The organism is Pseudomonas oryzihabitans, from assembly GCF_007665395.1.
Taxonomy (GTDB): domain Bacteria; phylum Pseudomonadota; class Gammaproteobacteria; order Pseudomonadales; family Pseudomonadaceae; genus Chryseomonas; species Chryseomonas psychrotolerans_C.
Genome location: NZ_VDND01000016.1, coordinates 1 through 55,001, shown reverse-complemented (window position 1 = coordinate 55,001; position 55,001 = coordinate 1). Strand labels below are relative to the sequence as shown.

53 protein-coding genes, 3 tRNA genes and 1 pseudogene are annotated in these 55,001 nt (G+C 66.9%); 28 read left to right on the top strand and 29 right to left on the bottom strand.

The genetic code is table 11. The features are described 5' to 3' along the window. Positions 1-439 precede the first annotated feature (439 nt). The 3 genes from FSV73_RS23985 to FSV73_RS23975 form a co-directional block, all read right to left on the bottom strand. A tRNA-Leu gene (locus FSV73_RS23985) sits at positions 440-524 on the bottom strand. 51 nt (positions 525-575) lie between these two features. Next, positions 576-651, bottom strand: a tRNA-His gene (locus FSV73_RS23980). Between the two features lie 35 nt (positions 652-686). Beyond that, positions 687-763, bottom strand: a tRNA-Arg gene (locus FSV73_RS23975). A 247-nt stretch (positions 764-1,010) separates the two neighbouring features. Between FSV73_RS23975 and folD the strand changes: the two genes are divergently transcribed. Then, a complete protein-coding gene (gene folD / locus FSV73_RS23970) occupies positions 1,011-1,865 on the top strand; it encodes a bifunctional methylenetetrahydrofolate dehydrogenase/methenyltetrahydrofolate cyclohydrolase FolD (RefSeq protein WP_145012608.1) in 855 nt (284 codons plus the stop codon). Positions 1,866-1,992: 127 nt separating this feature from the next. Here folD and FSV73_RS23965 read toward each other — a convergent pair whose 3' ends face one another. Continuing rightward, positions 1,993-2,844, bottom strand: a complete 852-nt coding sequence (locus FSV73_RS23965; protein ID WP_145012605.1) for a glycine betaine ABC transporter substrate-binding protein — start codon at positions 2,842-2,844, stop codon at positions 1,993-1,995. A gap of 262 nt (positions 2,845-3,106) precedes the next feature. Between FSV73_RS23965 and FSV73_RS23960 the strand changes: the two genes are divergently transcribed. Beyond that, positions 3,107-4,417, top strand: a complete 1,311-nt coding sequence (locus FSV73_RS23960; RefSeq protein WP_145012602.1) for a serine/threonine protein kinase — start codon at positions 3,107-3,109, stop codon at positions 4,415-4,417. Positions 4,418-4,514: 97 nt separating this feature from the next. Beyond that, positions 4,515-5,231 (top strand): MlaA family lipoprotein, encoded by a 717-nt coding sequence (locus FSV73_RS23955; RefSeq protein ID WP_260856155.1) that lies wholly within the window; start codon positions 4,515-4,517, stop codon positions 5,229-5,231. A 3-nt stretch (positions 5,232-5,234) separates the two neighbouring features. On the opposite strand, the gene FSV73_RS23950 is transcribed toward FSV73_RS23955, so the two are convergent. Together FSV73_RS23950 and FSV73_RS23945 are read right to left on the bottom strand one after the other, a co-directional pair. Beyond that, complete coding sequence (locus tag FSV73_RS23950) at positions 5,235-6,371, bottom strand: patatin-like phospholipase family protein (protein ID WP_145012596.1); 1,137 nt, start codon at positions 6,369-6,371, stop codon at positions 5,235-5,237. Beyond that, complete coding sequence (locus FSV73_RS23945; protein ID WP_145012592.1) at positions 6,372-7,307, bottom strand: lipid A biosynthesis lauroyl acyltransferase; 936 nt, start codon at positions 7,305-7,307, stop codon at positions 6,372-6,374. It lies immediately after the preceding gene. A gap of 151 nt (positions 7,308-7,458) precedes the next feature. Here FSV73_RS23945 and minC point away from each other — a divergent pair, with 151 nt between their 5' ends. The 6 genes from minC (at position 7,459) to FSV73_RS23915 (ending at position 12,168) form a co-directional block, all read left to right on the top strand. Next, positions 7,459-8,205 carry a septum site-determining protein MinC gene (gene minC, locus FSV73_RS23940; RefSeq protein WP_145012589.1) on the top strand — a complete coding sequence of 249 codons (747 nt, stop codon included), beginning with the start codon at positions 7,459-7,461 and terminating at the stop codon, positions 8,203-8,205. Positions 8,206-8,339: 134 nt separating this feature from the next. Further along, positions 8,340-9,158, top strand: a complete 819-nt coding sequence (gene minD / locus FSV73_RS23935; RefSeq protein ID WP_027597673.1) for a septum site-determining protein MinD — start codon at positions 8,340-8,342, stop codon at positions 9,156-9,158. Further along, positions 9,155-9,409 (top strand): cell division topological specificity factor MinE, encoded by a 255-nt coding sequence (gene minE / locus FSV73_RS23930; RefSeq protein WP_007162175.1) that lies wholly within the window; start codon positions 9,155-9,157, stop codon positions 9,407-9,409. The genes minD and minE overlap by 4 nt, the downstream gene beginning before the upstream one ends. Before the next feature lie 119 nt (positions 9,410-9,528). Beyond that, positions 9,529-10,164 (top strand): RluA family pseudouridine synthase, encoded by a 636-nt coding sequence (locus FSV73_RS23925; RefSeq protein WP_145012586.1) that lies wholly within the window; start codon positions 9,529-9,531, stop codon positions 10,162-10,164. Between the two features lie 49 nt (positions 10,165-10,213). Further along, a complete protein-coding gene (locus FSV73_RS23920) occupies positions 10,214-10,792 on the top strand; it encodes a class I SAM-dependent methyltransferase (protein ID WP_145012583.1) in 579 nt (192 codons plus the stop codon). Between the two features lie 86 nt (positions 10,793-10,878). Continuing rightward, positions 10,879-12,168: a M18 family aminopeptidase gene (locus tag FSV73_RS23915; RefSeq protein WP_145012580.1), complete on the top strand. Its 1,290-nt coding sequence runs from the start codon at positions 10,879-10,881 to the stop codon at positions 12,166-12,168. 7 nt (positions 12,169-12,175) lie between these two features. Here the strand turns inward: FSV73_RS23915 and FSV73_RS23910 are convergent, their stop codons facing one another. Next, a complete protein-coding gene (locus FSV73_RS23910; protein ID WP_145012576.1) occupies positions 12,176-12,913 on the bottom strand; it encodes a UTRA domain-containing protein in 738 nt (245 codons plus the stop codon). A gap of 181 nt (positions 12,914-13,094) precedes the next feature. On the opposite strand from FSV73_RS23910, the gene FSV73_RS23905 reads away from it, so the two are divergent. The 6 genes from FSV73_RS23905 to FSV73_RS23880 are packed head-to-tail and all read left to right on the top strand — an operon-like array spanning position 13,095 to position 18,196. Further along, positions 13,095-14,156, top strand: coding sequence for an ABC transporter substrate-binding protein (locus FSV73_RS23905; protein WP_145012573.1), 1,062 nt, complete (start codon positions 13,095-13,097; stop codon positions 14,154-14,156). A gap of 4 nt (positions 14,157-14,160) precedes the next feature. Then, a complete protein-coding gene (locus tag FSV73_RS23900; RefSeq protein ID WP_145012568.1) occupies positions 14,161-14,958 on the top strand; it encodes an alkaline phosphatase family protein in 798 nt (265 codons plus the stop codon). Further along, positions 14,955-15,788: an ABC transporter permease gene (locus FSV73_RS23895; RefSeq protein ID WP_145012565.1), complete on the top strand. Its 834-nt coding sequence runs from the start codon at positions 14,955-14,957 to the stop codon at positions 15,786-15,788. The genes FSV73_RS23900 and FSV73_RS23895 overlap by 4 nt, the downstream gene beginning before the upstream one ends. Beyond that, a complete protein-coding gene (locus FSV73_RS23890) occupies positions 15,775-16,560 on the top strand; it encodes an ABC transporter permease (protein WP_145012562.1) in 786 nt (261 codons plus the stop codon). The genes FSV73_RS23895 and FSV73_RS23890 overlap by 14 nt, the downstream gene beginning before the upstream one ends. Further along, positions 16,557-17,546, top strand: coding sequence for an ABC transporter ATP-binding protein (locus FSV73_RS23885; RefSeq protein WP_145012558.1), 990 nt, complete (start codon positions 16,557-16,559; stop codon positions 17,544-17,546). Before FSV73_RS23890 ends, FSV73_RS23885 begins: the two co-directional genes overlap by 4 nt. Continuing rightward, positions 17,543-18,196 carry an HAD family hydrolase gene (locus tag FSV73_RS23880; protein ID WP_145012555.1) on the top strand — a complete coding sequence of 218 codons (654 nt, stop codon included), beginning with the start codon at positions 17,543-17,545 and terminating at the stop codon, positions 18,194-18,196. Before FSV73_RS23885 ends, FSV73_RS23880 begins: the two co-directional genes overlap by 4 nt. Before the next feature lie 613 nt (positions 18,197-18,809). On the opposite strand, the gene FSV73_RS23875 is transcribed toward FSV73_RS23880, so the two are convergent. Then, positions 18,810-19,772, bottom strand: coding sequence for an NAD(P)H-quinone oxidoreductase (locus tag FSV73_RS23875; RefSeq protein WP_186309327.1), 963 nt, complete (start codon positions 19,770-19,772; stop codon positions 18,810-18,812). A 237-nt stretch (positions 19,773-20,009) separates the two neighbouring features. Here FSV73_RS23875 and FSV73_RS23870 point away from each other — a divergent pair, with 237 nt between their 5' ends. Both FSV73_RS23870 and FSV73_RS23865 read left to right on the top strand, forming a co-directional pair. After that, positions 20,010-22,091 carry a carboxy terminal-processing peptidase gene (locus FSV73_RS23870; RefSeq protein ID WP_145012553.1) on the top strand — a complete coding sequence of 694 codons (2,082 nt, stop codon included), beginning with the start codon at positions 20,010-20,012 and terminating at the stop codon, positions 22,089-22,091. A 92-nt stretch (positions 22,092-22,183) separates the two neighbouring features. Continuing rightward, complete coding sequence (locus tag FSV73_RS23865; protein WP_145012550.1) at positions 22,184-23,929, top strand: bifunctional diguanylate cyclase/phosphodiesterase; 1,746 nt, start codon at positions 22,184-22,186, stop codon at positions 23,927-23,929. Positions 23,930-23,931: 2 nt separating this feature from the next. On the opposite strand, the gene FSV73_RS23860 is transcribed toward FSV73_RS23865, so the two are convergent. The 3 genes from FSV73_RS23860 to FSV73_RS23850 all read right to left on the bottom strand — a co-directional run bounded on the left by FSV73_RS23860 (position 23,932) and on the right by FSV73_RS23850 (position 25,699). Beyond that, complete coding sequence (locus FSV73_RS23860; RefSeq protein WP_145012545.1) at positions 23,932-24,306, bottom strand: hypothetical protein; 375 nt, start codon at positions 24,304-24,306, stop codon at positions 23,932-23,934. A 6-nt stretch (positions 24,307-24,312) separates the two neighbouring features. Continuing rightward, complete coding sequence (locus tag FSV73_RS23855; protein WP_145012542.1) at positions 24,313-24,777, bottom strand: YkvA family protein; 465 nt, start codon at positions 24,775-24,777, stop codon at positions 24,313-24,315. A 148-nt stretch (positions 24,778-24,925) separates the two neighbouring features. Continuing rightward, positions 24,926-25,699, bottom strand: coding sequence for an FKBP-type peptidyl-prolyl cis-trans isomerase (locus FSV73_RS23850; RefSeq protein ID WP_145012539.1), 774 nt, complete (start codon positions 25,697-25,699; stop codon positions 24,926-24,928). A gap of 255 nt (positions 25,700-25,954) precedes the next feature. Between FSV73_RS23850 and FSV73_RS23845 the strand changes: the two genes are divergently transcribed. The 4 genes from FSV73_RS23845 (at position 25,955) to FSV73_RS23830 (ending at position 30,481) form a co-directional block, all read left to right on the top strand. Next, positions 25,955-26,245 (top strand): hypothetical protein, encoded by a 291-nt coding sequence (locus FSV73_RS23845; RefSeq protein WP_145012536.1) that lies wholly within the window; start codon positions 25,955-25,957, stop codon positions 26,243-26,245. A gap of 63 nt (positions 26,246-26,308) precedes the next feature. Beyond that, the gene (locus tag FSV73_RS23840) at positions 26,309-26,983 is read left to right on the top strand and encodes an ABC transporter ATP-binding protein (RefSeq protein WP_145012533.1); all 675 of its coding nucleotides are present in this window, start codon (positions 26,309-26,311) and stop codon (positions 26,981-26,983) included. Then, positions 26,980-29,439, top strand: coding sequence for an FtsX-like permease family protein (locus FSV73_RS23835; protein WP_145012530.1), 2,460 nt, complete (start codon positions 26,980-26,982; stop codon positions 29,437-29,439). Before FSV73_RS23840 ends, FSV73_RS23835 begins: the two co-directional genes overlap by 4 nt. Next, on the top strand, positions 29,429-30,481 hold the full coding sequence (locus FSV73_RS23830) for a lipocalin-like domain-containing protein (RefSeq protein ID WP_145012527.1): 1,053 nt from the start codon (positions 29,429-29,431) through the stop codon (positions 30,479-30,481). Before FSV73_RS23835 ends, FSV73_RS23830 begins: the two co-directional genes overlap by 11 nt. Here the strand turns inward: FSV73_RS23830 and FSV73_RS23825 are convergent. The 5 genes from FSV73_RS23825 to FSV73_RS23805 are packed head-to-tail and all read right to left on the bottom strand — an operon-like array spanning position 30,478 to position 34,908. Further along, a complete protein-coding gene (locus FSV73_RS23825; RefSeq protein WP_145012524.1) occupies positions 30,478-31,215 on the bottom strand; it encodes an amino acid ABC transporter ATP-binding protein in 738 nt (245 codons plus the stop codon). The two genes, FSV73_RS23830 and FSV73_RS23825, sit on opposite strands and share 4 nt — an antisense overlap. Further along, positions 31,212-32,711, bottom strand: a complete 1,500-nt coding sequence (gene argH, locus FSV73_RS23820) for an argininosuccinate lyase (protein WP_145012521.1) — start codon at positions 32,709-32,711, stop codon at positions 31,212-31,214. Before argH ends, FSV73_RS23825 begins: the two co-directional genes overlap by 4 nt. An 11-nt stretch (positions 32,712-32,722) precedes the next feature. Next, positions 32,723-33,400 (bottom strand): amino acid ABC transporter permease, encoded by a 678-nt coding sequence (locus FSV73_RS23815; RefSeq protein ID WP_145012516.1) that lies wholly within the window; start codon positions 33,398-33,400, stop codon positions 32,723-32,725. Between the two features lie 7 nt (positions 33,401-33,407). Next, positions 33,408-34,070 (bottom strand): amino acid ABC transporter permease, encoded by a 663-nt coding sequence (locus FSV73_RS23810; protein ID WP_145012513.1) that lies wholly within the window; start codon positions 34,068-34,070, stop codon positions 33,408-33,410. A gap of 10 nt (positions 34,071-34,080) precedes the next feature. Beyond that, a complete protein-coding gene (locus tag FSV73_RS23805) occupies positions 34,081-34,908 on the bottom strand; it encodes a transporter substrate-binding domain-containing protein (RefSeq protein ID WP_260856152.1) in 828 nt (275 codons plus the stop codon). A gap of 197 nt (positions 34,909-35,105) precedes the next feature. On the opposite strand from FSV73_RS23805, the gene FSV73_RS23800 reads away from it, so the two are divergent. The 5 genes from FSV73_RS23800 (at position 35,106) to FSV73_RS23780 (ending at position 38,459) form a co-directional block, all read left to right on the top strand. Continuing rightward, positions 35,106-36,008, top strand: a complete 903-nt coding sequence (locus FSV73_RS23800) for a LysR substrate-binding domain-containing protein (protein ID WP_145012510.1) — start codon at positions 35,106-35,108, stop codon at positions 36,006-36,008. Positions 36,009-36,097: 89 nt separating this feature from the next. Continuing rightward, positions 36,098-36,409, top strand: coding sequence for a DUF6482 family protein (locus tag FSV73_RS23795; RefSeq protein WP_140215453.1), 312 nt, complete (start codon positions 36,098-36,100; stop codon positions 36,407-36,409). Positions 36,410-36,555: 146 nt separating this feature from the next. Beyond that, positions 36,556-36,987 (top strand): DUF4440 domain-containing protein, encoded by a 432-nt coding sequence (locus tag FSV73_RS23790; RefSeq protein ID WP_145012507.1) that lies wholly within the window; start codon positions 36,556-36,558, stop codon positions 36,985-36,987. Positions 36,988-37,129: 142 nt separating this feature from the next. Continuing rightward, entirely contained in the window at positions 37,130-38,155 is a 1,026-nt protein-coding gene (locus tag FSV73_RS23785) for a TerC family protein (protein WP_145012504.1), read from the top strand. A gap of 16 nt (positions 38,156-38,171) precedes the next feature. After that, positions 38,172-38,459 carry a hypothetical protein gene (locus FSV73_RS23780; RefSeq protein ID WP_145012501.1) on the top strand — a complete coding sequence of 96 codons (288 nt, stop codon included), beginning with the start codon at positions 38,172-38,174 and terminating at the stop codon, positions 38,457-38,459. Between the two features lie 376 nt (positions 38,460-38,835). Here the strand turns inward: FSV73_RS23780 and FSV73_RS23775 are convergent, their stop codons facing one another. Continuing rightward, positions 38,836-39,309 carry a GreA/GreB family elongation factor gene (locus FSV73_RS23775; protein ID WP_145012498.1) on the bottom strand — a complete coding sequence of 158 codons (474 nt, stop codon included), beginning with the start codon at positions 39,307-39,309 and terminating at the stop codon, positions 38,836-38,838. Between the two features lie 141 nt (positions 39,310-39,450). On the opposite strand from FSV73_RS23775, the gene FSV73_RS23770 reads away from it, so the two are divergent. After that, the gene (locus FSV73_RS23770) at positions 39,451-40,284 is read left to right on the top strand and encodes a DUF1206 domain-containing protein (RefSeq protein WP_145012495.1); all 834 of its coding nucleotides are present in this window, start codon (positions 39,451-39,453) and stop codon (positions 40,282-40,284) included. A 182-nt stretch (positions 40,285-40,466) separates the two neighbouring features. On the opposite strand, the gene FSV73_RS23765 is transcribed toward FSV73_RS23770, so the two are convergent. The 4 genes from FSV73_RS23765 to FSV73_RS23750 form a co-directional block, all read right to left on the bottom strand. Beyond that, a complete protein-coding gene (locus tag FSV73_RS23765) occupies positions 40,467-41,189 on the bottom strand; it encodes a Mut7-C RNAse domain-containing protein (RefSeq protein ID WP_145012492.1) in 723 nt (240 codons plus the stop codon). Between the two features lie 145 nt (positions 41,190-41,334). After that, positions 41,335-45,360 carry an ATP-dependent RNA helicase HrpA gene (gene hrpA, locus FSV73_RS23760; RefSeq protein WP_145012489.1) on the bottom strand — a complete coding sequence of 1,342 codons (4,026 nt, stop codon included), beginning with the start codon at positions 45,358-45,360 and terminating at the stop codon, positions 41,335-41,337. A gap of 141 nt (positions 45,361-45,501) precedes the next feature. After that, positions 45,502-46,281: an SGNH/GDSL hydrolase family protein gene (locus FSV73_RS23755; RefSeq protein WP_145012484.1), complete on the bottom strand. Its 780-nt coding sequence runs from the start codon at positions 46,279-46,281 to the stop codon at positions 45,502-45,504. 153 nt (positions 46,282-46,434) lie between these two features. Further along, the gene (locus tag FSV73_RS23750; protein WP_145012481.1) at positions 46,435-48,114 is read right to left on the bottom strand and encodes a long-chain fatty acid--CoA ligase; all 1,680 of its coding nucleotides are present in this window, start codon (positions 48,112-48,114) and stop codon (positions 46,435-46,437) included. A gap of 260 nt (positions 48,115-48,374) precedes the next feature. On the opposite strand from FSV73_RS23750, the gene FSV73_RS23745 reads away from it, so the two are divergent. Continuing rightward, entirely contained in the window at positions 48,375-48,845 is a 471-nt protein-coding gene (locus FSV73_RS23745; RefSeq protein WP_007162137.1) for a MaoC family dehydratase, read from the top strand. A 15-nt stretch (positions 48,846-48,860) separates the two neighbouring features. Here FSV73_RS23745 and FSV73_RS23740 read toward each other — a convergent pair whose 3' ends face one another. The 8 genes and pseudogenes from FSV73_RS23740 to FSV73_RS23705 all read right to left on the bottom strand — a co-directional run. After that, on the bottom strand, positions 48,861-49,436 hold the full coding sequence (locus tag FSV73_RS23740; protein ID WP_145012478.1) for a DUF1349 domain-containing protein: 576 nt from the start codon (positions 49,434-49,436) through the stop codon (positions 48,861-48,863). 53 nt (positions 49,437-49,489) lie between these two features. Continuing rightward, the gene (locus tag FSV73_RS23735) at positions 49,490-50,560 is read right to left on the bottom strand and encodes a protein-glutamate methylesterase/protein-glutamine glutaminase (RefSeq protein WP_145012475.1); all 1,071 of its coding nucleotides are present in this window, start codon (positions 50,558-50,560) and stop codon (positions 49,490-49,492) included. Then, complete coding sequence (locus tag FSV73_RS23730; RefSeq protein ID WP_145012472.1) at positions 50,557-51,066, bottom strand: chemotaxis protein CheD; 510 nt, start codon at positions 51,064-51,066, stop codon at positions 50,557-50,559. The genes FSV73_RS23735 and FSV73_RS23730 overlap by 4 nt, the downstream gene beginning before the upstream one ends. Positions 51,067-51,068: 2 nt before the next feature. Then, the gene (locus FSV73_RS23725; RefSeq protein WP_145012468.1) at positions 51,069-51,872 is read right to left on the bottom strand and encodes a CheR family methyltransferase; all 804 of its coding nucleotides are present in this window, start codon (positions 51,870-51,872) and stop codon (positions 51,069-51,071) included. A 10-nt stretch (positions 51,873-51,882) separates the two neighbouring features. Beyond that, complete coding sequence (locus FSV73_RS23720; RefSeq protein ID WP_145012464.1) at positions 51,883-52,353, bottom strand: chemotaxis protein CheW; 471 nt, start codon at positions 52,351-52,353, stop codon at positions 51,883-51,885. Continuing rightward, a complete protein-coding gene (locus FSV73_RS23715) occupies positions 52,353-54,008 on the bottom strand; it encodes a methyl-accepting chemotaxis protein (RefSeq protein ID WP_145012460.1) in 1,656 nt (551 codons plus the stop codon). The genes FSV73_RS23720 and FSV73_RS23715 overlap by 1 nt, the downstream gene beginning before the upstream one ends. An 82-nt stretch (positions 54,009-54,090) precedes the next feature. Then, positions 54,091-54,594, bottom strand: coding sequence for a chemotaxis protein CheW (locus FSV73_RS23710; RefSeq protein WP_145012456.1), 504 nt, complete (start codon positions 54,592-54,594; stop codon positions 54,091-54,093). Positions 54,595-54,601: 7 nt separating this feature from the next. Beyond that, positions 54,602-55,001 (bottom strand): annotated as a pseudogene (locus tag FSV73_RS23705) (methyl-accepting chemotaxis protein); the annotation flags it as partial.

Genomic DNA, 55,001 nt, shown 5'->3' with positions numbered 1-55,001 from the left:
GGCAGGACGGCCTTATCCGCGGGATCGGGCGCCGGGATCGCGGGCGACGCCCCTTGCATCCTGGACTTGCATTACCGGCGGAGCCGGCTACTCTTAGATAGTCGCAATAATGATTAGCGCACATATCGAGAGGCCGAATCATGCGAAGGCAACTGACCCGTTCGATCATCCTGTTCGACCCATCCCGTCCGCATTCGCTGGCGGAGGCCGGCGCACCAGTGCCACCTCGCCGCCGGAGCAGCGGTAGCGACGGGCCTCGGGGCGCCGCGAGACACCTGCTGGGCGTCGCCTTGCTGGGCGCCTTCGCCCTTTTCGCCCCGCTGCTGCGGTGCCTTCACTAGTCGTTCGGCAGCGTCCGGCTCCCCGTCTGCCGTCGAGACCGACCGGCGCTCGCCTTATCGCAGGCACAAAAAAACCGGCCTGGGCCGGTCAGCTTGATTGGTGCGGACGGAGAGACTCGAACTCTCACACCTTGCGGCGCCAGAACCTAAATCTGGTGTGTCTACCAATTCCACCACGTCCGCGAGACGCTTAAAAGACGAACGCCAGACAGGAGGTCTGGCGTTCGCTGAATATGGGGTGGACGATGGGAATCGAACCCACGACACCAGGAGCCACAATCCTGTGCTCTACCAACTGAGCTACGCCCACCATATCTTGCCTGCTTGCCGTCGCCGAACCGCCAATGGCGCGCCCGGCAGGACTCGAACCTGCGACCATCCGCTTAGAAGGCGGATGCTCTATCCAGCTGAGCTACGGGCGCCTTTCGGCAGCTGCCCTGGCAGAGACGTCCTTGGTGAGAAGTCCCTTGCCTGGCCCTTGTCAGTGACTTGGGCTGTGCTCGGCAAGCGGGGCGAATCTTATAAAGCCACCGCCAGGCCGTCAACAGATTTTTAAAAAAATTTTTAAGCAGAAGAATGAGTTAGCCGCCGCCGAGCCGTCGCTGTTGCCAGCGGGCCCGTCCATGCGAAAATACCCGACCTCATTTCCGTCACCACCAGAAATCGCCCATGACCGCCCAACTGATCGACGGCAAGTCCATTGCCGCCCGCCTGCGCCAGGATATTGCCCAGCGAGTCTCTCAACGTCGTAGCGCCGGACTGCGCGCCCCTGGCCTTGCCGTCATCCTGGTCGGCGACGATCCCGCCTCGCGGGTCTATGTGGCGCACAAGCGCAAGGACTGCGAAGAGGTCGGCTTCGACTCCTATGCGCACGACCTGCCCGCCAGCACGGGCCAGGCCGAACTGGAAGCCCTCATCGATCGCCTGAACGACGACCCGAGCGTCGATGGCATCCTGCTGCAGCTGCCCCTGCCCGCGCACCTGGATGCCACCCAGTTGCTCGAGCGCATCCGGACCGACAAGGACGTGGACGGCTTCCACCCCTACAACCTCGGTCGCCTGGCGCAGCGCAACCCGCAACTGCGCCCCTGCACCCCCAAGGGCATCATGACCCTGCTGCACAGCACCGGCGTCGATCTCTATGGCCTGGATGCGGTCGTGGTCGGTGCCTCCAACATCGTCGGACGCCCCATGGCCCTGGAATTGCTGCTGGCCGGCTGCACCGCCACGGTCACCCACAGATTCACCCGGTCGCTCGAACACCATGTGCGCCAAGCCGATCTGGTGGTGGTCGCGGTCGGCAAGCCTGGCCTGGTCAAGGGCGAATGGATCAAGCCGGGCGCCATCGTCATCGACGTCGGCATCAATCGCCAGGCCGACGGTCGCCTGGTGGGCGATGTCGAATACGAAAGCGCGCGCGAGCGCGCGAGCTGGATCACCCCGGTCCCGGGCGGGGTCGGCCCCATGACGCGGGCCTGCCTGCTGGAAAATACCCTGTACGCCGCCGAGCAATTGCACGGCTAGGACGTTCGCGAGCTGGCGCCACACCAGGCCTGGGCGTTTTCGCCGCCAGTGGCCAGAGGCGCAGCGAAGCGCGAGCAACCGCCAAGAAAACGGGCCCCGTGGGGCCCGTCGTTCATTCAGCCCAGGATCAGGGCAACCAGGCCTTCACGCGATCCGGGTGCTTGGCGATCCAGGCCTTGGCGGCTTCTTCCGGCTTCTGGCCCTCTTCCACGGCCAGCATCACCTCGTTCACCTCACCCGGCTGCCAGGCGAACTTCTTGAGGAAATCCCAGACCGGCTTGGCCTTGGCTTCCAGGGCAGGGTTGGCCACGGTGTCCACGTGCTCGGAACCGCCGAACACACCCTTGGGATCCTCGAGGAACTTGAGCTTCCACTTGGCGAACATCCAGTGCGGTACCCAGCCGGTCACCACCACCGGCTTCTGGTCCTTCTCGGCGCGGGTCAGCTCGGCAATCATGCCGCTACCCGAGCTGGCGACCAGCTTGTAGTCCAGGCCGTAGTCCTTGATCGCCTGGTCGGTCTTGAGCATCACCCCGGCACCGGCATCGATACCGACGATACGGCCGCCGAAATCGGCCTTCTGCGCCTGCAGGTCGGCGATGCTGTTGGCCTTGACGTACTCCGGCACGATCAGGCCGATCTTGGCGTCAGGGGTGTTGACGTTGAGATCGACCACCTGGTCCTTCATCTTCTCGTAGTAGGCGCCGTGGGTGACCGGCAGCCAGGCGGAGAGCATGGCGTCGAGCTTGCCGCGGGCGACCCCCTGCCACATGATGCCGGCGGCGACCGGCATGAGCTTCACCTCGTATCCCAGGCTCTGGCGGATCACTTCAGCTGCGGTATGGGTCGTTGCCACGCTGTCGGCCCAGCCATCGACGTAGCCGATGGTGATCTCGGGCTTGGCTGCCTGCGCCAGACCCATGGCCGAGGTGAGCGCGACACCGAGTCCTATTCCCAACAGTTTCTTCACCATGCTCATGCAGCAGTCCTCTCGCTATGGAATTCGGGCGGTTGCCCCACTCCCATGATTCGGGCAATGCGAGATGGCCACTACCGTCTGGACGACGTATAGCGACCGGTTAGCGACAACAACCGCACGTTTCGCGACAACGGCTGTCGCTTGACGCAGACTACAGACCGCTCTGTAATCGACGCCTCGCAGAAAGCTGCGGGTGTCGATGCAACCTATCGGCCCGTCGTTGTCTTACCTTCGCTCTCAGCCCTCTGAAAGGACTCTGTCCATGCGTCTTCCCTTGCGCGTCGCCGCCCTGCTGGGCGCGCTGTTTTCCAGCCTCTATGGCACCGCGCAGGCGGCAGCCGAAGTGGATGCCGCGACCTACGGCTATCCCCTGGTCAATCCGTTCGAGGCGACCATCGTCACCACGCCGGAAAAATTCCGCCCGGAACTGCCGCCCGAAAGCACCATCGACCAGGACGACTACAGCCTCAACCTGCGTCCGGAGCGGGAATACCAGCTGCCCGGCAACTTCTGGCCGGTGAAGAAATTCCACTATCGTTTGGCCCGCCAGGACCACCCGGCGCCGCTGATCTTCCTGATCGCCGGGACCGGCGCGAACTACTCCTCGAGCACCCAGGAATACCTGAAGCGGCTGTACTACGCGGCCGGCTACCACGTGGTGCAGCTGTCCTCGCCCACCAGCTGGGACTTCATGGTGTCCGTCTCGCGGACCGCCACCCCGGGCTACACCCCGCACGATGCCGAGGATCTCTATCGCGCCATGCAGGCGGTGCGCGCCCAGCATCCCAAGCTGCCGGTCACCGACTATTACCTGACCGGCTACAGCCTGGGCGGCCTGGATGCGGCCTTCGTTTCCTACCTCGACGAGAGCGAGCGCAGCTTCAACTTCAAGAAGGTCTTGATGGTGAATCCGCCGGTCAACCTGCTGACCTCGGTGCGCAACCTGGATCGCCTGGTGCAGACCGAGGTGAAGGGTGTCACCAACAACCGCACCTTCTACGAACTCATCCTCTCGAAGCTGACCCGCTACTTCCAGGAGAAGGGCTACGTCGATTTCAACGATGCCGTGGTGCGTGACTTCCAGCGCTCGCCGGAACGCCTGAGCAACGAAGAACTGGCCATGCTGATCGGCTCGTCCTTCCGCTTCTCGGCGGCGGACATCGCCTTCACCTCCGACCTGATCAACCGCCGCGGCCTGATCACCCCGCCGACCTATCCGATCAGCGAGGGCACCAGCCTGACGCGTTTCTTCGCCCGTTCCCTGCAATGCGACTTCGACTGCTACATGACCGAGCAGGTCATGCCGTTCTGGCAGAAGAAGTTCAAGGGGCAGAACCTCGACGACCTGGCGCGCAAGTCCAGCCTCACCGCCCTCGAGGACTACCTCAAGAGCAGCCCCAAGATCGGTGTCATGCACAATGCCGACGACATCATCCTCGGCCCGGGTGACCTCGGCTTCCTGCGCAAGACCTTCGGCGATCGCTTGACCGTCTATCCCCATGGCGGCCATTGCGGCAATCTCAACTACCGCGTCAACGCGAACGCCATGCTGGAGTTCTTCGCCCGTGGTTAAGTCCCTGCTCGCTCTCCTCCTGCTGGCCAGTGCCTCGGCGTTCGCTGCCGAGTCGAGCCCACCGCCCTCCTCCAGCCTGACCATCGGCTCGGACACCATGCCGGCGGCGCCGGTGGGGGCCGACGGTTTCAGCAATCCGCTGTCGACCCTGAAGTACAACCCGGGGCTCGACCAGCGCGAATTCGAACGGGCCTCCCTGGTCGCCCTGGACGTCTACGACCCCTTCGAATCCTGGAACCGCCACGTCTACCACTTCAACTATCGCCTGGACGAGTGGGTGCTGCTGCCGGTGGTCAACGGCTATCGCTATATCACCCCGCGCTTCGTCCGCTCCGGCGTCAGCAACTTCTTCAGCAACCTGGGCGACGTCAACAACCTGCTGAACAGCCTGCTGCAGTTCAAGGGTCGGCGTGCCCTGGACACCACCGGCCGCCTGCTGCTCAACACCACCATCGGGGTGTTCGGCCTGTGGGACCCGGCCACCCGGGTGGGCCTGATCAAGCAACCGGAAGACTTCGGCCAGACCCTCGGCTTCTATGGCGTGGGCGACGGTCCCTTCCTGATGCTGCCGATCCTGGGTCCCTCGAACCTGCGTGACACCGGCGGCCTGGCCGTGGACTTCGCCGCCGAGAGCCAGGTGAACTTCCTCAACGTCAGCGACGAGAGCAGCCGCCATCCGGAGATCATCGTGCTGCGCGGCATCAACCTGCGCTATGTCACCGACATGAGATACGGCCAGCTCAACTCGCCGTTCGAGTACGAGAAGATCCGCTACTTCTACACCAAGGCCCGGGAACTGCAGATCGCCGAGTAAGTCTCAGGCGCTGGCCAGAAAGGCCCGGAGCTCGGGCAGCCGGGCCTGGGCGTCGGCCCGGCCCAGCGCCATGAGTTCCTGGCAATAGGCGGACTCGAACAGCAGATAGCTGAGCAGGGCACTGCCCGACGGCCGATTCACCCCGACGCCCCGCAGCAGTTGCCGCAACGCCACCGGCAGGCGGTGGCGATGGCGGGTGGCGATGTCCGCCAGGGGCTGGCTGGGCGAGATGACCAGCATCTCCACCGGACGACAGAGGCAGCCGCTGACCGGATCGCCCGCCGGCAGGGCGCTGCTCAGCAGGTTGAGCCGGCGCAGGGTTTCGGTATCGCTGTCCAGGGCATCGACGAAGGTGCTGTTGAGCAGGTGGCCGCCGATCTGCGCCACGCTGGGCGGCCGTGCCGGCTGCCGCTGCTCGTTGCCACCAGGCGCACCCAGCCCTATCACCAGCACCCGCTCCGCCCCCAGGTGCAGCGCCGGACTGATGGGCGCCGTCTGCCTGACCGAGCCGTCGCCCAGGTACTCGCGGCCAACCTTCACCGGTGGAAAGAACAGCGGAATGGCGGTACTGGCCAGGAGATGATCGACCGCCAGCCGCGCCGGGACGCCGACGCGGCGGTGACGGAACCAGGGATCCAGCGCCCCCTGGCTCTGGTAGAAGGTCATCGCCTGCCCGGAGGCATAGCCGAAGGCGGTGACCGCCACCGCTCGCAAGGCACGCTGGCGCAAGGCCGCCGTGATCCCGGAGAAGTCCAGCTCGCGGGTGAGCAGGGCGCGCAAGGGGGCGTTGTCGAGCAGCGCCAGCGGTTCCTGGCGCCAGGCACCGAACAGCGTCTGCAGACCGAAACGCGCCGCCTGCCGCGTCACTCCGCCCCAGTCGCTGCGATAGATCATCGCGGTTTCCAGTCCTGACCACACCGCGGCCAGGCGATCCACCGCGCGACCGAAATCGAGCGCCCCGCAGCCCAGCACCGCGGCGTTGAGCGCCCCGGCGGAGGTACCGACCAGGATGGGAAAGGGATTTTCGGAACGGACCGCCAGGGTGTCCGCCACCACCTGCAACACCCCGACCTGATAGGCCGCGCGGGCGCCGCCGCCGGCCAGGATCAGCCCCGTACGCCGCTCGGCCGCCCTGCTCATCTAGCCTTTCTTCTTCGGGTAGAGCTTGGCCTCGCCGGGCGGACGGGTCTTGAAGCGGCGGTGCGCCCAGAGGTACTGCTCCGGCAACTGGCTGACGCACTGCTCGACCCAGCGATTGATGCGCCGGCAATCGGCCTCCTCGCTCTCGCCGGGAAAGTCGGCCAGCGGCGGATGGACCACCAGCCGGTAGCCGGAGCCATCCGCCAGGCGCTCCTGGGTGAAGGGCAGCACCCGCGCGCGGCCCAGCCGGGCGAACTTGGTGGTGGCGGTCACGGTGGCGGCGGGAATGCCGAACAGCGGCACGAAGAGACTCTGCTTGGCGCCATAGTCCTGATCGGGGGCATACCAGATGGCGCGTCCGGCGCGCAGCACCTTGAGCATGGCCCGCACGTCCTCGCGCTCGATGGCGGTGGCGTCCAGGTTGTGGCGCTCGCGACCGCGGCGCTGGATGAAGTCGAACACCGGATTCTTGTGCTCGCGGTACATGCCGTCGATGGTATGCCGCTGGCCGAGCAGCGCCGCGCCGATTTCCAGGGTGGTGAAATGCAGCGCCATGAGGATCACGCCCTGGCCGTCGCGCTGGGCGGCCTGCAGGTGCTCGAGCCCCTCGATATGGGCCAGGCGGGCCAGGCGCTGGCGTGGCCACCACCAGCTCATGGCCATCTCCAGCAGGGCCATGGCGCTGCTGGCGAAATTGCGCCGCAGCAGTCGGTCGCGCGCCCGCTCGTCGAGCTGGGGAAAACAGAGTTCCAGGTTGCGGCGGGCGATCGCCCGGCGCTGGCCGGCGACGTGGTAGAAGATCCAGCCGAGCCCCTGGGCGAGACGCAGCAGCACGGCGTAGGGCAGTTGCACCAGCAGCCAGAGCAGCGCGAGCCCCAGCCAGAGCGGCCAATAACGTGGATTGAGAAAGGCGAGGCGGAAAGACGGCCGCTCCATCGGAACTCCTGCATGAAAAAGTCGCGCCATTCTACAGGCCTCGCGCCGTTTTCCCGTAGCCTTCACAGTCGCGACCCGGATCGCCCGGTGAGGGTTGCGACGGGCGAGGCATCCCGCTATAAGTCCCGCCATCCAAGCACAAGTACCCACCATGACCGCAGCCGATCCTTCCGAAAGCGACTCCGTCTTCCAGCTCAAGGGCAACATGCTCGCCGTGACCGTGCTGGAGCTTCTCCGCAATGACCTGGGGCGCCTGGACCGGCAACTGGCCCAGAAGGTCGCCCAGGCCCCCAACTTCTTCCAGGAAACGCCCCTGGTGCTGGGCCTGGACAAGCTCGCCGACGACGCCGGCCCGCTCGACCTGGGCGCCCTCCTCGATCTCTGCCGCCGCCACGGGCTGCGTACCCTCGCCCTGCGCGCCAGCCGCAGCTCCGACCTGGCGGCCGCCAACGATTACGACCTGCCGATCCTACCGCCCAGCTCCGGCGGCCGCGAACGCCAGGTCGAGCCGCGCGACCGCGAGCCGGCCAAGCCGGTGGAGCCGCCCAAGCCGGCCGCGCCGGTGATCAATCCCACCAAGATCATCACCGCACCGGTGCGCGGCGGGGTGCAGCTCTATGCCCCGGCGGGCGATCTGGTGGTGCTGGCGCCGGTCAGCCCGGGCGCCGAGCTGCTCGCCGATGGCAACATCCACGTCTACGGCCCCATGCGCGGCCGGGCGTTGGCTGGCGTCAAAGGTGATACCAAAGCGCGGATCTTCTGCCAGCAGCTGACCGCGGAGCTGCTCTCCATCGCCGGCCAGTACAAGGTCGCCGAGGACCTGCGCCGCCATCCCCAGTGGGGCAATCCGGTACAGGTCAGTTTGGTGGGAGATGTGTTGAACATCACCCGCCTTTGACGGATACTTCCGCGAATTTTTCGCAATTGGCGGATGCGCCGCCAAGGCTCGAACGAAGCGCGAACACGCCTGCAATCTCGTCATCGAGGGCGTCGAGTCGTTTCAGTTATTACTTTCGATCAAGGTGAATCAGTTTGGCCAAAGTACTCGTAGTCACCTCCGGCAAGGGCGGCGTCGGCAAGACCACCAGCAGCGCTGCCATTGGTACCGGTCTCGCCCTGCGCGGACACAAGACCGTCATCGTCGACTTCGACGTCGGCCTGCGTAACCTCGACCTGATCATGGGTTGCGAGCGCCGCGTGGTGTACGACTTCGTCAACGTGATCAACAACGAAGCCACCCTGACCCAGGCCCTGATCAAGGACAAGCGTCTCGAGAACCTCTTCGTGCTGGCTGCCAGCCAGACCCGCGACAAGGACGCCCTGACCCAGGACGGCGTCGAGCGCGTGATCAACGAACTCAAGCAGACCTTCGACTTCATCGTCTGCGACTCCCCGGCCGGGATCGAGAAAGGTGCCCACCTGGCGATGTACTTCGCCGACGAGGCCATCGTGGTGACCAACCCCGAGGTCTCCTCGGTGCGGGACTCCGACCGCATGCTCGGCCTGCTGGCCAGCAAGTCGCGCCGCGCCGAAAAGGGCGAGGAAGCCATCAAGGAACACCTGCTGCTGACCCGCTACAACCCCGAGCGCGTCACCAAGGGCGAAATGCTCGGCGTCGAGGATGTGGAAGAGATCCTGTCCATCCGCCTGCTCGGCGTGATCCCCGAATCCCAGGCGGTGCTCAAGGCCTCGAACCAGGGCATCCCGGTGATTCTCGACGAACAGAGCGATGCCGGCCAGGCCTACAGTGATACCGTGGAGCGACTGCTCGGCAAGGAAGTGGCCTATCGCTTCCTCGACGTGAAGAAGAAAGGCTTCCTGCAACGTCTGTTCGGGGGTGGTGGCGAATGAGCATCTTCGACTTCTTTCGCGATCGGAAGAAGCAGAACAGCGCTTCGATAGCCAAGGAACGGCTACAGATCATCGTGGCCCACGAACGGGGTCGCCACGAGCAGCCGGACTATCTGCCGCAGTTGCAGAAGGACCTGCTGGAAGTGATCCGCAAGTATGTGCCCATCGAGCAGGACCAGATCCAGGTGGAACTCGAGAACCAGGGCAGCTGCTCCATTCTCGAACTCAACATCACCCTGCCCGACCGCTGAGGCGAATCGCGCAGGACAGCGGCGGCCCCAGGGCCGCCGTTGGCGTTTGGGCCGCGTCGAATTCTCCGTACCTGCCACGCCAGGTCGCGGCAGTTCGATACCGGGCCCCGAGGAACCCCATGCCCCTGTCCAACATCCGCATCATCCACCAGGACGCCGCCCTGCTGGTGGTCGACAAGCCTACCCTGCTGCTCTCGGTGCCCGGCCGCGCCGAGGATAATCGCGACTGCCTGGTGACCCGTCTACAGGAAAACGGCTATCCCGAGGCGCGCATCGTGCACCGCCTGGACTGGGAGACCTCCGGCGTCATCGTGCTGGCGCGGGATGCCGACAGCCATCGCGAGCTGTCGCGGCAATTCCACGACCGCGAGACGGAAAAGGCCTATACCGCGCTGTGCTGGGGCGAGCCGGACGCCAACAGCGGCCGCATCGAATTGCCGCTGCGCTACGATCCGCCGACCAAGCCGCGCCATGTGGTGGACCACGAATTAGGGCGCCATGCCCTGACCTTCTGGCAGGTGCTGGAGCGCCATGGCCACTACAGCCGGGTCGAGCTCACCCCCATCACCGGACGTTCCCACCAGCTGCGCGTCCATATGCTGAGCATCGGCCATCCTCTGCTGGGCGATCAGCTCTATGCCCAGGGCGAGGCGCTGGCGCTCCGGCCGCGACTCTGCCTGCATGCCAGCCTGCTGGCGCTGACCCACCCCACCTCGGGCGAGCGAATGAGCTTCACCAGTCCCGCGCCCTTCTGACCCGCCGGCGGGCGCTGGCTTACCGACCTACCGCCGAGGAGCGCTGCCCTTGTCGCACTGGACGTCCTACTACGCCGCCACCGCCGGCGGCGGTCCGCGTGACACCCTGCTGCAGGCGCTGGCCCTCTGGCCAGGAGCGCCGGGGCTCGCGCTGGACCTAGGCTGCGGCACCGGGCGCGATACCCTGACGCTGCTGGAGCGCGGCTGGCGGGTGCTGGCGGTGGATACCGAGGCCGAAGCCCTGGCAGAACTCCGGCGGCGCGCGCCGGAATCCCTGCACGCCCAGCTGGAACTCCGGCAGGCCCGCTTCGAAACGCTGGCGCTGGCCCGCTATGAGCTAGTCAATTCGAGCTTCGCCCTGCCCTTCTGCCAGCCGGCCCAGTTCCTTGACCTCTGGATGCGGATCACCGCGGCGACTCGCCCCGGAGGTCTCTTCTGCGGCCAGCTCTTCGGGGAAAGAGACGGCTGGTCCAGCAAGGGGGTGACGGTAGTCACGCCCGCCGACCTGCCGCCGCTGCTGCAGGACTGGGAGGTCCTCCAGCACCGCGAAGAAGAAGAGGACGGCCAGACCGCCGTCGGCCAGCCCAAGCACTGGCATATCCATCACCTGGTGCTGCGTCGGCGCTGAGCGCCGCGGCCCGCTGCACGCGGTACCGTGCTCGACTCCCCGGGGTGCAGAACCTAGACTGGACGCCTCGTCGTCCGGAGTCATTCATGAGTACCGATCAGATCCAAGGCCTCGTCGATTTCCTCTCCAGTTCCCCCACCCCCTTCCATGCCACCGCCAGTCTCGCCCAGCGCCTCGAAGCGGCTGGTTATGAGCGGCTGGACGAACGGGAAAGCTGGTCCGTGCAGCCCGGCGGGCGCTACTACGTCACCCGCAACGATTCCTCGCTGATCGCCGTGCGCCTCGGCGGCCAACCGCTGGAGCGCGGCCTGCGCCTGGTCGGCGCCCACACCGACAGCCCCTGCCTCAAGGTCAAGCCCCAGCCGGAGCTGTACCGCCAGGGTTTCTGGCAGCTCGGCGTGGAAGTCTACGGCGGCCTGCTGATGGCTCCCTGGTTCGACCGCGACCTTTCCCTGGCCGGGCGGGTGACCTTCCGCGTCGAGGGGCGCGTGCAGAGCCGCCTGGTGGATTTCCGCAAGCCGCTGGCGATCATTCCTAACCTGGCCATCCACCTCAACCGCGAGGCCAACCAGGGCTGGGCCATCAATGCCCAGAACGAATTGCCGCCGATCCTGGCGCAGGTCCCGAGTGGCGAGCGCCGCGACTTCCGCGTGCTACTGGCGGCGCGCCTGCAGCAGGAGCATGGCATCGGCAACGCCGAGGTGCTGGATTTCGAGCTGAGCTTCTATGACGTCCAGCCCGCCGCCCTGGTCGGCCTGGACGACGACTTCATCGCCGCGGCCCGCCTGGACAACCTGCTGTCCTGCTACGCCGGATTGCAAGCCCTGCTGGCGAGCGACGGCGACGAGAATGCCGTGCTGGTCTGCACCGACCACGAGGAAGTGGGTTCCACCTCCTGCTGTGGCGCCGACGGCCCCTTCCTGGAGCAGGTGCTGCAGCGCCTGCTGCCTGCCGGGGACGCCTACACCCGGACGATCCAGCGCTCGCTGCTGATCTCCGCGGACAACGCCCACGGCGTGCACCCCAACTACGCCGACAAGCACGACGACAACCACGGCCCGCGGCTGAACGGCGGACCGGTGATCAAGGTGAATGCCAACCAGCGCTACGCCACCAGCAGCGAGACCGCGGCCTTCTTCCGCGACCTCTGCCAGCGCGAAGAGGTGCCGGTGCAGAGCTTCGTGGTGCGCAGCGACATGGGTTGCGGCTCCACCATCGGCCCGCTCACCGCCGGGCAGCTGGGCGTGCGCACCGTCGACATCGGCTTGCCGACCTTCGCCATGCACTCCATCCGCGAACTGGCCGGCAGCCACGACCTGGGCTACCTGATCAAGGTGCTGATGGCCTTCTACGCCAGCTCCGCGCTGCCGCTCTGAGCCCCGGCTAGTCCGGCACCTCGACCCTGACCTGGATGGCGTCATGCCGCCAGAACTCCAGGTCGCAGTCGATCAGCCGGCCTTGCTGGTCGTGATTGATGCGGGTGATGTGCAAGGCCGGGCTGCCCTGGGCCGCCCGCAGTGCCAGGGCCGCCTCGGGCAGCAGGGCCGTGGGCAGGATCTCGAAGCGCACCTCGCCGTAGCGGATGTCGTAGTGGTCGCGGTACAGCTCGGTGAGGGACAGCTGCAGGTCGTGCTCCAGCAGGCCGGGAAAATAGGCGGCATTCAGATAGTGCTCGACATAGAGCACCAGCCGCCCGTCGATGCGCCGGACCCGCCGGATCTGGTAGACGCTGGACAACGCCGGCAACTCCAGCAGCCGGCACACCTCCGCCGACGCCAGCATCTGCCGCGCCGCCAGCACCTCGGTGGCCGGGCGGCGCCCCTGGGCCTCCACCATGGCATGGAAGTGCGTCCGCGCCAGCGGGTTGTAGGCGACCCGCGGGGGCGCGACGAACCAGCCGCGCCGCTCCTCGCGATAGATCAGCCCCAGGGCTTCCAGCTGCAACAGGGCGTCGCGCAGGGTGATCCGGGTGGTGGCGAAGAGTTCGCTCAGCTGGCGCTCGGAGGGCAAGCGTTCCATGGCGGGCAGCAGGCCGTGGGCGATCTGCTCCTGCAGCGCCTGGCGGATGGCGCCGGCACCGGGCGCACTTCTTTGGACTAGACCAGTATCGGATTGGTGCACCCGGAACGCCTCCGCAAGGGTTTTGAACGAGACTAGGCCGGCCAGATGACCGTCAGGTGACGACTGCAGTGCCCGTGCCACCGCCAGTGGCGGGCGCTTTGCCATCAAATCGTCATACCTGACTCCTAGATTGGCCTGTGTCTTGCTGAACTAGACCAAGCCCTCACCCTGGAGCACCTGTATGACCCGTCTGCTCGCTTCCCTGTTGGCCACTGCCGTAGCGCTACAGGCCGGTACCGCGTTCGCCGCTACCGCCGATCTCAAGGACCTCGAAGCCGCCGCCCGCAAGGAAGGCGAGGTGAACAGCGTCGGCATGCCCGATACCTGGGCGAACTGGAAAGGCACCTGGCAGGACCTGGCACAGAAATACGGGCTCAAGCACCAGGATACCGACATGAGTTCGGCCCAGGAGATCGCCAAGTTCGCCGCCGAGGGTGAGAACGCCTCCGCCGACATCGGCGACGTGGGTGCTTCCTTCGGCCCCATCGCCGTGCAGAAGGGTGTTACCCAGCCCTACAAGCCCAGCACCTGGGACCAGGTACCGAGCTGGGCCAAGGACAGCGACGGCCACTGGGCGTTGGCCTACACCGGGACCATCGCCTTCATCGTCAACAAGCAGACGGTCAAGGACGTCCCCCATTCCTGGGCCGACCTGCTCAAGGGCAGCTACAAGGTCACCATCGGCGACGTCAGCGCGGCCTCCCAGGCGGTGAGCGGCGTCCTGGCCGCAGCCTACGCCAACGGCGGCGACGAGAAGAACATCCAGCCAGCGCTGGACTTCTTCGCCAAGCTGGCCAAGCAGGGCCGACTGTCCTTCACCAACCCGGTGGTGGCCAACATCGAGAAGGGCGAAGTGGAAGTCGGGGTGATCTGGGACTTCAACGCCCTGAACTATCGCGACCAGATCGACCGTTCGCGCTTCGAGGTATTGATCCCGTCCGACGGCTCGGTGACCTCCGGCTATACCACCATCATCAACAAGTACGCCAAGCACCCCAACGCCGCCAAGCTGGCCCGTGAGTACATCTTCTCCGATGCCGGCCAGATCAACCTGGCCCAGGGCTATGCCCGGCCGATCCGTGCCGAGCACCTGACCCTGCCGGCCGAGGTGCAAGCCAAGCTGCTGCCCCAGGCGCAATACGCCAAGGCCCGTCCCATCGCCGATGCCAAGGCCTGGGAAGAGACCTCCAAGCGCCTGCCGCGGCTGTGGCAGGAGCGCGTCCTGATCAACATGCAGCAGTGATGCCATGAAGGTCATCCTGGTCGTCCTGGACGGACTCGCCCTGAGAGTCGCCGAGCACGGACTCGGCTTTCTCCAGGCCCTGTGCCTGGCCGGCCGGGGTCGCCTCTATCGCCTGGAGTGCGAGCTGCCCTCGCTCTCCCGCCCACTCTACGAATGCCTGCTCACCGGGGTGCCGCCCGTGAGCAGCGGCATCGTCCACAACGGCGTGAGCCGGCTCTCCAACCAGACCAGCCTGTTCCACCTGGCCCGGGCCGGTGGCCTCACCACGGCGGCCGCCGCCTATCACTGGGTCAGCGAACTCTACAACCGCAGCCCCTTCGACGCGGCCCGCGACAGGCATGTCAGCGACCCAGCCCTGCCGATCCAGCACGGGCACTTCTACTACGCCGATCACTATCCGGATTCCCACCTGTTCGACGATGCCGAGCACCTGCGCCTGGCCCATGCGCCGGACATCCTGCTGGTGCATCCGATGAACATCGACGACGCCGGCCACAAGCATGGCCTGTCCAGTCCGGAGTACCGCAATGCCGCGCGCCGTGCCGATGGTCTGCTGTCCCACTACCTGCCGGCCTGGCTGGACGCCGGCTACCAGGTACTGGTGACCGCCGACCACGGCATGAACGACGACCGCAGCCATGGCGGGATCCTGCCGGAAGAGCGCGAGGTGCCGCTGTTCGTCTTCGGCCAGGGCTTCTCCCTGGCGGACGCCGCGCCGCGCCAGGTGGAGATCTGCGGCACGGTGTGCAGCCTGCTCGGCCTCACCCATGACAAGCCCCACTGCCAGGACCTGCTGGCATGAAGCGGCCCTGGCTCGCCCTGCTGCTGATCCTGCCCTTCCTGCTGGTGTTCGGCGCCTTCCAGCTGGCACCCCTGGCCTGGATCGCCCTCAACAGCTTCAACTCCAGCGAAAGCGGTTGGGGCCTGGCCAACTATGGCGAGATCCTGGGTTCGCCCTTCTATCTGCAGGCCATCCGCTTTTCCCTGGAGATCTCGCTCTGGTCGAGCGTCTGCGGCCTGCTCATCGCCCTGGTCGGGGCCTATTCGCTGACCCGCGTGGACTCGCGCCTACGCGGCTTCGTGGTGGCCTTCACCAACATGACCAGCAATTTCGCCGGGGTGCCGCTGGCCTTCGCCTTCATCATCCTGCTGGGCATCAATGGCTGCCTGACCCTGGCGCTCAAGCAGCTGGGCCTGATCGAAGGCTTCAACCTCTACACCAAGGGCGGGCTGATCCTCATCTATACCTACTTCCAGATTCCCCTGGGCGTCCTGCTGCTGTTCCCCGCCTTCGAAGCGCTCAAGCAGGACTGGCGCGACGCGGCGGCGCTGCTCGGTGCCGGCACCTGGCAGTACTGGCGGCACATCGGCCTGCCGGTGCTCAGTCCGGCGCTGGTCGGGACCTTCATCATCCTGCTGGCCAACGCCCTCGGCGCCTACGCCACCGTCTACGCCCTCACCGTCGGCAACTTCAACGTGGTGCCGGTGCGCATCGCCGCCCTGGTCTCCGGCGACATCTATCTCGAGCCCAACCTGGCCGCGGCCCTGGCCATGCTGCTGGTAGCCTTCATGACCCTCATCACCCTCGTGCACCAGTGGCTGCTGAAGCGGAGTCGCCATGTCCAGAGCTGAGCGCCTCTATCATCGCCTGGTGGTCTGGCTGCTGTTCCTGATCCTGGTCGCGCCCCTGGCGGCGACGCTGGTCTACTCCCTGGCCACCCAGTGGTCGGCAACCCTGCTGCCGGCCGGCTTCACCCTCAAGTGGTACCTGCAGCTGTGGAGCGACCCGCGCTTCCTGGCCGCCTTCGGCCGCTCCCTGGCGATCTGCTTCGGCGCCCTGGCGCTCTCCTGCGTGCTGATCCTGCCGGCCATGTTCGCCATCGCCTATCACTTCCCGCGACTGGACGCCCTGATGAACGTGCTGATCCTGCTGCCCTTCGCCGTGCCCCCGGTGGTCTCGGCGGTCGGGCTGCTGCAGCTCTACGCCAGTGGTCCGCTGCTGCTCACCGGCACGCCCTGGATCCTGGTGTTCTGCTACTTCACCATCGCCCTGCCCTTCATGTACCGGGCGATCAGCAACAACCTGCAGGCGCTCAACCTGCGCGACCTGATGGACGCCGCCCACCTGCTCGGCGCCAGCTCCTGGCGCGCCGCCCTACTGGTGATCCTGCCCAACCTGCGCACCGGACTGATGGTGGCGCTGTTCCTGTCCTTCTCCTTCCTCATCGGCGAATTCGTCTTCGCCAACCTGCTGGTGGGCACCCGCTACGAGACGCTGCAGATCTATCTCTACAACCTGCGCAACGGCAGCGGCCACCTCACCAGCGCGCTGGTCATCTCCTACTTCCTCGCGGTGCTGCTGATGACCTGGATCGCCAATCGCCTGAATCGGGAGCGGACATGAGCTATCTCGCGGTCAAGGGACTGCACAAGCGCTACGGCGCCAACACCCTGTTCACCGATATCGAATTCCACGCGGAACAAGGCGAACTGGTGACCCTGCTCGGCCCCTCGGGCTGCGGCAAGTCCACCCTGCTGCGCTGCCTGGCCGGTCTCACCGAGGTCGACCGCGGTGCCATCGTGCTGGCGGGCCAGGACATCACCCACCTGGCGCCACAGCGCCGCGGCATCGCCATGGTGTTCCAGAGCTATGCGCTGTTCCCCAACATGACAGTGGAACAGAACGTCGCCTTCGGCCTACGCATGCAGCGCCTGGCGCGGGACGAGGTCCGCCAACGGGTGACCGAGGCGCTGACCCTGGTGGAACTGACCGGCTTCGCCGAACGCTATCCGCACCAGCTGTCCGGTGGCCAGTGCCAGCGGGTGGCCCTGGCCCGCTCGCTGATCGTGCGGCCGCGGCTGCTGTTGCTGGACGAGCCGCTGTCGGCGCTGGACGCCCGCATCCGTCGCCACCTGCGCGAACAGATCCGCGCTATCCAGCAGGAGCTGGGCCTGACCACGGTGTTCGTCACCCACGACCAGGAAGAGGCCCTTACCCTGTCCGACCGCATCGTGCTGATGCGTGAGGGGCGGATCGTCCAGAGCGGCGACGCCGAGACCCTCTACACCGCCCCGGTGGACGCCTTCGCCGCCGGCTTCATCGGCAACTACAACCTGCTCAGCGCCGACCAGGCCAGCCGCCTGTTCGGCCACGCCTTTCAGCGCCAGGTGGCGATCCGGCCCGAGGCCATCCGCCTCGGCGTCCCTGGCGGCATCGCCGGGCGTATCGTCGGCCACAGCCTGCTGGGCAATGTCATCCGCTACCGCATCGCCACCGAGGCCTGCGAACTCAATGTCGACGTTCTCAACCATGGCCCGTCGGCCTTGCAGCCGAACGGTACAGGCGTCACCCTGGCCGTCGATTCCGACAGCCTGAGAGAAGTGGCATGACCCTGGCGATTTTCGATCTCGACGAAACCCTCATCGACGGTGACTGTTCCAGCCTCTGGAGCCGACAACTGGGCGTGCTCGGCTGGGTCGACCGCGAGTCCTTCGTACGCCGTGACGGCGAACTCATGGCGGCCTATGCCCAAGGTGAACTGGCCATGGAAGACTACATGGCCTTCCACCTCGAACCCCTGGTGGGCCGCACCCCCGAGGAAGTGGACTTCGAGGTCGGGCCCTGGGTCGAGGACGTCATCGAACCCCTGATCTTCAGCGATGCCATGAAGTGCATCGCCGCCCATCGCGCCGCTGGCGACCGGGTGATCATCGTCTCGGCCTCGGGGGTCCACCTGGTGGAGCCCATCGCCGAGCGGCTGGGCGTGGAAGAGGTGCTGGCCATCGACCTGCAGGTCAGCCATGGCGTCTACAGCGGCCAGGTGGAGGGTGTCATGACCTATCGCGAAGGCAAGCTGACCCGCCTGCTGGAGCTGCTGAACGGCGACCGCAGCCTGCTCGCCAGCGCCAGCTTCTATTCCGACTCACGCAACGACCTGCCGCTGCTCGAAGCGGTGGGCAAACCGCACGTGGTCAACCCGGATCCGGTATTGCGTGAGCGTGCTACTCAGGCCGGTTGGCCGATCCTCAGCTGGCGGTAACTTGCATCGCGGCAGCCTGAGCAAGACCCGTTGGGCTTCGCTGCGCTCAGCCCAACCTACGCCCGCTCCTTGAGGTTGCTGGTGTTTTCGTAGGTTGGGTTGAGACGGCTTCATCGTCGAAGCCCAACATCACGAGCATCCCCAGGCAGTCCCTGTGGGGCTTCGCTGCGCTCAACCCAACCTACGCCCGCCCCTACGGGTTGTTGGTGTTTTCGTAGGTTGGGTTGAGACAGCTCCACCGTCGAAGCCCAACATTGGCGGATCCGCACAAGACCCGTTGGGCTTCGCTACGCTCAACCCAACCTACGGCCGCTCCTTGGGGTTGCTGGTGTTTTCGTAGGTTGGGTTGAGACGGCTTCATCGTCGAAGCCCAACATCACTTACATCCCGAGGCAGCCCCCGTTGGGCTTCGCTTCGCTCAACCCAACCTACGCCCGCTCCTTAAGGTTGCTGGTGTTTCCGTAGGTTGGGTTGAGACGGCTCCACCGTCGAAGCCCAACATAGCCGGCTCCGCGCAAGACCCGTTGGGCTTCGCTTCGCTCAACCCAACCTATGCTCACCTACGCCCAATCTGCGGACCGCCCTGGCAGCGATCGATGGGCGCTGACTCGTCCTATTCGAGCCCCTCGTCCAGCACCAGCACCACCTTGCCGTTCACCTCGTTGCTTTCCAAGGCGGCAAAGGCGGCTTCGGCGTTCTGGGCGGAGAAGCGGCGCTCCAGGTTGACCGCCAGCTTGCCCTCGGCGAACAGCGGCCAGACCTTGGCTTCCAGCGATCTCAGGGTCTTGGCCTTGAACTCCACGGGCCTGTTGCGCAGGGTCGAGCCGATGATGCGGATCCGCTTGCCGAGCACCTTGGCGAAATCCAGTTCCGCTTCGCGGCCGCCCATGAGGCCGATCAGCACCCAGCGGCCATCCTGCCCCAGCAGGTCCAGGTTGAGCGGCGCATAGCCCGCACCGACCGGATCGAGGATGACGTTGAAGGGCGCGAAATCACGCAGCCCCTCCAGATCGGTCTTGCGCAGCACCCCGCCCTCGGCGCCAAGGCGCTCGCAGTGGGCCAGGCGCTCCTGGGAGCCGACACTGACCCAGCAGGGATTGCCGAAGGCCTTGCACAGCTGGATGGCGGCCGAGCCGACGCCACTGGCGCCGGCGTGCAACAGCACCTTCTCGCCGGGTTGCAGGGCGGCCAGGTCGAACAGGTTGCTCCAAGCGGTCGCCCAGACTTCCGGCAGCGCCGCCGCCTCGATCAGCGACAGGCCCGCCGGCACGGAGGCGGCCTGGCGGCCGTCCACCACCACCTCGCTGGCCATGCCCCCACCGGCAAGCAGGGCGCAGACCCGGTCACCGACCTGCCAGCGCGACTCGGCGGTGGTCTCGCTGACCACCCCGGCGCATTCCAGCCCCAGGGTAGCCGGGGCGCCCGGTGGCGGTGGATAGTTGCCCGCCAATTGCAGCAGGTCGGCGCGGTTGAGACCAGCAGCCGCCACCTTGATACGGATTTCCCCCGGCGCCAGAGCGCGAGCGCTCAGTGACTGCCATTCCAGTTGCCCTTCGATACCTTGCAATGCGTTCACGGTGCCTCCATAGTGGCTCAGGCTTTGACGAAAAGCGCCTGCGCCGGCGGGTTCTGCGGGTGTCGAGCGGACCGGAAGACGTAGGGCTGTCTCAGCCACCCCTTCCGCTTGCCGCTGCCCTTCAGACCGCCGTCAGACGACTTTCGTCAGCGCCCCTCATACTTCCCCTGGCCGCGGAACCGCCCGGGCCGGGAAGGGCCTATAGCCTATTCCTTTCCGTGCATTAGTCGAATACACATGAAGCAGCTCTTGTCCCGTACCGCCCTCGTTGTCCTGCTTGGCGTCAGCGCAACTCCCCTCTTCGCCAAGTCCAACTCACCGGTTGGTGTCGACAAGCTGCAACCCGACCGCGACCAGGTCATCGCCAGCCTCAACATCGTCGAACTGCTCAAGCGCCATCATTACAGCAAGCCGCCGCTCAACGACGCCCAGTCGATCAAGATCTACGACAGCTACCTGAAGATGCTTGATCCTGCGCGGCTGTATTTCAACGCCGCCGACATCCGCGAATTCGATGCCTCGCGCACCCGCTTCGACGACTACCTCAAGCAGGGCAACCTCGAGCCGGGCTTCGCCATCTACCGCCGCTATGCCCAGCGCATGACCGAGCGGCTCAACTATGGCCTGGGGCTGCTCAACGCCGGTATCGGCAAGCTCGACTTCACCGTCGACGAGTCCTTCAACACCAACCGCGAAAAGGCGGCCTGGCCGACCGATACCGCGGCGCTGGATGACCTCTGGCATCGCAAGCTCAAGGACGAGGTGCTGCGGCTGCGCCTGTCCGGCAAGACCGACCAGCAGATCCAGCAGCAACTGACCAAGAGATACAAGAACCAGCTGGCGCGTCTCAACCAGACCCGCGGCGAGGACGTCTTCCAGACCTACATCAACGCCTTCGCCGAGTCCTACGACCCGCACACCCAGTATCTCTCGCCGGAAAGCGCGGAGAACTTCGACATCAACATGAGCCTGTCGCTCGAAGGCATCGGCGCGGTGCTGCAGAACGACAACGACTACGTGCAGATCCTGCGCCTGGTCCCGGCCGGCCCGGCGGACAAGTCCAAGCAGATCGCCCCGGCGGACAAGATCGTCGGCGTCGCCCAGGGCGATGGCGAAATGGTCGATGTGATCGGCTGGCGCCTGGACGAGGTGGTCAAGCTGATCCGCGGGCCCAAGGGCTCCAAGGTGCGGCTGGAGATCATCCCGGCCAGCAATGCGCCGAACGACCAGAAGACCAAGGTGGTCGCCATCACCCGCGAAGCGGTCAAGCTCGAGGAGCAGGCCGCGCAGAAGCACGTCATCGACGTGCCCCACGAGGGCAAGCACTACAAGCTCGGCGTGATCGACGTACCGGCCTTCTACCTGGACTTCAAGGCCTATCGCGCCGGCGATCCGAACTACAAGAGCACCACGCGTGACGTGAAGAAGCTCATCGGCGAGCTGCAAAAGGAAAAGGTCGACGGTATCGTCATCGACCTGCGCAACAACGGCGGGGGCTCGCTGCAGGAAGCCACCGAGCTGACCGGCCTGTTCATCGACCAGGGTCCCACCGTGCTGGTGCGCAACGGCGATGGCAAGGTCGAGGTACTGGCCGACGACGAAGGCGGCGCCTTCTACAAGGGTCCGCTGACCGTGCTGGTGAATCGCCTCTCGGCCTCGGCGTCGGAAATCTTCGCCGGCGCCATGCAGGACTATCACCGGGCGCTGATCGTCGGCGGCCAGACCTTCGGCAAGGGCACCGTGCAGACCATCCAGCCGCTGAACCACGGCGAACTCAAGCTGACCATCGCCAAGTTCTATCGCGTCTCCGGCCAGAGCACCCAGCACCAGGGCGTGCTGCCGGACATCGACTATCCGGCGGTGGTGGATACCAAGCAGATCGGCGAGAGCGCCCTGCCCGACTCCATGCCCTGGGATACCATCGCCCCGGCGGTCACCGGCCTGACCGATCCCTTCGCGCCCTACCTGGCGGAGCTGGTCAAGCGGCACGATGCCCGGGCCCAGAAGGATCCTGACTTCATCTTCGCCCGCGAGCGGCTGAAGCTGGCCCAGGAGTTGGCGGCCGACACCACCGTCAGCCTCGACGAGCAGAAGCGCCGCGCCGAGCAGACCGCGCTGGACAATCGCCAGCTGGCGATGGAAAACCAGCGCCGCCAGGGCAAGGGTGAGGCACCGCTCAAGGAGCTGAAGAAGATCGACGAGGACAACCCGGCGATCGACGACGACAAGACCAAACCCCAGGACGACGCCTACCTGATGGAATCGGGGCATGTGCTGCTGGACTATCTCGACCTGAGCCAGACGCCGCCCAAGCGCTGACATCAAAGCGTCATCTGTCTGTCGTGAAATGCCCGGGGGCCGCCATGTGCGGCCCCCGGGCATTTTCGTTTTCGGGTTCCTGCAGGCTGACCATGACGCTGAACGACCAGGCTGGAGTGTTGGATCGCATTCTTGCCAACCGCGAGTTGCATTCGCTCTTTCAACCTATCGCGTCGCTGAGCGAAAGACGCATCCTCGGCTACGAGGCGCTGATCCGCGGTGCCTCCAATACGCCCCTGCACTCGCCCCTGCCGCTCTACGCCACCGCGCGCCAGGCCGGCCGCCTGTCCGAGCTGGAGATCGCCGCGCGCCAGCAGTCCTGCCAGGGCTTTCGCGACCTGGCGCTGGAGGGCCTGCTGTTCCTCAACGTCTGTCCGGAGACCCTGCTGGAACCGGCGCACCAGTCGGGCCAGACGCTAAAGCTGCTGCAGCGCCTGGGCCTCTCGCCGGCCCAGGTGGTGATCGAGCTGACCGAGCAGGCGCCCATCGACGACTTCGCCCTGCTGGCCACGGCCCTGCACCACTACCGGGCCATGGGCTTTTCCATTGCACTAGACGATCTCGGCGCGGGCTATTCCAGCCTGAGGCGTTGGTCGGAGCTACGCCCTGACTTCGTCAAGATCGACCGGCACTTCATCGAATCCATCCATCGCGACGCCGTGAAGCGCGAATTCGTCGGCTCCATCCTGAAGATGGCCGAGGCCTCCCGGGCGCAGGTGATCGCCGAGGGGATCGAGACCCACGAAGAACTCTCGACCCTGGCGAGCATGGGCATCGACCTGGTCCAGGGCTATCTGCTGGGCCGTCCGACGGCGACGCCGCCGCGCGAGATCCAGACCCTGCTGCCAGCCATGGTCACCCGCAGTGCGGATCTCGCCGAGGAGTCGACCACCGTGGCCAGCCTGCGGGTGGAGCAGGTGGCGGTCGGCCAGGACATGCTGATCCTCGATGTCCTGGAGCGCTTCCGCCTGCAGCCCAACCTCAACACCCTGGCGGTCGTCAATGAGGATGATCTCCCCGTGGGCATCGTCCACCACCACGAGCTCAGTTCGGCGCTGCTCAAGCCGTTCGCCCACGAGGTGTTCGCGCGCAAGCCCATCGCCCGGCTGATGAGCCAGGACTTCCTGGCCACCGAGTCGAGCCAGTCCCTGCAACAGGTCAGCCGCCTGCTCACCGCACGCGCTCGCCAGCGTATCGAAGAGGATTTCATCATCACCGAAGGCGGCCGCTATATCGGCGTCGGGCGGGTGATGGATGTCCTGCGCCTGATCACCGAGCAACGTATCCAGCAGGCCAAGCACGCCAATCCGCTGACCCAGCTGCCCGGCAACGTACCCATCCAGCAATGCCTGACCCGCTTGCTGGACCAGCGCCGCGAAGCGGTGGTGTGCTATGTCGATATCGATGGCTTCAAGCCGTTCAACGATCTCTATGGCTATGCCAAGGGGGACGAGGTGCTGCTCTGCCTGGCCCAGACCCTCTCCGAGCGGCTGGATCCGCAGCAGGACTTCGTCGGCCATATCGGCGGTGACGACTTCCTGGTGGTCCTCGGCTCGCCGGACTGGCGGCGCCGGCTGAATGGCCTGATGGCGGCCTTCCAGGAACGGTGCCGGCACTTCTACCGCAGCGAGCACCTGGAAGCCGGATGTTTCCTCGCCTACGACAGGGACGGGCGCCGGCGGGAGTACCCGCTGCTGTCGCTGTCCCTCGGCGTGGTGGAGCTGGACCGGGACGCCGGCCAGCGCGTCGATGCCAGCGCCCTGGCCGGCCTGGCCTCGGAAGCCAAGCGCAACGCCAAGAAGGTGCCCGGCTACAGCCTGCACCTGATGCGCGCCTGAGCCTAGGTTTCCAGGCGGTGATCGGGATAGCGGTGCTCGAACACCCGGGTGACCTCGGCCGCATGCCAGCTGACCGCATCGCTCACCTGCGGCGGACCCTCCAGGGCACCGAGGCGCAGGGCGCAGTCGAAGAAGCCTTCGCGGGGAAGGCGGGTGCCGCTCTGGCTGACCACCAGCGCACTGCGCAGCGGCCGCCCTTCCCGCCGATCCAGGGCCGCGAGGTACTCCAGGGCCTTGGTGAGGGTCACCATGGCCGGCTGGGGTAGCCCCAGCCGTTCGATCACCGAGCGGTAGGTCAGCAGGCTGCGGCTGCGTCGCGCGCTTTCCAGTTCGTCGAGCAGGGCCAGCCAGTGCTGGCGACTGATGCGTACACTCAAGCCCGGTCAGTCTCGCAATTGGTCGAGGGCGACACCCGGGGCGGCGCGCTCGTGTTTGTCGGGCAGGGCCGCCAAGGCCGCCTGCTGGCTAGCGGATCGGTTGTCGCGCCAGCTGCGGAAGGCGTCGAGTTCGCCGCTGCAGGCCTTGCCGACCCAGGCCAGGACGGCGAGGTCGTCGAGCAGGCCGAACATGGGCACCCAGTCGGGGATCAGGTCGATGGGCAGCAGGAAATAGACCAGGCCGCCGGCCACGGTCAGCAACGTCTTGCGGCTGACGCCCCGGTATTGGCCACGCCACCAGGCCAGCAGCAGTTGGTGGAACAGGCCGAGGGTATCGCGCGCCTCGCCCAGCTTGAGACCGCGCTTGCTGGTCTTGCGCGCCACGCCCAGCAGCAGCGCCGGCAGCCGGCCGCGGATCAGCAGGCGCTGGGCCAGGCCAAGGTAGCGATCGAAATTCTTCGGCGGCTTCATGGATACCTCGCAGGTGGGAAGGACCAGGCGCGGCATCGGCGGGGCCGGATGCTACGCACCTGTACTTTGATCGCAGCGGTGGTCGCGGGTTTCCCAACGCCCAATGTAAAACGCCCTGCAAGCAGGGCGTCAGTGGACGGGGTCCGTGTTACTTCTTGGCCGGGGCCTTTTCGGCAGCGGCCGGGGCGTCGGCGGCCGGGGCCGGCGGGGCATCCTCGGCGTCCGCCGCGGCGGCGTCCTTGATGCCAAGCAGTTCCAGGTCGAACACCAGCACGGAGTTGGCCGGAATCGCCGGGCTCGGGCTCTGGGCGCCGTAGGCCAGCTCGGAGGGGATGTAGAGCTTGATCTTCTCGCCGACGTGCATCAGTTGCAGCGCCTCGACCCAGCCCGGGATCACGCCGTTGACCGGCAGGTCGATCGGGGTGCCGCGCTTGATGGAGCTGTCGAACACGGTGCCATCGACCAGCTTGCCCTCGTAGTGCACGGTGACCACGTCGGTGGGCTTGGGCTGCGGGCCGTCGGCCTTCTTGACCACTTCGTACTGCAGGCCGGAGGCGGTGGTGATCACGCCAGGCTTCTTGCCGTTCTCTTCGAGGAACTTCTTGCCGACCTTGGCGTTGTCTTCGCTGACCTTGGTCATCTTCTCTTCGGCACGCTTCTGCAGGGCGGCGAAGGCCTCGGTGAGCTGCTGATCGGTCAGCTTCTGGTCCTTCTTGCCTACCGCGTCCTCGATACCCAGGGCGACGGCCTTGGGATCCAGGTCATCGATACCTTCCTGGGCCAGGCTCTTGCCCATGTTCAGGCCGATGCCGTAGGACGCCTTCTGGGCCGGGCTTTCCAGCTCGACCTTGGGCTTGGAGTCGCAGCCGCTCAGAACCAGACCCACCAGGGCCACCGCTGCTGCCAACCGATACTGTTTCATGTTGATTCCTTATCCGTGCGCACTATGCGCGTTCAAATAACTGATCGAGCTTACAAGGAGACCTGCTCGCTTGCCATCGCCAGGCCTCTAAATGGCTGCAAAGGATAAGATTTCAAGCTTAGGTCTGCCTGAACATCGCGTGAACGAGGTGCAGGCACGCCCTGCGACGTCTTGTCCGGGGCGCCTGGCCGGAGGCGACCGGCGCGAGTCCAGGCGCTAGACTAGCGCCTTCTTCAGTGCCTGCCAGAGACTTTCATGTTCGAGCCCAACGATCTCAATCGCTCGCCTCTCGACCTCGCCCGCGAATCGCGCAAGGCCGGTGGCTACGGCCTGCTGTACTCGGTGCTGCTGGGTATCGGCATCCTGCTCTATCACCACTGGGTGCCAACCGCCTTCCCTGGCGACCTGCTGGAAATGTCCCTGGCGCTCCCCGTCATCCTCTTCGCCGGCAGTGCCGTCTACTACCTCACCATGGTGCGCAAGTGCGAGCGCCTGCAACGCGCGGAAGACGAAAAGGCCGGCAAGACCAAGGGCAAGCGCGGCTGACGGCGCTGAACGTCGCTGCCGGGTCCCGGTCGATTACAGACCACGGCCGGCGCGGGAGGCGCGATGCTGACCATCACCGATCTGCACAAGAGCTACCCGACACCGCAGGGACCGCTGCCGGTTCTGCGTGGCCTGGATCTCGGCCTCGCCCGCGGCGCCAGCCTCGCGCTCATGGGCGAGTCGGGCAGCGGCAAGAGTACCCTGCTGCACCTGGTGGCCGGCCTCGACCGTCCCGATCGCGGGCGCATCGTCGCCGCCAGTCGCGAGCTGTCCAGCCTCGACGAGCGCGCCCTGGCGGCCTGGCGCCGCGAGGGCATCGGGCTGATCTTCCAGCAATTCAACCTCATCGCCAGTCTCAGCGTGGCGGACAACCTCGCCTTCCAGGCACGCCTGGCCAACCGCCACGATCCCGCCTGGCAGGCTGAATTGGCCGCCCGCCTGGGCCTGGCCGCCCTGCTCGACCGCTATCCGGAACAGCTTTCCGGTGGCCAGCAGCAGCGCGTGGCCCTGGGCCGGGCCCTCGCCTCGCGCCCGCCCCTGCTGCTCGCCGACGAACCCACCGGCAATCTCGACGAAAGCAGTGGTGACCAGGCCCTGGCGCTGCTGCTGGAGCTGGTGGCCGAGACCGGCAGCAGCCTGCTGATGGTGACCCACAGCGCGCGGATCGCCAGCCAGCTCGATCGTACCCTGCACCTGGAACGAGGACGCCTCGGGGACGCCGCCGTGGCCCCCGCATGAGACTGCTCTACTGGAGCCTGCACGGCCTCACCAGCCACTGGCGGCGGCATCCGCTGCAACTCGCCGGACTGCTGGCGGGACTCTGGCTGGCCACCACCCTGCTGGTCGGCGTGCTGGCTCTCAACGCCCAGGCCCGCCAGAGCTATGCCCAGGCCAGCGCCCTGTTCGGCGCCGACCAGTCCAGCCTGGAGGCGCGGGACGGCCAGCGCTTCGCCCAGCAGCTGTTCGTCGACCTGCGTCGCCAGGGGTGGCCGGTATCACCCGTCCTGCAGGGGCGCCTGGCGCTGGTCGGACGGGACCACCCGGTGCCGCTGCTCGGTATCGAGCCGGTCAGCCTGCCCAGCGACCGCGGCGTCGCCGCCAGTGCATCGCCCGAGGCCCTGCTCGACTTTCTCAGCCCTACCGGGGCGACCTGGATCGCGCCGGAAACGCTACGTGAGTGGCGACTCCAGGCCGGCGCGGTGCTGCAGCGGGCCGACGGCCAGCCGCTGCCGCCGCTGCAGCCCCGCGCGGGGCTGGCACCCGGCACCCTGGTGGTGGACATTGGCCAGGCCCAGCACCTGCTGGATGCACCGGACCAGCTTTCCCGACTGATCCTGCCGAAGGCCTTCCAGCGACAGCTGCCCGTGCTGGACGGACCGCCGCTGCACCGCCTGGAGAACGACCAAGGCGCCGAGCTGGACCGCCTGACCGCGAGCTTCCACCTCAATCTCCTGGCACTCGGCCTGCTGGCCTTCGCCGTAGGCCTGTTCCTCGTCCACGCCGCCACCGGCTTGGCCTTGGAACAGCGTCGGCCCCTGCTGCGTACCCTGCGTGCCTGTGGGCTTTCCGCGCGGACCCTGGTCCTGGCGCTGGCCCTGGAGCTGGCCGTCATCGCCCTGGTGGCAGGCGCCCTGGGCGTGGCCAGCGGCTACACCCTCGCCGCCCTGCTGCTGCCCGACGTTGCGGCCAGCCTGCGCGGCCTCTATGGGGCGGAGGTGGCGGGCACCCTGACGCTGAGCCCCGCCTGGTGGCTGGCCGGTCTCGGCCTGAGCCTGGGTGGCGCCCTGCTGGCCGGTGCCGACGGCCTGTGGCGGGCGGCGCGGCTGCCCCTGCTGGCCCTGGCCCAGGGCGAGGCCTGGCGCGCCGCCCACGGTCGCTGGCTGCGGCGCCAGGCCGTGGGCGCCCTGCTGGCGGGTCTGCTGGGCCTCGGCCTGCTGCTAGGGGGCGACAGCCTCGGCAGTGGGCTGGCCCTGCTCGGCTGCCTGCTGCTGGCGGCCGCCCTGGCCTTGCCGCCGCTGCTCAGCGCGCTGCTGGATCTGCTGTTGCGGCGGGCGCGGCGGCCCCTCGCGCGCTGGTTCCTGGCCGACGCCCGCCAGCAGCTCCCCGGGCTGTCCCAGGCGCTCATGGCCCTGCTGCTGGCACTGGCGGCCAACGTCGGCGCCGGCAGCATGACCGAAGGCTTTCGCCGCACCTTCGATGGCTGGCTTGACCAGCGCCTGGCCGCCGAACTTTACCTGCGTCCGGAAAACGCCACCCAGGCAACCACCCTGCTCGACTGGCTACCGCGCCAGCCGAGCGTGCGCGCGGTGCTGCCGGTCTACGAGCTGGAGACCCGTCTGCAAGGCCAGCCCACCACCCTGAGCGGCGTGGTGGACGAGGCGCTCTACCGCGAGCACTGGCCGCTGCTCGATGCCGGCAGCGCCGCCTGGACGCCGTTCTTCGCCGGGGACGGGGTGATGCTCAGCGAGCAACTGGCGCGGCGGCTGCACCTGGCCAAGGGTCAGCGGATCGAGCTGCTGGGCAGCCAGGGTCGCTGGTCCGCGCCGGTACTCGCCACCTATGCCGACTACGGCAATCCCCGCGGCCACCTGCTGCTGCCCAAGCAGCGACTGCGCGCGCTCTGGCCGGACGCCAGCCTGGTCCGGATCGTCATCCGCATGGCACCCGAGCGGGTGGATGCCGTGCGCGCCGACCTGCAGCAGCGTTTCGGCCTGGACGCCAGTCGCTCCATCGACCAGGGCCAGTTGCGCCGCTACGCCGACCAGGTCTTCGAGCGCACCTTCAGCGCTACCGCCGCGCTGAATGCCCTGACCCTGGCGGTGGCCGGCCTGGCGCTGTTCATCGCCCTGCTCGGCCAGGCGCAACGCCGTCTCGGCCAGCTCGCGCCGCTCTGGGCGCTCGGGATAGAACGGCCACGGCTGATCCTGCTGAGTCTGGGGCAACTGTTGGGACTCGCCCTGCTGACCCTGGCCCTGGCCATCCCCCTGGGCATCCTGCTCGCCTGGTGCCTGGTGGCCGTGGTCAACGTCCAGGCCTTTGGCTGGCGCCTGCCGCTGCAGGTCTTTCCGGGGCAGTTGCTGGCCCTCGCCGCGATCGCCCTGCTGGCGACCCTGCTGGCCGCCGCCTGGCCGCTGCTGCGCCTGCAGCGCAGCCAACCCCTGGATCTGCTGCGAGAACTCGGCAATGAACGCTAGGATCCTGCTGGTCGCGCTCCTGCTCCTCAGCGGCTGCGATAAGCAGCCGGCGCCCACCGGCTTCGCCGGCCTCGGCCAGGGCAGCGAGCAGTTCGCTCCGGTGATCTCCGGCAAGGTCTTCAGCTTTCCCGCCGATCACGGTGCCCATCCGGATTTCCGGATCGAATGGTGGTACGTCACCGCCAACCTCAGCGATACCGCAGGCCACCGCTACGGGGTGCAGTGGACGCTGTTCCGCAATGCCCTGCGCCCCAGTGCCGACCAGCCCGGCTGGGGCAACGGCAATCTCTGGCTGGGCCACGCCGGCCTCACCACCGAGACCCGGCAGTTCTCCGCCCAGACCCAGGGGCGTGGCGGGGTTGGCCAGGCCGGAGTGACGGCCGTGCCCTTCTCCGCCTGGATCGATGACTGGCGTCTGCAGGGCGACCTGGCCGGCCAGGCACGCGTCCAAGCCCAGGGTCCGGGTTTCGGCTACCGCCTGGAGCTCGCCGCCAGCGGGCCGCTGGTGCTCCAGGGCGAAGGCGGGGTGAGTCGCAAATCCGCCAGCGGCCAGGCGTCCTACTACTACAGCCAGCCCTTTTTCCAGGCCCAGGGCGAACTGGAGATCGAGGGGCGACGCGTGCCGGTGAAAGGGCTGGCCTGGCTGGACCGCGAATGGAGCAGCCAGCACCTGGCGGCGGACCAGTTGGGCTGGGACTGGTTTTCCCTGCACCTGGACGACGGTCGCCAGCTGATGCTCTATCGCCTGCGCCAGGCGGACGGCCAGCATTACCTGTTCGGCAACCTGATCGCCCCCGACGGTCACAACCAGCCCCTGCATCCCGGCGACATCCGCCTGATGCCGCTGGCCACCCATCCCGTGGCCGGTCGCCAGGTGCCGGTCCGCTGGTCCATCGCCCTACCCGGCCGGAACGTCGACCTGCGCATCGCCGCCGTCAATCCCAACGCCTGGATGGCCCTGGGCACGCCCTACTGGGAAGGCCCGGTCAGTGTGGAAGGCAGTGCCCAGGGCGTGGGCTATCTGGAGATGACCGGCTACTAGTGCAGCACATTGGCGAGAAATTGCCGGGTACGGGCCTCCCGCGGCGCGTTGAACACCTGCGCCGGGGCGCCGCTTTCGAGGATGCGACCCCCGTCGAAGAACAGCACCCGGTCCGCCACCTCGCGGGCGAAGCCCATCTCGTGGGTGACCACGATCATGGTCATGCCCTCGCGGGCCAGGTCCTTCATGATCGCCAGCACCTCGTTGACCGTTTCCGGATCCAGCGCCGACGTCGGCTCGTCGAACAACAGCAGTTGGGGCTGCAGGGCCAGCGCCCGGACGATGGCCACCCGCTGCTGCTGACCGCCGGAGAGTTCGGCGGGATGGGCATCGGCCTTGTCCGCCAGACCGACCCGCGCCAGCAGCGCCCGTGCCTGGCGCTCGGCCTCGGCAGCGCTGAGCCGCCCCAGCTTGACCGGCGCCAGGGTCAGGTTACGCAGCACCGAGAGGTGCGGGAACAGGGTGTAGTCCTGGAAGACCATGCCGACCTTCTGCCGCAACGTCGCCAGGGCGCGGCGATCGCCGGCGTGCACCGGGATGCCGTCCAGCTCCACGGTGCCGGCCGAAGGCTCCTCCAGGCTGTTGAGGCAACGGATCAAGGTCGACTTGCCCGAGCCACTGGGGCCTATGACCACCACCACCTCGCCAGCGGCGACGTCCAGGTCCACGCCGCGGACGATCTGCTGCTCGCCGAAGCTCTTGCTCAGGCCCCGGACCTTCAGCAGGGCGGTCATTGGCTCAGCGCCCGCAGATTGGCGTCCAGGCGCGCCTGGCTCTGCACCTGCCGCGCCCGCCGTGCCTCCTGGCGCTCCCGCTCCAGGGTCAGGCGCGCCCGGGCGGCCGCCAGGGTCCGCGTCAGGGCCGGGGCACCAGGGCCGCCGGGCGATTGCCGCGACGCCACGTTGGCGATGGGGTCCAGGCTTTCGCCGACGCGCACGGCAGCCAGCCCCAGCGGGCGACCGATCACCGCCTGGGCGGCCTGGTCGAGCATGGCGCTGTCGATGGCGTAAGCGGGCAGGCCCGCGTCCAGCGCCTGGCGCACCACGGCGCCCACCACATGGTGCGCCTCGCGGAACGACAGCCCGCCGTCGCGCACGATGAGGTCGGCCAGGCCGGTGGCAGTGGAAAAGTCCCGGGCGCTGCGCTCCAGTCCGCGCGCGGCCTCGGGCTCCGCCGTCCGCAGCACCAGATCCAGCAGCCGCAGGCAGCGCAAGGTTTCCTCAGCGGCCTCCCAGAAGCCGCGGGTCCCCTCGCGATTGGCATCGCCGCTGTGACTGAAGTGGGTGCCCTTGACCGTCATGGTGGCGGCCATCAGCAATCCGGCGATGTGACCACTGCGGCCCTTGAGGTATTCCAGCACCACCGGATTCTTCTTCTGCGGCATGATGCTGGAGGTACCGGCGACACTGTCGGGAAACTCCACCAAGCCGAACTCATGGGTGGCCCAGACGAAATAGTCCTGGGCCACCCGGCTCCAGAACACCGCCAGCAGGCTCAGGTGCGACAGCCCTTCGAGGATGAAGTCGCGCGAGGCCACGGCATCCAGGGCGTTGTCCAGGTAGCCGTCGAAGCCGAGCAGCTCGGCGGTACGCGCCCGGTCGATGGCGAAGGGCGTCCCGGCGAAGGCCGCCGCGCCCAGCGGGCTCAGATTCATGCTGTCGAGGGTGGTGGCCAGGCGCAGGCTGTCGCGCTCCAGGGCCTGGGCCACGCCCGCGAGATAGAAGCCATAGGTGATCGGCTGCGCCGGTTGCAGATGGGTATGCCCCGGCATCACCGTGGTGGCATGCCGCTCGGCACCTTCCAGGGCCGTGGCGCGCACCTGCTGCAGCGTCTCCAGCACCTCGGCGAGGACATCCCGGGCGCGCAGTCGGTCGAGGGTGGCCAGGATGTCGTTGCGGCTGCGACCGATGTGCAGCCGCCCGCCGACGTCCGCGCCCAGGCGTTCGATCAGCGCCGCTTCGTAGTTGAAGTAGGCATCCTCGCGCAGCGGGTCGAGGGGCACCGCGCCAGGACCCGCGGCTTCCAGTTCGAGGATGCCGCGCGCCAGGGCGGCGGCCTGGGCGCGGTCGATCAGGCCCTGCTCGGCGAGCATCACCACGTGGGCCTTGTTGACGTCGCCCAGATAGGGAAAGCCCTCGGCGAAGCCGGCCAGGCGCGGGGCGTAGATGAAGTCGCAGACCTCGGGCGCGGTGGCCTCCCGGAGCCGACGGCTGACCTTGGATTCTTGCATGGGATGCCTCTCTAGGACGGATGGCGGGTCAGCGGACGACCCAGGCGCCGCTCGAGGTAGCGGCTGAGCCAGCTGAGCAGCGAGCAGATGACGAAGTAGACGAGCAGCACCGTGCCGTAGACGCTGAAGGCCGGACTGGCGCCGGTCATCATGGTGGTGCGCTCGATCAGGGTCTGGCCGGTCTTGAGGAACTCGCCCACCCCGACCAGGGCGCCCAGGGACGTGGCCTGGACCAGCAGGGTGAGCAGTCCGGTATAGGCCGGCAGGATGGCCTTGAGCGATTGCGGGCCGACGATGTGCAGGTAGATCCGCCAGCGCGGCAGGCCCAGCGCCCAGGCGCTCTTCCACTGGTGCCGGGGCACCGCCTGCAGGCCGCCGCGGACGATCTCGATGCCGTTGGCGCTGCCCCAGAGGGTCAGGCCAGTGGTGACCGCGGCGAAGGGCGACAGATCCACCCCCAGCAGCGGGGCGCCGAAGAAGATGAAGAAGACGTTGACGATCAGCGGGATGGAGCGGAACAGCTCGACGTAGGCGTGGATCAGCCAACCCAGCCAGCGCTGCGGCAAGGTCGCCAGCACCCCGAACACCGCCGAGACCAGGGTGGTGAAGAGCAGCACCACCAGTGCCAGCTGCAGGGTCATCAGCAGGCCCTTGACCACGAAATTCCAGTTTTCCAGAAAGAAGCTCATGGTCGCCTCACTGCCGAAAGGGTCGTTGCAGATGGGCGGACAGGCGTTGCGTGGCCAGGGCCAGCACGGCGACCAGGCCCAGGTAGAGCACGCAGATGGCGCTGAACATCTCCAGGGCACGGAAATCCGTGGCGATGCGATCCACCGCGACGAAGGTCAGCTCGGCCAGGCCTATGGCCTGCAGGTAGGACGAGTTCTTCAACAGCGAGATGGCGGTGTTGAGTACCGCCGGCAAGGCGGTGCGCACGGCGATGGGCAAGGCGACCAGGCAGAAGAACTGCCAGGGCTTGAGATTCAGGGCCAGGCTGGCCTCGCGCATGCCCCGCTCCACCGTCGCCAGCCCGCCGCGCAGGTTCTCGATCTGGTAGGCACCGGCCCACAGCGACAGGCAGACCACGCCCGACCAGAACAGCGACAGGCCCAGGCCCACCGCCGGCAGGCCGTAGAAGATGAAGAAAAGCTGCACCAGGATCGGCGTGTTGCGGATCACCTCGACGTAGACGGCGGCGAGTTGCGCCAGCAGCGGCACGCGAAACAGCCGTACCGCCCCGCCGACGACGCCGATGACCAGCGACAGTCCTATCGCCAGCAGCGAGACCCTGAGCGTCATCAGCAGGCCGTCGAGCAGCGCCGGCCACTGGGCCCAGAGATAGTCCAGATCGAAGTCCATCGCCGCGCTCCTAGTGGCGTTCCGCCGGCCGCGGCTGTTCGAACACGCTCAGGTAGTAGCTGCGGATGTTCTCCGGGACCAGGCGCTCCACCCAGGGGCGGAACAGGTGCTCCTCGTGCATGCGCGCCACGGCGGCGCTGAGATAGTCACGCCACTCGGCCTCGTTCTTGCGCACCCCGATGGCGGCATCGGAAATCTGGAAGGGCTCGCCCACCAGGCGGACGCTGTCGTCATGGGCGGTCACCACCACAAGGGTGGCGGCGTCATGGGTATAGGCATCGACCCGGCCCTGGCGAAAGGTCTGCAGGGCATCGGCGGCACTGTTCATGCGCAGGGTCTTGATCTCCGGCTCGTGGTCTTCGAACCACTTGGCCTGCACCGAACCCTTGAGGGTGGCCAGGGTCTTGCCACGCAGGGCCGCGATGGAATCGATGCCGCTGTCCTTGCGCACCAGCACATCGCTCGCGCCCCAGCGATAGGGGGTAGTGAAGTCGATCACCCGCTGCCGCTCGGGCGTCACCCCGAGGGTGGCGATCAGCATGTCCACCTTGCGGCCGAGCAATTGCGGCACCCGGTTCTCGGCGGTGACGCAAGTGAAGCTCACCTTGTCCCGTGAGCCCAATGCCCACTCGGCGATCTGCCGGGACATCTCCACTTCCACGCCGGCGAAGTCGCCATTGCTGTCCTGATAGCCATAGGGTGGCTGGTCGCAGCGCACCCCGGCGTGCAGCGTGCCGGCGTCGATGAGGGCGGGCGGCACGGCGGGCAAGGGGGCCGCCTGCACCAGATTGGCCAGCCCCAGCGCCAGGACGGCACCGGTAAACGCGCGATACGACATGTTGCCTCCTAGAAGAGCGATGACAGCCGCCGGGCCAGTGGCCGGCGGCAGGGCTACGAGGGCAGATCGAAAGGTGCAGCGGAAGTCTTCCATGGCTGGCGTTCATCGCGCCTTGGGTCTTTTGTAAGACTTATGGCGTCATGCTGGCAAATGCCAATACGCTAGGCAGCCATACGGATCTGATATGGGGTGAGCGGATGAACATGAAACAGGTGGAAGCCTTTCGCGCGACGATGCTGTCTGGCTCCATGACCGCCGCCGCCGAGGCCCTGCATACCTCGCAACCCAACATCAGCCGGCTCATCGCCCAATTGGAGCGCAGCTGCGGTTTCCGGCTGTTCGAACGCATCGCCGGGCGCCTGCTGCCCACCGAAGAAGGCACGGCCCTGTTTCGCGACGTGGAGCGCGCCTTCGTCGGCCTGGGCAGCCTGCAGGCCTCGGCCCGGGCCATCGCCCAGGGCGGTACCGGACGGCTGCGCCTCGCCGCGGTGCCGTCGTTGTCGCTCACCCTGCTGCCGCGGGTGGTGCAACGCTTTCGCGAGCGGCACCCGCAGGTGGCCATCACCATCCACACCAGCGATTCGCCGACGGTGGCCCACTGGGCGGCCTCCCAGTTCTGCGATCTGGGCCTGGCCTCCTACGTGGGTGAGCAACTGCCGGGCGTGGCGGCGGAGTTGCTCAGCGACGTGCCCGGGGTCTGCGTCTTCCCGCGCGGCCATCGTCTGAGCCAAATCAACGAGGTGACGCCGGCCGACCTGGCCGGTGAGGAATTCATCTCGCTGGTGCCGGGCGACAGCACCCGCACGCGCATCGACCGCCATTTCCAGGAACCGGTCGAGCGCCGCCGGCTGAACCTGGAAACCCCCTATGCCGCCACCATCTGCGCCATGGTCGGCCTGGGCCTGGGCGTCAGTATCGTCAGTCCCCTGGTGGCGCTGGACTACCTGCACGCCGGCCTGGAAATGCGCCCTTTCCAGCCGGCGATCCGTTTCACCAGCTATCTGCTGCTGGCCGACCACCGCCCGGCCGGCACCCTCACCCTGGCCTTCGCCGCGGAGATCCGCGCCACCCTGCAGGAGGCCGTACGGCAATGGCAATGACCGGAACTCCCGGCACCGCTCCCACCTCGAATCGATATCCACCCCAGCCACTGCGTGGGGCTCGTTAGCGTGATAACCGAGGTGTCTCGATGAATGTCAAAGAGCTGAATCAGCAGGTCAAGGCCGGCGCGGTGCAGGAAGTCAACCTGGTGTCCATGGAAGGCGGCTCCTACGTCATCCATGCGCTGGTGGAGGGCACCTCGGTTCCGGTCGCCGACGACAAGGGCGCTACCCTGCACGTGGCCTCGGTGGAGGAAGCCCGCCGCATTCTCGACGACGTCAAGGACGTCCGCCTGTTCATCGCCCAGCCCGCCGTCTACGAGGAGATGGTCGGCCAGCCGGAGACCCAGACCGATTCGCGCGAAGAGATCCCCTTGCGCTCGAAGGTGGAAAACCGCTGATCCACGGGCGCTCGTCAAGCAGGCGCGCAGGACGTTGGCCCTTGCGCGTCGTGACCGGGCACCGGCCCACCAGGTAAAGCGTGCCGCCACCCGGAGAAGACAGATTGTTATATTATAACAATCTGTCTTCTGCTGAGGTTCCTGCCATGTCCGCCGCCCCACCTGCCCCCTCGCCCACCCCCTCCAATGAAGCGATCGCCAGCCTCGCCGGGGCCAAGGCCGCGCTGCATACCTGGGCTGCCACCGTCGCCACCCGCGACGTGGAAGCCATCCTCGCCCTCTATGCCGCCGATGCCATCCTGGTACCGACGCTGTCCAACGAGGTACGCGATAGCGAAGACAGCCGCCGCGAGTATTTCCGCAATTTTCTCGCCAACGAAGGCCTGGTGTGCGACGTGCAGATCTTCAAGAAGAGGGTCAGCAGCACGCTCGGCACCGTGGTGGTCGGCGGTCTCTATGTCTTCCATTACCGCGAAGGCGACCGGGCGATCAGCGTCCCCGCGCGCTTTCTCTTCACCTTCGAACAACTAGACGGCCGCTGGCTGATCACCGGCCACCACTCCTCCCGAGAAGCCTGATCCAGAGCGGTCGCATTTTGTAAAACTGCTGCCCTTGCCGACTGTGCGGTAGTTGCTGATCCTGTCTGGGTGACCCGGGCCCCTCTGACGGCATGTGCCGCCATGTCGAGTCATAGTCTTGAACTTGACTAAGGAGGGGCTCATGAACGCCCTGCATGCATTCTTCATCGCCGACTTCCTCGGCACCGCCACCTGGATGTGGCTCACCTTCTTCGCCGTCGTCATCGCCCTGCTGGCCTTCGACCTGGGAGTGCTCCACAAGGAGAACAAGCCCATCGAGGTCAAGGAGAGTCTGCTGCTCTCCGCCGGCTACATCAGCGCGGGCCTGCTGTTCGCCCTCTTCGTCTGGCAGCTCAAGGGCGCCGACGCCAGCCTCGACTACGTCACCGGCTTTCTCATCGAGAAGTCGCTGTCCATGGACAACGTCTTCCTGATGGCGGTGATCTTCGGCTTCTTCGCCATCCCGCGCGAATACCAGCACCGGGTGCTGTTCTGGGGCATCCTCGGGGTGATCGTGCTGCGCGCCCTCATGATCGGCCTGGGCGCGGCCTTGATCCATCAGTTCGACTGGATCCTCTATATCTTCGGCGCCTTCCTGGTGGTCACCGGGGTCAAGATGCTGTTCGCCAAGGTGGATGAAGAGCCCAACCTCGACGACAACGTCTTCATCAAATTCCTGCGCAAGAAACTGCGCGTCACCGACGAGATGCACAACGAGCACTTCTTCGTGCGCAAGCCCGATGCCAGTGGCAAGACGGTGCTCTGGGTGACGCCGATGTTCCTCGCGCTGATCGTGATCGAGTGCGCCGACCTAGTGTTCGCCGTGGACAGCGTGCCGGCCATCTTCGCCATCACCCAGGATCCCTTCATCGTCTACACCTCGAACGTCTTCGCCATCCTCGGCCTGCGCGCCCTGTACTTCGCCCTGGCGGCGATGATCCACCGCTTCGCCTATCTGAAGTACGCCCTGGCACTGGTGCTGGTGTTCATCGGCTGCAAGATCTTCCTGGTGGGCATCATCGGCAAGATCCCGCCGGCGCTCTCCCTGAGCGTGACCCTCGGCCTGCTAGCCGGCGGCGTGCTGGTGTCACTGTACAAGACCCGTGGCGAGGCCAAGGGCGCGGCTGCCGGTCATGAGCGGCGTGATTCACTGAACCGGCCTTCGTGATCAGGAGCAGACGACCATGACTACCAAAGCCATCCTCGGACTCGCCAGCATCCTGCTGCTCCTCGGCCTCGGCGGCTGTGACAGCGCCGAGAAGGCAGCGGACAGCTTCACCACCAAGGTGGAAGAAGCCGCCCGCGAGCAGGCCCGGGAAACCCTGGGCGGCACCCTCGACGACCTCAACAAGAAGGTCGACGAGGCCCAGCAGCAGACCCGCGCCTGGCTCGAGCAGCACGGGCCGAAGCAGGAAAAGGAAGAGGCAACCCCACCCCGGGCCAACCGGTCGGTGGAGGGCGTCGAAGCCTGAGCCTTTGACGGCCATGATCGTAGGTTGGGTTGAGACGGCTCCATCGTCGAAGCCCAACGAGGCCCGTACCAGAGCGAAAGCTGTTGGGCTTCGCTAGCGCTCAACCCAACCTACGGGGCTCATCCGGGGGGATGTTCGTAGGTTGGGTTGAGACGGCCCTATCGTCGAAGCCCAAAAGGATTCCTGCCGAGGTGAAAGGCGTTGGGCTTCGCTGACGCTCAACCCAACCTACGGGGCTCATCCGGCGGGGATGTTCGTAGGTTGGGTTGAGACGGCTCCATCGTCGAAGCCCAACGAGGCACGTACCGGGGCGAAAGCTGTTGGGCTTCGCTAGCGCTCAACCCAACCTACGATGACCCTGAGGGCGGCCTGACGCTCAGTACACCGCCAGGATCTCTTGCCGGTGGACCTTGCCCTCCACCGTCACCTCTACCTCATCGCCCTCTTCCCGCCCGAGCAATGCCTGACCCAGGGGCGCGCGGGGCGAGATCACCAGCACCTCCTGGCCGTCCAGCCTGACCTTGAGTCCCGCCGCATCCGGGCCGAGGAACAGCCAGCGGCTCGCCGTCGCGGTGGTCAACTCGATCAGGGCGCCGACGCGGATACCGTCGCCCATGGCCACTGGTGTCAGGGCCCGATAGGCGGCCAGCGCCAGTTCGATCTCGTGCAGCCGGCGGCGCTGGCCGTCGGCCAGGTAGGCCGCTTCCAGACCGCGGGTGTCGTACTTGTTCTCGGCCTTGCTTTCGCTATGGGTCGCCGCCTCATGGCTGGCCGCCAGCTGCTGGCTGATGACCTCACGGTCGGCTTCCAGTGCCTGGAGAATGAGGGTGAGCAGTCGTGCTTTGTCCATGAAACTGTCGCCAGGGCAAAGGGTACGAGCCTAAGGCCAAAACCGGTGTTCCGCCAGCGCGGGCGCAGCGTCCGTCCGCTCGAGAGAACCCAGTCGTGGGCGACCGGTCAGTACAAGGCAAGATGTAACAGGATCAAACAGATGCGCACCCGTACCGGACTCACCCTACTCGCCCGCAGCGGCTACGCCGCCCGTGGCCTCGTCTACCTGATCATCGGGGTGCTCGCCCTGCTCGCCGCCCGGGGCTCCGGTCAGCCGGCGGACAGCCACGACAGCCTGGAAGCCCTGCTCACCCAGCCCTTCGGCCATTTCCTGGTCGGCCTGGTGGTGGTGGGGCTAGTGGCCTTCGCGGCCTGGCGCATCCTGCAGGCGCTACGCGACGTCGACGACCATGGCCGCAAGCCCAAGGGCCTGGTGATCCGCGCCGGTCTGCTGGTGGGCGGTATTACCTATGGCGCCCTCGCCTTCTTCGCCCTCGGCCTGCTGGTCAGCGGCCTACGCCAAGGCGGTGGCTCGGGCGGCGAGACCAACGACTTCCTGCAGATGCTGCTCGGCTGGCGCTACTCCAACCTGCTGGTGTACGTCGCTGCACTCATTCCCCTCGGGGTGGGTCTGGCGCATTTTGTGAAGGGCTGGAAAGCCAGCTTCGAACGTTATCTCGAAGCCAGCCCTGAACAACTTCGCCTGATCCGGCCCATCGGCCGTTTCGGCCTGATCGCCCGCGGCGTGGCCTTCGTCGAGATTGCCGTGCTGCTGATGGTCAGCGGCTCGCGCTACCAGGCGCTGCATCCGCCGGGCATGAAGGATGCGCTGAACGGCCTGCAGAACCTGCCCTTCGGCACCCTTATCCTGTCGGTGGTCGGCCTCGGCCTGATCGCCTTCGCCCTCTACAGCTTTGCCGAAGCCTACTGGCGGCGCATCGAGATGGACCTGCCGGACGTCGGCGGCTCGCTGCGCCACGTGCTGCCGCGCTAGGGTTCGGCTGAGATCGCCGCGCGAAGGCCAGGCAAGGCGAACATCAGTGAGGAAGCGGGCTGGGCTCGCAAGCGAGTCTGCGAGGGGTAACCTGGCATCGCGATGGGGCCGCCTAGGCCGAACCGGCGATCCAGCTGCTTGCCAACGCAGCATGCCGAGCGCAGGCACGTTCCAGACGAAGCCTAGACCCGCTCCAGCCGCTCGCGCATGGCCTGCCAATGGCTGCCCTCCCAGAACACCTTGTCGCACTGGGGGCAGTAGAGGAAATGCCTGTGACGTTGCCGAACGCGCGGCGGGACCCGCGTGCCGACGCGCTCCAGGCCCACCGCCTGGAGTGCCGAATTGCAGGCCAGGCAGCGGGAAAACGGTGCCGCCCAGGCCCGCAACCCCAGGCGCTCATAGAGCTCGCGCAGTTGCGCCTCGGGCTGCAGGGCATGGACGTAACAGCCCTGGATCACCGTGCGCCGCTTGAGCAATTCACGGTCCCGCGTGAGCAGGACGCGCCCTTCGCGAGTGGCCAGTTCGGCCAGGGCAGGATCGGCGTAGGCGTTGTCATAGAGGGTGTCGAAACCGGCCATGCGCAGGCGTCGTGCCAGGGCGCCCAGGTGCGCATCGGCGACGAAGCGCGGCCGTGCTGCCACCTGTCGCTCACCTGAGCTTCCCGCCTCGGCCGCCTGGGCGGGATAAACGATGACCTGATCGCCATCCGCCAGGCGGTGCCCAAGCGCCGCGCGCCGGTCATTGATCGTCAGCAGACCCACCTCGGTATGGGGCACGCCGAGCGCTTCGATCTGGTGCTTGGCACTCGCCACGGCCGCGCACTCGACCCAGACCGCCCGGCCGCGGTGGGCCGGGGCCAGGAAGCGTTCGAGCGCACCGTGGAAGCGAAAACTGGCCTGGGTCATGGCCTCACTATGCCAGGGGCCCCTTCAGGCCGGCACCGCTTCCGATGGATGACCCTGCGGTCCCGTACGACAAGTCGCCGAGCGACGGTCAGGCGCAGCGTCTTTCGACGCAGCCTCACCGAGCGCAGGCAGCTGCCGTCCAGCCCTAGGCCTCCACCTGGCTCCACTGCTTGTTCAGGCGCTTGTCCGACACCGGCATCCGCGTCCCCAGCTGCTGGGCCCAGAGCGAGACCCGATACTCCTCCAGCATCCAGCGATAGAGCTCCAGGTTGGCGTCGCGCTTGCCCTCCTGGCCGTGCTTGGCGGCGCGGGCGCGATACTGTTCCCAGAGCCCGGCCAATTCGCCGCTCCAGACGCGATCGCGCTGCACCTGGCCGCCGAGCTTGTCGAAGCGCTGCTCGATGGCCTTCAGATAGCGCGGATATTCCTTGAGCCACTCCAGCGGCGTCTCCCGGACGAAACCGGGATAGACCAGGCTGGCCAGTTGCGCCTTGATGTCGTTCAGCGCCACCGCCTGGGCCAGGTCGATACGGCCCTTGAATTTCTTCTGCAGGCCATGCCAGAGCTTGAGGATCTCCAGGGTCAGCCGCGCGATCCGTTCGGCCTGTTCGGTCCAGCCGGCCTTGCGCCGCTCGGCCAGGGAGGCCAGGCCGGCGCCATCGCGGGGCAGCTCCGGCTCGTCGGCGAGGATGGCAGAATCCAGGCTGGCCAGCAGGATGTCTTCCACCAGGGCTTCCGGCCGCCCCAGTTCGCGGTGCAGCAAGCCCAGCTCGGTGAGGCCGGGGAGCTTGCCGCGCAGGAACTTGGCCTGTTCCGCCAGTTGTTGCAGCAGCAGCCGTTGCAGGGCCCGGCGGTGCTGGTAGGCGGCCTCGGCCTGGGTGGCGAAGCGACCTTCGCGCACCGTGCCCTGCTCGTCCACCAACGCCGGATAGACCGTCATCGACAGCCCGGCCACCTGCTGCTGGGTCTTGGCCGCCACCTCGGCGAAGGCCTTGGCCTCTACCGGGCGCTGCTCCTGGCGTTTCTGCGTCGGCAGGGCCAGGGCCGCCTGGCTTTCCTGGGCGAAGCGCGCCGTCACCTCGGCCAGGTCGCGGCCCTCGCCCAGCGGCTTGCCCTGGGCGTCGACCACCTCGAGATTCATGCGCAGATGGCGATCCAGGCCGGCTTCGGCTTCCGGCCAGGCTTCGTCCGGAATGCGCGCGCCGGTCATGCGTTGCAGTTCGCGTCCCAGGGCCTCGTGCAGCGAGCCCTCGCCGAAGGGGATCTTGTCCAGCGCCGCGCGGACGAAATCCGGCACCGGCACGAAGTTCTTGCGCAGCGCCTTGGGCAGGTTGCGCACCAGCGCCACGCAGCGGTCGTAGAGCAGGCCCGGCACCAGCCAGTCGAGGCGCTGCGGCGGCAACTGCGGCAACAGCGGCGCCGGCACCCGCAGGGTGACGCCATCGCGCGGATGGGTCGGGTCGAATTCATAGGACAGCGGCAGGGTCAGCTCGCCCAGGCGCAGGGTATCCGGATACTGGGCGGCGGTGACCTCGCTGGCTTCGCGGGCGAGGACATCTTCCTCGCGCATCAGCAGCAGCTCGGGCTGCTTGGCGCTCTCGCGGCGGTACCAGCTGTCGAAGGTGGCGGTCTGGTAGACGTCCGCCGGCAGCCGCGCGGCATAGTAGTCGAACAGCGTCTCCTCGTCGGCGAGGATATCGCGGCGGCGCGCCTTGGCTTCCAGTTCGTCCAGCCGCCCCAGCAGCGCCCGGTTGGCCGCCAGGCACTTGGCGCGGCTGTTGATCTCGCCGCGCACCAGGCCCTCGCGGATGAACAGCTCGCGGGCGGCGGGCGGATCTATGGGGCCGAAATGCACCGGGCGGCGGCCGACCACGATCAGGCCATAGAGGGTGACCTGTTCGTAGGCCACCACCTGGCCACGCTTCTTCTCCCAATGGTGCTCCAGATGGGTCTTCTTGACCAGGTGCCCGGCCACCGGCTCAATCCAGTCCGGCTCGATCTTGGCGACCATGCGGGCGAACAGCTTGGTGGTCTCGACCAGTTCGGCCGCCATGATCCAGGTGGGCTTCTTGCGGCCGATGACGCTGCTGGGATGGATCCAGAAGCGCCGCTGGCGCGCGCCGAGGTAGTCGCCGTCCTCGCTTTTCTGGCCGATCTGGCTGAGCAGACCGGCGAGAATCGCCTTGTGCAACGCCGCATAGCCGCGGGCACGCAGCGCCGCCTCGCTGGCCTCGGCCTGTTGCTGCGCCTTGGCGTTGACGTGCTTGTCGGTGGTGGGCACCGGCTTATCAGCGGCCTGAGCCGGTGCAGGGGACGATGGCTCGGCCTTGCGCACCTGGAGTCCCAGCTCGCGGCACAGCAGGGTCAGTTGGCGGTGGGCGTCGCGCCACTCACGCAGCCGCAGATAGTTGAGGAAGTGCTTGCGACACCAGCTGCGCAGGGCATTGGAGCCCAGCGCCTGGCGCTGCTCTTCGAAGCCGTGCCAGAGATTGACCAGGGCGGCGAAGTCCGAATCCGGGTCTTTCCATTGGGCATGGGCCTGATCGGCCTGGGTCTGGCGATCCGCCGGCCGCTCGCGCGGGTCCTGTACCGACAGCGCACTGGTGACGATCAGCACCTCGGCAAGACTGCCCTGCTCCGTCGCCTCCAGCAGCATGCGCCCCAGGCGCGGATCTACGGGCAGGCGCGCCAGCTGCCGGCCTAGGGGCAGCAGCCGACCCTCGACGTCGACCGCCGACAGCTCCTGCAACAGGGTGAAGCCATCCTTGATCGCCTTGCCATCCGGCGGCTCGATGAAGGGGAAATCCTCGATCCGCCCCAGGCGCAGGTGCAGCATCTGCAGGATCACCGCCGCCAGGTTGGTGCGCAGGATCTCCGGGTCGGTGAAGGTCGGCCGGCCGAGAAAGTCTTCTTCGCTGTAGAGGCGGATGCAGATGCCCGGCTCGACCCGACCGCAACGGCCCTTGCGCTGGTTGGCGCTGGCCTGGGAAATGGCTTCGATGGGCAGCCGCTGGACCTTGGCCCGGTAGCTGTAGCGACTGATGCGCGCGGTGCCGCTGTCGATCACGTAGCGGATGCCCGGTACGGTCAGCGAGGTCTCGGCGACGTTGGTCGCCAGCACGATCTTGCGCCCGGGGCGCGGCTGGAAGATCTTCTGCTGCTCGGCTGGCGTCAGCCGGGCATAGAGCGGCAAGACCTCGGTGAATTTCAGCTGGGCCTTGCGCAGCACCTCGGCGCAATCGCGGATCTCGCGCTCGCCGGGCAGGAATACCAGCACATCGCCGGGCCGCTGGCCGACGCTGCGCTCGTGGGCTTCGATCTCGTCCAGCGCCTGGAGAATGCCCTGGTCCACCGAGAGATCGTCCACCAGGCGCTCGCCGTCTTCGTCCACCTCCGAGCTGAGGGGTCGGTACCAGGTCTCCACCGGATAGGTACGGCCGGACACCTCGACGATGGGCGCGCCGTCGAAGTGCTTGGCGAAGCGTTCCAGGTCGATGGTCGCCGAGGTGATGATCAGCTTGAGATCAGGCCGCCGCGGCAGCAGGGTCTTGAGAAAGCCCAGCAGGAAATCGATGTTGAGACTGCGCTCGTGGGCCTCGTCGACGATGATCGTGTCGTAGCGTTCGAGGAAGCGGTCGTGCTGGGTTTCGGCCAGCAGGATGCCGTCGGTCATCAGCTTGATCAGGCTGGCATCGGTGCTCTGGTCCTCGAAACGCACCTGATAGCCCACCAGCTCGCCCAGGGGCGAACCCAGCTCTTCGGCCACCCGGGCCGCCACGCTGCGCGCCGCCAGCCGCCGCGGCTGGGTGTGGCCGATCAGGCCGTGCACACCTCTGCCCAGTTCCAGACAGATCTTGGGCAGCTGGGTGGTCTTGCCCGAGCCGGTTTCGCCGGCGATCACCACCACCTGATGCCCGGCGATGGCGCGCTTGATCTCCTCGCGCTTGGCGGCGATGGGCAGGGCGTCGTCGTAGCGGATGGTCGGCACGCTGGCGCGCCGCGTCTCGACCTTGGCACAGGAGGCCTGGAAGCGCTCCAGCCATTGGGCCTCGCGGGCCGGATCGGGTTGCTTCTGCAAGGCCTGGAGCTGGCGTCTCAGGCGATGGCGGTCGGCGTTGAAGGCCTGGTCCAGGTTGGCGGCGAGACGGGCAACGGAGGGGGTATCGGTCATGAAACTCTTTCGACGGCGGTCGCTTGGACCGGTAAGTGTAAAAGAGTTGGGGGGTGCGGCGGGGCTTTACAAGAAGACGACGGGGAAAAGAGCCGGGGAAGCGGCCCTGCGCGACGGACGTCGCGCAGGGCCCGACCGGGATCAGCGCTTGGCTTGGGCGCTCGCCATGTTCAGCTTGGCGGGCGGCGTGCGCAGGGCCATGTCCAGGGACTGCAGCGCCTTCCAGGCGTCCTGCTGCAGGTCGGCCGGGTCGGCGTGATCGAACTTGATCTTGTCCGCGGCGGCCGGCAACGGCGGGCGGGTACCGTAGATCAGCGCATAGAACACCGAGGCGGTCAGGTAGGTGCCGGTGAAGGACGGATGGCTACCATCGGGCAGGAACAGGCCGGGTGCCGGCTGCTCGGCCAGGGCCTTCTGCCAGGCCTGCCCCACGGGCGCCAGCAGCGCGCCGGTTTCCTTGGCCAGGGGGGTGTAGACGCCGTCCAGCTGCGCCTGCATGGTCGGGTTGTTCTGCCGTGCCCAGGTCAGGTAGAGGATCGGTTGGGCACCATCCTGGCGGGCCAGGTCAGCGATCAGGCGTACGTACTGGCGGGTGAGGTCGGGATTCTTCACCGGCATCATGCTGTGATCCTGGATCACCACGTAGTCGTACTGGGCCTTGGCCAGTTCGTCCTGTACATCGTGGCGCTTCCAGTGTTCCTCGAGGCTGGCGCCACTGAAGGTCACATGCTTGACGTCCAGCGGGCGCGGCTGACCGGCGTCGACGGACATTTGACGGACCATGGCCGGCAGGTCGTTGACGAAGGTGTAGCTGTTGCCCACGAACAGGACGCGGATGGGTTCACCGGCCTGCGCCTGGCCAAGCACGGTGGAGCCCAGCAGCAGGAGACCGAGCAAGGCCTGGCTTACGCGAATTCGCATGGTGTGTCCTCGAGGAGAGAGGTCGGAGGTCATGACGGCAAAATGCCGCCTGCGGTTTATACCCGAACCTCTTGCGAAAACCATGCTCGGCGAAGCGCCGCGCCGCTACCAGTCGACGAGAGGTAGCGGTACGGGGGATGTGCAGGCGCTCCGTTACGCCTTCTTGAGTTCGGCGTCACGCAGCTCGCGGCGCAGGATCTTGCCGACGTTGGTGGTCGGCAGGCTGTCGCGGAATTCCACCAGCTTGGGTCGCTTGTAGCCGGTGACGTGGTCATGCATGTGCTTGAGCACCTGCTCGGTGGTCAGGGACGCACCGGGCTTGGGCACCACGAATACCTTGATCTTCTCGCCCGCCACCTCGTCGGGGATACCGATGGCCGCACACTGCAGCACCCCGGGCAGCTGGGAGAGCACCTCTTCCAGCTCGTTGGGATAGACGTTGAAACCGGACACCAGGATCATGTCCTTCTTGCGGTCGACGATTCGCAGGTAGCCATCCGGCTCGATGATGGCGATGTCGCCGGTGCGCAGCCAGCCCTCGGCATCCAGCACCTCGGCGGTGGCCTCAGGTCTCAGCCAGTAGCCCTTCATCACCTGGGGCCCCTTAACGCAGAGTTCACCGGGGGTGTCGAAGCCCTGGGCCACGCCATCGGCGTCCACCACCTTGCAGTCGGTCCCCGGCACCGGCACGCCGATGGTACCCAGCCGGCGGCGCTCCAGCGGATTGAAACTCACCACCGGGCTGGTCTCGGTCATACCATAGCCTTCGCAGATGCCGCAGCCGGTCACCTCTTCCCAGCGCAGCGCCACGGACTGCTGCAGGGCCATGCCACCGGAGAAGGTCACCTTGAGCTGGGAGAAATCCAGCTGGCGGAATTCCTCGTTGTTGCACAGGGCGGCGAACAGGGTATTGAGGCCGACGAAGCCGTTGAAGCGCCACTGCTTGAGTTCCTTGACCAAGGCCGGCAGGTCGCGCGGATTGGTGATCAGGACATTGTGGTTGCCCTGGATGAGCATGGCCATGCAGTGAATGGTGAAGGCATAGATGTGATAGAGCGGCAGCGGCGCGATCATCACCTGGGCACCACCGCCCAGGTACTTGGTCATCAGCACCTGGCACTGCAGCATGTTGGCCACCAGGTTGCCGTGGGTCAGCATGGCGCCCTTGGCGATGCCGGTGGTGCCGCCGGTGTATTGCAGCACGGCGACGTCCTCCCCCGCCGGATCGGCGTCGGCGAAATCGACGTGCTCGCCCTTGGTCATGGCGTCGACGAAGCGGATCGAATGGGGAATGCGGTAGGCCGGTACCATCTTCTTCACATGGCGCACCACGGCATTGACCAGCAGCCGCTTGAAGGTCGGCAGCAGGTCGCCGACCTCGGTGACGATGACATGGCGGATATCGGTCTGCGGCAGCACCTGCTCGGCGAGGTGCGCCATGTTGGCCAGGCAGACCAGCGCCCGCGCGCCGGAGTCCTTGAACTGGTGCTGCATCTCGCGCGCGGTGTAGAGCGGGTTGGTGTTGACCACCACCAGGCCGGCGCGCATGGCGCCGAAGACCACCACCGGATACTGCAGCACGTTGGGCATCTGCACGGCGATGCGATCGCCCGGTTGCAGGTCGGTATGCTTCTGCAGGTAGGCGGCGAACTGGCCCGAAAGCTGATAGAGCTCGCGGTAGCTCAGGGTACGGCCCAGGTTGCTGAAGGCCGGGCGCTCGGCATAGGTCTGGCAGGCTTCGCGAAATACCGCCAGGACGTTGCGATAGCGTCCCGGGTCTATGTCTGTCTGGATGCCCTCGGGATATTTGTCACTCCAGAAATTCGGCATCATGCAGCCCGCTCCTGCTCTTGGTTATTGTTCGTGGGAGAGTGCCGTGATCAGCAGTGAACCGGCCCTGCGAGCCTAGCAGCTTTGCCTTGCCCGCAACAGCATCAATATGCGCCCTTAACGTCACCTTATGACCAAACGGTCAAGCATGGTCATACTATCTCCAGGCTTTTCCCCGAGCCGATTAGCCTCGCGCCCCGAGCCTGGGTAGAATGCCCGGCTTCGCGGCGTCTGCCGCCCTCTCACAGCTGCCGGAGCGCGTCATGAGCCTGACCGAAAACATCCCTTATGAAGCCCTCGAGATCGGCCAGAAGGTGACCGTGACCCGCACCATCGAGCAGCGTGACGTCCTGCTGTTCGCCGCCCTCTCCGGCGATTGCAACCCGCTGCACCTGGATGCCGAATTCGCTGCCAAGACGCTGTTTCGCGAGCCCATCGCCCACGGCATGCTCAGCGGCGCCCTGATCAGCGCGGCGGTGGCCTGCAACCTGCCCGGCCCGGGTACCCTGTATGTCGACCAGACCATGACCTTCGAGAAGCCGGTCAAGCTGGGCGATACCCTGACGGTGGAAATCGAGGTGCTGGAAAAGCTGCCGAAATTCCGCGTGAACCTGGCCACCCGGGTGTTCAACCAGCACGGCGACAAGGTCGTGGACGGCGTGGCCAAGGTGGTCGCTCCGCGCAAGCCGGTGCAGGTCCAGCAGGTGGAGCTGCCCCCCGTCACCGTCGGCTGAACGCCCTTCCCCGCCTCAACTCAGGTCGGCGAGGCCTCGCTGCAGCGGGGCCTGCAGGCCGAAGTCGCTGAACGCCACCTCCATGCCGCCGCGCTCCGGCGTGCCGCACACCGGGCCGACCCGGTATTCCGCCGCCGCCGGCACACTGGCCAGCCGCAGCAGCGGCCAGCGCTGGCCGTCGAACGATGCCTGCACGCGCAGGGTGCCCTGGGTCAGGGTGATCCTCAGCCAGACGTCTTCCCGTTCGCCCAGCGGCGCGCCGAGCGCCAGGTCGGAACGACCCAGGGTCAAGACGCTCAGCAACTGCGGGGTGTCGTCGAAATAGCCGATGCCGGCGCGCAGCCAGTGCTGGTCATCGATCCGCACCATCAGACCGGCGTGATCGCCCTGGTTCTTGCAGCGTGCGGCGACCCTTAGCTGGGCGGTGAAGCCGCTGGTGACCCGGGCACCGAAGAAATGGCCGCTGTGGCGCTCGCTCCCGTCATGGGTCTGGCGCCAGAAGTCACTGTGGCGATCGGTGATGACGCGCAACCGATCGGCCTCGGCCAGCCAGGTCTCGGGTTCGTTGATCCAGTGGCAGATGTCGAACATGGGGCTCTCCTTGCGTGCTGGCGCTTGGAGTGCGGCGCGCCCCACAAGTTCGTCTAGCAACCGCCTTTGAGGATGGCTGCGGCGATCTGGTTCAGGCCGATCTCCTGCTCCACCGCGCCGAGTTTCATGGCTTCCTTGGGCATGCCGTAGACCACGCAGCTGTCTTCGTCCTGGCCCAGCGTGCGGCCACCGGCGTCGCGCAATTCCTTGAGCCCCCGGGCGCCATCGTCGCCCATGCCGGTCATGATGATGCCGAGGGCATTGCTGCCGGCGGCGCGGGCCACCGAGCGGAACAGTACGTCCACCGAGGGCCGATGGCGGCTGACCGGTGGCCCGTCGACCACATCCACCTGGTACTGGGCGCCACTGCGTTTGAGCAGCATGTGCCGACCACCCGGGGCGATGAGTACCCGTCCGGGCAACACCCGGTCGCCATGGCGCGCCTCGCGCACTTCCAGCTCGCAGAGACGGTCCAGCCGCTCGGCGAAGGCCGCGGTGAAGCGCTCGGGCATGTGCTGGACCACCACGATGCCGGGGCAGACCCGCGGCAGCGTGGTGAGTACCGCTTCCAGCGCCTGGGTGCCGCCGGTGGAGGTACCCAGGGCGACGATGCGCTCGGTGGTGCGCGCCATGGCCGGGCTGCCACCGGCCGGCAGGATGGCGTCGGCGCTGAGCTTGGGCGGCGGTACCACGGGGGCGGCGCGCGGTGCCAGGCGCTTGGGATTGGCCCTGGCGGCGGCCTTGACCGCGCTGGTGAGGTCGTCCGAGGCATCCTTGAGGAATTGCTTGAGATTGGCCTGGGGCTTGGTGACGATGCTGACCGCCCCGGCGGCCATGGCCTGCAGGGTGGTGGCGGCGCCCTTCTCGGTCAGGGTCGAGCAGATCACCACCGGCGTCGGACGCTCGGCCATGATCTTCTTGAGGAAGGTGATGCCGTCCATGCGCGGCATCTCCACGTCCAGCACGATGACGTCGGGCCATTGCTTGCGCATCTTGTCCTGGGCGAACACCGGGTCGGCGGCGACGCCCAGCACCTCGATGGCGGGATCCTCGGCGAGACTCTGGGCGAGCACCTGCCGCACCACGGCGGAGTCGTCGACGATAAGGACCTTGATCTTGTTCATGGAATGAGTCTCTTGAGCGGCGGGCCAACAGTCAGCCCCACCTGTTGCATGAGCACCTGGCCGTCGACGAGGTCCAGGGACAGTTTGCGATGGCCGGCGCCCCGGACATGGCTGTGGACGGCGTGCAAGCCGGCCGCGGCGAGTTGCGCGAGGGCGGCGTCGACGTTGAGCTCGCCGATATTCCTGGCCCGCCCGTGCAGGAGCTGGGGAAACATGTTGCCACCACCATAGAGGCGCACCTGGTAGCCGGCCAGATCGCCCCCGTGCCGGGCGACGGCCGTGCACATCAGGGCGAGGGACTCGTCGACGTAATGCCCATCGGCCACGGCGCCGGGCGCCGGACGCTGGCGACTGGGCAGCAGCGCATGGGTCATGCCGCCGAGCCGGCGACCGGGATGCCAGAACACGAAGGCCACGCAGGAGCCGAGGATGGTGCGGACGCGCAGCTCCCCCGCGCCGAAATACCATTCGCCAGGACGCAGGAAGAGTTCTGGCCGGGCGGTCATGGCTAGAGCGGACGCTGATAGATGGAAGGGCTGACCATCTTCAGTGCATCGGTCACCCCGTTGAGGCTCTCCGAATGGCTGACGAAGAAGTAGCCACCGGGCCGCAGATGGCGCACCAGCCGGGACACCACCTGGCGCTTGGTGGGCAGATCGAAGTAGATCATCACGTTGCGCAGGAAGATGATGTCGAAGGTCCCCAGCTCCGGCAGCGAGTTGTTCAGATTGATCTGCCGGAAGGAGATCCGCGCGGTCAGGCGCGGATCCACCAGGAAGGTGCCATCGTTGTCGCCCACGCCCTTGAAGCAATAGCGCCGCAGCAGCGCGGACGGGATGTTCTCGGCTTCCGCCAGCGGGTATTGGGCGCCACGCGCCTTGGCCAGCACCCGGGTGCTCAGGTCGGACGCGACGATTTCCCAAGGCCGCTCGCCCAGCCCTTCGGCCAGGGTCATGGCCAGGGTATAGGGTTCTTCGCCGGAGGAGCAGGCGCCACTCCACAGCCGCAAGGGCTGGCGGCGATCCCAATTCGGCAGTACCTGCTCGCGCAGGAAGTCGAAGTGCTTGGGCTCGCGAAAGAAATAGGTTTCGTTGGTGGTCAGCAGATCGACCGCGATCTGGCATTCCGCCTGGTCGCGCTGGATCAGCTGGAAGTAGGCGTCGTAGCTGGGCGTGCCCCGCTGGCGCACGCGCTTGGCGAGCCGGCCGCTGACCAGGGGGCGCTTGGCATCGGACATGCTGATGCCGGCGACCCGGAAGATGAAGCTGCGGAATTGCCGGAATTCGCTGTCGCTCAGGGCGGGTAGGTCCATGGGCCGGTACTCAGGCAGCCGTCACGGCGGCGAGCTGCGCGAGATCGTCTGCGCCCAGCACCCGGTCCATGTCGAGCAGGATGACGAAGCCCGCCCCCTGCTTGGCCATGCCGAGGATGAAGTCGGTACGGATGGCGGCGCCGAAGCGCGGCGCCGGCTCGATGCCGTCGGCGGCGATTTCCAGCACCTCGCAGACGGCGTCCACGACGATGCCGAACACCTGCGGGCCCCCTTCGACCTGGATCTCTAGCACCACGATGCAGCTCCGCCGCGAGGTCTCGGTCACCTGGTGGCGGAAGCGTACGCCGAGGTCCATCACCGGCACGGCGGCGCCGCGCAGGTTGATCACGCCGCGGATGGCGGGCGGCAGCATGGGCACCGTGGTGACCGCGCCGTACTCGATGATCTCGCGCACACAGGCGGTGTTGACGCCGTAGAGATCACCGGCGAGCTGAAAGGTCAGAAACTGGCGCGATAGCATCAGGCGTGCTCCTCGAAACGGGCGAAACCGGCCGGCGCGCTACCCCGCGGGACCCGCCGCGAGGTATCGACCAGCGCCGAGGTGCGCTCGGCCAGGCTGGGGCCCGGACGGTTGTTGCTGGGGCGCGCGACCTGCGGTGCCGCCGGCGCACCGCCCAGGGTGAAGTATTCCATCAGTTGCTGGAGCTGTTCGGCCTGGCCGCTCATCTCTTCCGCGGTGGCGGCCAGCTCTTCCGACGCCGAGGCGTTCTGCTGGGTGATCTGGCTCAGTTGCAGCATGGCGCCGTTGATCTGCTCGACGCCGGCGCTCTGCTCTTCGGAGGCCGCGGTGATTTCCTGTACCAGGTCGGAGGTCCGGTTGATGGAGGGCACCATCTCGCCCAGCAGCGACCCGGCGCGCTCGGCCAGGGCGACGCTGCTCTTGGCCACGGTGCCGATCTCCTGGGCGGCGACCTGGCTGCGCTCGGCCAGCTTGCGCACCTCGGCGGCCACCACGGCGAAGCCCTTGCCGTGCTCGCCGGCGCGGGCGGCCTCGATGGCGGCGTTGAGGGCCAGCAGGTTGGTCTGGTAGGCGATGTCGTCGACGATGCCGATCTTGTCGGCGATGGTCTTCATGGCCACCAGCGTCTCGCGGACCGCCTGGCCGCCCTCCTCCGCTTCCCGCGCGGCCTTGCCGGCCATGCCGTCGGTGACCTTGGCGTTCTCGGTGTTCTGGCCGATGGAGGCCGACATCTGCTCGATGCTGGCGCTGGTCTCCTCGACCGAGGCGGCCTGCTCGGTGCTGGCCTGGCTCATGCTCTGGGCCGTGGCCGAGACCTCCTCGGAGGCGCTGGCCAGGCCATCGGCCGAGCTGCGCACATCGCTGATGATCTGCGCCAGGGTGGTGGTCATGGTGCGCACCGAGGCGAGCATGCTGGAGGTGTCGCCCGCGCGGGTCACCACCTCGACGCTGAGGTCGCCACGGGCGACGCGCTGCACCACTTCGGCGGCATAAGCCGGCTCGCCACCCAGCTGACGGATCAGGCTGCGGGCGATCAGGTAGCCCAGCAGCAGCGACACCAGCACGGCGACCGCACCGATCACCATCATCAGGTTGCGGGCGTCGACGTAGGCGGTGGTGGCCTCCTCTCCCGAGGCGATCATGCGCTGAGCCTGGTGCTCATTGAGGGCGCTGGCCGCGGTGACGAGTTCGTTGTTGTTCGGGGCGAACACATTGAGCAGGTAATCCCGCGCCTGGCCGCGATCGACCTCCAAGAGCCGGAAGAACTCGGTGTACTTGTCCTGCAGGCGCTGGCGGGTCTCGATGATGGCGTTGAGGCGGCGCTTGCCTTCATCGCTCTGCACCCGCTTGCCCAGCTCAGCCAGGATCTCGGCGTTCTCGGCGCGTATCCGCTTGATGTCCTCCAGGGTCTTGGCCCGCGCCTCGACGGCGTCCTGCAGCAGCAGGTTGCGCATCAGGCGGCCGGAATCCAGGGTGTTGCGCGACAGCGTATTGGCCAGCACGGTGAGCGGGAAGTTGCGTTGCGACATGGTGTCGGCGGCTTCCTTCATCTTCTCCATGTTCAGGATCGCCACGCCGATCGTCAGCAGGAGCATGAAGATGGCGGCACCGAAGCCGATCGCCAGCTTGGTCGAGACGCGAAGATTGGTGAGCATATCGAGGGCGCCTCCGGCGCGATGTACCGCTGTGTTCTCGTAGCGCCGGCGAACGCCGCTGACACCAGGGGGATTGGGGTGGCTAGGCACTCGCCTGGGCGAGACTGGCCAGTTCGGCGACGTCCAGCACCCGGGTTACGTCGAGCAAGGTCACGAAGCCTTCGGCGGACTTGACCATGCCGGCGATGAAATGCGGCGCCAGGCGACTGCCGAAGGCCGGCGCCGGACGGATGTCCGCCGCGGCGATCTCCAGCACCTCGCTCACCGCGTCGACCACCACGCCCAGCACCTGGGTGTCCTCGGCATTGCTCACCTCGAGGATGACGATGCAGGTGCGCGGACCGACGCGGGTCGGCGCGCCTCCGAAGCGCGCCTCCAGATCGACCACCGGCACCACGGCGCCGCGCAGGTTGATCACGCCGCGAATGCAGGCCGGCATCAAGGGCACCTGGGTCAGCTGGCCGAACTCGATGATCTCGCGCACGGCGAGGGTATCCACCGCGTAGGTCTCGCCCTTGACCACGAAGGTCAGGTGCTGGTGTCCCAGGTGTTCGTGAACGATGTCGCCAAGGGTCAGGGCATTCATGACGCCATTACTCCGGGAAGCGGACGTAACCGTCCGGCAGGCCGCCCGCGGCCAGCAGGGTGCGGCGCGGGGCCGGCTGGGGCGCCCGGGCCACGACCGGGCGAGCCTGCTCGATGGCACGCTCGAGGTCCTGGACCACACGGCCGTCGCCGGTATTGAAGAAGCCCATCAGCCGCTGCAGCTGCTCGGCCTGACCGCTCATCTCTTCCGCCGTGGCGGCCAGCTCCTCGGAGGCCGAGGCGTTCTGTTGGGTGATCTGGTTGAGTTGCAGCATGGCGCTATTGATCTGAGTGACTCCGCTACTCTGTTCTTCGGACGCTGCGGCGATTTCCTGTACCAGATCGGAGGTCTTGCTGATGGACGGTACCATTTCGTCGAGCAGCGAACCGGCGCGCTCGGCCAGGGCC

Excerpts from the sequence above, each read along its gene's own strand:
- folD (WP_145012608.1), top strand. The coding sequence starts at position 1,011 with ATGACCGCCCAACTGATCGACGGCAAGTCCATTGCCGCCCGCCTGCGC.
- FSV73_RS23965 (WP_145012605.1), bottom strand. The coding sequence starts at position 2,844 with ATGAGCATGGTGAAGAAACTGTTGGGAATAGGACTCGGTGTCGCGCTC.
- FSV73_RS23960 (WP_145012602.1), top strand. The coding sequence starts at position 3,107 with ATGCGTCTTCCCTTGCGCGTCGCCGCCCTGCTGGGCGCGCTGTTTTCC.
- FSV73_RS23955 (WP_260856155.1), top strand. The coding sequence starts at position 4,515 with ATGCCGGCGGCGCCGGTGGGGGCCGACGGTTTCAGCAATCCGCTGTCG.
- FSV73_RS23950 (WP_145012596.1), bottom strand. The coding sequence starts at position 6,371 with ATGAGCAGGGCGGCCGAGCGGCGTACGGGGCTGATCCTGGCCGGCGGC.
- FSV73_RS23945 (WP_145012592.1), bottom strand. The coding sequence starts at position 7,307 with ATGGAGCGGCCGTCTTTCCGCCTCGCCTTTCTCAATCCACGTTATTGG.
- minC (WP_145012589.1), top strand. The coding sequence starts at position 7,459 with ATGACCGCAGCCGATCCTTCCGAAAGCGACTCCGTCTTCCAGCTCAAG.
- minE (WP_007162175.1), top strand. The coding sequence starts at position 9,155 with ATGAGCATCTTCGACTTCTTTCGCGATCGGAAGAAGCAGAACAGCGCT.
- FSV73_RS23925 (WP_145012586.1), top strand. The coding sequence starts at position 9,529 with ATGCCCCTGTCCAACATCCGCATCATCCACCAGGACGCCGCCCTGCTG.
- FSV73_RS23915 (WP_145012580.1), top strand. The coding sequence starts at position 10,879 with ATGAGTACCGATCAGATCCAAGGCCTCGTCGATTTCCTCTCCAGTTCC.
- FSV73_RS23905 (WP_145012573.1), top strand. The coding sequence starts at position 13,095 with ATGACCCGTCTGCTCGCTTCCCTGTTGGCCACTGCCGTAGCGCTACAG.
- FSV73_RS23900 (WP_145012568.1), top strand. The coding sequence starts at position 14,161 with ATGAAGGTCATCCTGGTCGTCCTGGACGGACTCGCCCTGAGAGTCGCC.
- FSV73_RS23895 (WP_145012565.1), top strand. The coding sequence starts at position 14,955 with ATGAAGCGGCCCTGGCTCGCCCTGCTGCTGATCCTGCCCTTCCTGCTG.
- FSV73_RS23890 (WP_145012562.1), top strand. The coding sequence starts at position 15,775 with ATGTCCAGAGCTGAGCGCCTCTATCATCGCCTGGTGGTCTGGCTGCTG.
- FSV73_RS23885 (WP_145012558.1), top strand. The coding sequence starts at position 16,557 with ATGAGCTATCTCGCGGTCAAGGGACTGCACAAGCGCTACGGCGCCAAC.
- FSV73_RS23880 (WP_145012555.1), top strand. The coding sequence starts at position 17,543 with ATGACCCTGGCGATTTTCGATCTCGACGAAACCCTCATCGACGGTGAC.
- FSV73_RS23870 (WP_145012553.1), top strand. The coding sequence starts at position 20,010 with ATGAAGCAGCTCTTGTCCCGTACCGCCCTCGTTGTCCTGCTTGGCGTC.
- FSV73_RS23865 (WP_145012550.1), top strand. The coding sequence starts at position 22,184 with ATGACGCTGAACGACCAGGCTGGAGTGTTGGATCGCATTCTTGCCAAC.
- FSV73_RS23855 (WP_145012542.1), bottom strand. The coding sequence starts at position 24,777 with ATGAAGCCGCCGAAGAATTTCGATCGCTACCTTGGCCTGGCCCAGCGC.
- FSV73_RS23850 (WP_145012539.1), bottom strand. The coding sequence starts at position 25,699 with ATGAAACAGTATCGGTTGGCAGCAGCGGTGGCCCTGGTGGGTCTGGTT.
- FSV73_RS23845 (WP_145012536.1), top strand. The coding sequence starts at position 25,955 with ATGTTCGAGCCCAACGATCTCAATCGCTCGCCTCTCGACCTCGCCCGC.
- FSV73_RS23840 (WP_145012533.1), top strand. The coding sequence starts at position 26,309 with ATGCTGACCATCACCGATCTGCACAAGAGCTACCCGACACCGCAGGGA.
- FSV73_RS23835 (WP_145012530.1), top strand. The coding sequence starts at position 26,980 with ATGAGACTGCTCTACTGGAGCCTGCACGGCCTCACCAGCCACTGGCGG.
- FSV73_RS23830 (WP_145012527.1), top strand. The coding sequence starts at position 29,429 with ATGAACGCTAGGATCCTGCTGGTCGCGCTCCTGCTCCTCAGCGGCTGC.
- FSV73_RS23825 (WP_145012524.1), bottom strand. The coding sequence starts at position 31,215 with ATGACCGCCCTGCTGAAGGTCCGGGGCCTGAGCAAGAGCTTCGGCGAG.
- argH (WP_145012521.1), bottom strand. The coding sequence starts at position 32,711 with ATGCAAGAATCCAAGGTCAGCCGTCGGCTCCGGGAGGCCACCGCGCCC.
- FSV73_RS23815 (WP_145012516.1), bottom strand. The coding sequence starts at position 33,400 with ATGAGCTTCTTTCTGGAAAACTGGAATTTCGTGGTCAAGGGCCTGCTG.
- FSV73_RS23810 (WP_145012513.1), bottom strand. The coding sequence starts at position 34,070 with ATGGACTTCGATCTGGACTATCTCTGGGCCCAGTGGCCGGCGCTGCTC.
- FSV73_RS23805 (WP_260856152.1), bottom strand. The coding sequence starts at position 34,908 with ATGTCGTATCGCGCGTTTACCGGTGCCGTCCTGGCGCTGGGGCTGGCC.
- FSV73_RS23800 (WP_145012510.1), top strand. The coding sequence starts at position 35,106 with ATGAACATGAAACAGGTGGAAGCCTTTCGCGCGACGATGCTGTCTGGC.
- FSV73_RS23795 (WP_140215453.1), top strand. The coding sequence starts at position 36,098 with ATGAATGTCAAAGAGCTGAATCAGCAGGTCAAGGCCGGCGCGGTGCAG.
- FSV73_RS23790 (WP_145012507.1), top strand. The coding sequence starts at position 36,556 with ATGTCCGCCGCCCCACCTGCCCCCTCGCCCACCCCCTCCAATGAAGCG.
- FSV73_RS23785 (WP_145012504.1), top strand. The coding sequence starts at position 37,130 with ATGAACGCCCTGCATGCATTCTTCATCGCCGACTTCCTCGGCACCGCC.
- FSV73_RS23780 (WP_145012501.1), top strand. The coding sequence starts at position 38,172 with ATGACTACCAAAGCCATCCTCGGACTCGCCAGCATCCTGCTGCTCCTC.
- FSV73_RS23775 (WP_145012498.1), bottom strand. The coding sequence starts at position 39,309 with ATGGACAAAGCACGACTGCTCACCCTCATTCTCCAGGCACTGGAAGCC.
- FSV73_RS23770 (WP_145012495.1), top strand. The coding sequence starts at position 39,451 with ATGCGCACCCGTACCGGACTCACCCTACTCGCCCGCAGCGGCTACGCC.
- FSV73_RS23765 (WP_145012492.1), bottom strand. The coding sequence starts at position 41,189 with ATGACCCAGGCCAGTTTTCGCTTCCACGGTGCGCTCGAACGCTTCCTG.
- hrpA (WP_145012489.1), bottom strand. The coding sequence starts at position 45,360 with ATGACCGATACCCCCTCCGTTGCCCGTCTCGCCGCCAACCTGGACCAG.
- FSV73_RS23755 (WP_145012484.1), bottom strand. The coding sequence starts at position 46,281 with ATGCGAATTCGCGTAAGCCAGGCCTTGCTCGGTCTCCTGCTGCTGGGC.
- FSV73_RS23750 (WP_145012481.1), bottom strand. The coding sequence starts at position 48,114 with ATGATGCCGAATTTCTGGAGTGACAAATATCCCGAGGGCATCCAGACA.
- FSV73_RS23745 (WP_007162137.1), top strand. The coding sequence starts at position 48,375 with ATGAGCCTGACCGAAAACATCCCTTATGAAGCCCTCGAGATCGGCCAG.
- FSV73_RS23740 (WP_145012478.1), bottom strand. The coding sequence starts at position 49,436 with ATGTTCGACATCTGCCACTGGATCAACGAACCCGAGACCTGGCTGGCC.
- FSV73_RS23735 (WP_145012475.1), bottom strand. The coding sequence starts at position 50,560 with ATGAACAAGATCAAGGTCCTTATCGTCGACGACTCCGCCGTGGTGCGG.
- FSV73_RS23730 (WP_145012472.1), bottom strand. The coding sequence starts at position 51,066 with ATGACCGCCCGGCCAGAACTCTTCCTGCGTCCTGGCGAATGGTATTTC.
- FSV73_RS23725 (WP_145012468.1), bottom strand. The coding sequence starts at position 51,872 with ATGGACCTACCCGCCCTGAGCGACAGCGAATTCCGGCAATTCCGCAGC.
- FSV73_RS23720 (WP_145012464.1), bottom strand. The coding sequence starts at position 52,353 with ATGCTATCGCGCCAGTTTCTGACCTTTCAGCTCGCCGGTGATCTCTAC.
- FSV73_RS23715 (WP_145012460.1), bottom strand. The coding sequence starts at position 54,008 with ATGCTCACCAATCTTCGCGTCTCGACCAAGCTGGCGATCGGCTTCGGT.
- FSV73_RS23710 (WP_145012456.1), bottom strand. The coding sequence starts at position 54,594 with ATGAATGCCCTGACCCTTGGCGACATCGTTCACGAACACCTGGGACAC.